Annotated in this window: 53 protein-coding genes, 1 tRNA gene and 1 pseudogene (2 of these 55 only partly in view); 27 read left to right on the top strand and 28 right to left on the bottom strand. The window is 61.1% G+C overall.

Going from position 1 to position 56,056, the window contains the following annotated elements; translation table 11 throughout:
* The 6 genes from NKJ73_RS19200 to NKJ73_RS19175 all read right to left on the bottom strand — a co-directional run.
* Positions 1 to 324: the 5' portion of an ABC transporter substrate-binding protein gene (locus NKJ73_RS19200; RefSeq protein ID WP_352570620.1), read on the bottom strand. It extends 705 nt beyond the left edge of the window; 324 of the gene's 1,029 nt are visible here — the first part of the coding sequence; it begins with the start codon at positions 322 to 324; the stop codon falls past the left edge of the window.
* Positions 325 to 505: 181 nt separating this feature from the next.
* Positions 506 to 3,037 (bottom strand): NAD-dependent epimerase/dehydratase family protein, encoded by a 2,532-nt coding sequence (locus NKJ73_RS19195; RefSeq protein WP_352570618.1) that lies wholly within the window; start codon positions 3,035 to 3,037, stop codon positions 506 to 508.
* Positions 3,038 to 3,227: 190 nt separating this feature from the next.
* Positions 3,228 to 4,115: an arginase family protein gene (locus NKJ73_RS19190; protein ID WP_352570617.1), complete on the bottom strand. Its 888-nt coding sequence runs from the start codon at positions 4,113 to 4,115 to the stop codon at positions 3,228 to 3,230.
* 376 nt (positions 4,116 to 4,491) lie between these two features.
* Positions 4,492 to 4,992 carry a DUF6496 domain-containing protein gene (locus NKJ73_RS19185; RefSeq protein ID WP_352480832.1) on the bottom strand — a complete coding sequence of 167 codons (501 nt, stop codon included), beginning with the start codon at positions 4,990 to 4,992 and terminating at the stop codon, positions 4,492 to 4,494.
* Positions 4,993 to 5,114: 122 nt separating this feature from the next.
* A complete protein-coding gene (locus NKJ73_RS19180) occupies positions 5,115 to 5,792 on the bottom strand; it encodes a dienelactone hydrolase family protein (protein ID WP_352570616.1) in 678 nt (225 codons plus the stop codon).
* Positions 5,793 to 5,803: 11 nt separating this feature from the next.
* Entirely contained in the window at positions 5,804 to 6,538 is a 735-nt protein-coding gene (locus NKJ73_RS19175; RefSeq protein ID WP_352570615.1) for a phosphoribosyltransferase, read from the bottom strand.
* Positions 6,539 to 6,834: 296 nt separating this feature from the next.
* Between NKJ73_RS19175 and NKJ73_RS19170 the strand changes: the two genes are divergently transcribed.
* Entirely contained in the window at positions 6,835 to 7,263 is a 429-nt protein-coding gene (locus NKJ73_RS19170; protein ID WP_023677862.1) for a CBS domain-containing protein, read from the top strand.
* A gap of 88 nt (positions 7,264 to 7,351) precedes the next feature.
* On the opposite strand, the gene NKJ73_RS19165 is transcribed toward NKJ73_RS19170, so the two are convergent.
* A complete protein-coding gene (locus tag NKJ73_RS19165) occupies positions 7,352 to 7,981 on the bottom strand; it encodes an Hsp20/alpha crystallin family protein (protein ID WP_352570614.1) in 630 nt (209 codons plus the stop codon).
* 113 nt (positions 7,982 to 8,094) lie between these two features.
* On the opposite strand from NKJ73_RS19165, the gene NKJ73_RS19160 reads away from it, so the two are divergent.
* Both NKJ73_RS19160 and NKJ73_RS19155 read left to right on the top strand, forming a co-directional pair.
* Positions 8,095 to 8,532, top strand: a complete 438-nt coding sequence (locus NKJ73_RS19160) for a DUF2267 domain-containing protein (protein ID WP_023677864.1) — start codon at positions 8,095 to 8,097, stop codon at positions 8,530 to 8,532.
* Between the two features lie 49 nt (positions 8,533 to 8,581).
* Positions 8,582 to 9,052 (top strand): YbhB/YbcL family Raf kinase inhibitor-like protein, encoded by a 471-nt coding sequence (locus NKJ73_RS19155; protein ID WP_352570612.1) that lies wholly within the window; start codon positions 8,582 to 8,584, stop codon positions 9,050 to 9,052.
* Between the two features lie 24 nt (positions 9,053 to 9,076).
* Here NKJ73_RS19155 and NKJ73_RS19150 read toward each other — a convergent pair whose 3' ends face one another.
* Positions 9,077 to 10,552: an FAD-dependent oxidoreductase gene (locus NKJ73_RS19150; protein WP_352570611.1), complete on the bottom strand. Its 1,476-nt coding sequence runs from the start codon at positions 10,550 to 10,552 to the stop codon at positions 9,077 to 9,079.
* Position 10,553: 1 nt separating this feature from the next.
* On the bottom strand, positions 10,554 to 11,543 hold the full coding sequence (locus NKJ73_RS19145; protein ID WP_352570639.1) for a hypothetical protein: 990 nt from the start codon (positions 11,541 to 11,543) through the stop codon (positions 10,554 to 10,556).
* A gap of 71 nt (positions 11,544 to 11,614) precedes the next feature.
* Here NKJ73_RS19145 and NKJ73_RS19140 point away from each other — a divergent pair, with 71 nt between their 5' ends.
* On the top strand, positions 11,615 to 11,737 hold the full coding sequence (locus NKJ73_RS19140; protein WP_352570610.1) for a hypothetical protein: 123 nt from the start codon (positions 11,615 to 11,617) through the stop codon (positions 11,735 to 11,737).
* Between the two features lie 168 nt (positions 11,738 to 11,905).
* Here NKJ73_RS19140 and NKJ73_RS19135 read toward each other — a convergent pair.
* From NKJ73_RS19135 to dctP, 3 genes and pseudogenes are all read right to left on the bottom strand, one after another.
* Positions 11,906 to 13,194 (bottom strand): annotated as a pseudogene (locus NKJ73_RS19135) (TRAP transporter large permease).
* Positions 13,195 to 13,278: 84 nt separating this feature from the next.
* Positions 13,279 to 14,328 carry a TRAP transporter small permease subunit gene (locus NKJ73_RS19130; RefSeq protein WP_352570609.1) on the bottom strand — a complete coding sequence of 350 codons (1,050 nt, stop codon included), beginning with the start codon at positions 14,326 to 14,328 and terminating at the stop codon, positions 13,279 to 13,281.
* Between the two features lie 109 nt (positions 14,329 to 14,437).
* On the bottom strand, positions 14,438 to 15,556 hold the full coding sequence (gene dctP / locus NKJ73_RS19125; protein ID WP_352570608.1) for a TRAP transporter substrate-binding protein DctP: 1,119 nt from the start codon (positions 15,554 to 15,556) through the stop codon (positions 14,438 to 14,440).
* A 389-nt stretch (positions 15,557 to 15,945) separates the two neighbouring features.
* Between dctP and NKJ73_RS19120 the strand changes: the two genes are divergently transcribed.
* Positions 15,946 to 17,135 (top strand): IS3 family transposase gene (locus NKJ73_RS19120; RefSeq protein WP_352570607.1). Its coding sequence is split into 2 segments (ribosomal slippage): positions 15,946 to 16,195 and positions 16,195 to 17,135, totalling 1,191 coding nucleotides; the frame shifts between segments, so codons are not numbered across the junction.
* Positions 17,136 to 17,150: 15 nt separating this feature from the next.
* Here NKJ73_RS19120 and NKJ73_RS19115 read toward each other — a convergent pair.
* Positions 17,151 to 18,248: a cupin-like domain-containing protein gene (locus NKJ73_RS19115; protein ID WP_352570606.1), complete on the bottom strand. Its 1,098-nt coding sequence runs from the start codon at positions 18,246 to 18,248 to the stop codon at positions 17,151 to 17,153.
* A 182-nt stretch (positions 18,249 to 18,430) separates the two neighbouring features.
* On the opposite strand from NKJ73_RS19115, the gene NKJ73_RS19110 reads away from it, so the two are divergent.
* Complete coding sequence (locus tag NKJ73_RS19110) at positions 18,431 to 18,571, top strand: hypothetical protein (protein WP_352570605.1); 141 nt, start codon at positions 18,431 to 18,433, stop codon at positions 18,569 to 18,571.
* Between the two features lie 68 nt (positions 18,572 to 18,639).
* On the opposite strand, the gene NKJ73_RS19105 is transcribed toward NKJ73_RS19110, so the two are convergent.
* From NKJ73_RS19105 to NKJ73_RS19095, 3 genes are all read right to left on the bottom strand, one after another.
* On the bottom strand, positions 18,640 to 19,965 hold the full coding sequence (locus tag NKJ73_RS19105; RefSeq protein ID WP_352570604.1) for an HlyD family type I secretion periplasmic adaptor subunit: 1,326 nt from the start codon (positions 19,963 to 19,965) through the stop codon (positions 18,640 to 18,642).
* Complete coding sequence (locus NKJ73_RS19100) at positions 19,962 to 21,569, bottom strand: ATP-binding cassette domain-containing protein (protein WP_352570603.1); 1,608 nt, start codon at positions 21,567 to 21,569, stop codon at positions 19,962 to 19,964. Before NKJ73_RS19100 ends, NKJ73_RS19105 begins: the two co-directional genes overlap by 4 nt.
* A gap of 96 nt (positions 21,570 to 21,665) precedes the next feature.
* Entirely contained in the window at positions 21,666 to 23,309 is a 1,644-nt protein-coding gene (locus tag NKJ73_RS19095) for a hypothetical protein (RefSeq protein ID WP_352570602.1), read from the bottom strand.
* Between the two features lie 586 nt (positions 23,310 to 23,895).
* Between NKJ73_RS19095 and NKJ73_RS19090 the strand changes: the two genes are divergently transcribed.
* The 5 genes from NKJ73_RS19090 (at position 23,896) to NKJ73_RS19070 (ending at position 31,702) form a co-directional block, all read left to right on the top strand.
* The gene (locus NKJ73_RS19090) at positions 23,896 to 26,046 is read left to right on the top strand and encodes an ATP-grasp domain-containing protein (RefSeq protein WP_352570601.1); all 2,151 of its coding nucleotides are present in this window, start codon (positions 23,896 to 23,898) and stop codon (positions 26,044 to 26,046) included.
* Between the two features lie 46 nt (positions 26,047 to 26,092).
* Positions 26,093 to 26,557: a hypothetical protein gene (locus NKJ73_RS19085; RefSeq protein WP_352570600.1), complete on the top strand. Its 465-nt coding sequence runs from the start codon at positions 26,093 to 26,095 to the stop codon at positions 26,555 to 26,557.
* A 311-nt stretch (positions 26,558 to 26,868) separates the two neighbouring features.
* On the top strand, positions 26,869 to 29,175 hold the full coding sequence (locus NKJ73_RS19080) for a CapA family protein (RefSeq protein ID WP_352570599.1): 2,307 nt from the start codon (positions 26,869 to 26,871) through the stop codon (positions 29,173 to 29,175).
* 720 nt (positions 29,176 to 29,895) lie between these two features.
* Positions 29,896 to 30,321, top strand: coding sequence for a hypothetical protein (locus NKJ73_RS19075; RefSeq protein ID WP_352451186.1), 426 nt, complete (start codon positions 29,896 to 29,898; stop codon positions 30,319 to 30,321).
* Between the two features lie 175 nt (positions 30,322 to 30,496).
* Positions 30,497 to 31,702: a TadE/TadG family type IV pilus assembly protein gene (locus tag NKJ73_RS19070; protein ID WP_352570598.1), complete on the top strand. Its 1,206-nt coding sequence runs from the start codon at positions 30,497 to 30,499 to the stop codon at positions 31,700 to 31,702.
* Between the two features lie 373 nt (positions 31,703 to 32,075).
* Here the strand turns inward: NKJ73_RS19070 and NKJ73_RS19065 are convergent, their stop codons facing one another.
* The 3 genes from NKJ73_RS19065 to NKJ73_RS19055 all read right to left on the bottom strand — a co-directional run bounded on the left by NKJ73_RS19065 (position 32,076) and on the right by NKJ73_RS19055 (position 35,367).
* Entirely contained in the window at positions 32,076 to 33,467 is a 1,392-nt protein-coding gene (locus tag NKJ73_RS19065) for a UDP-N-acetylmuramoyl-tripeptide--D-alanyl-D-alanine ligase (RefSeq protein ID WP_352570596.1), read from the bottom strand.
* Between the two features lie 1,083 nt (positions 33,468 to 34,550).
* A tRNA-Arg gene (locus NKJ73_RS19060) sits at positions 34,551 to 34,627 on the bottom strand.
* 47 nt (positions 34,628 to 34,674) lie between these two features.
* Positions 34,675 to 35,367 carry a winged helix-turn-helix transcriptional regulator gene (locus NKJ73_RS19055; protein WP_023677872.1) on the bottom strand — a complete coding sequence of 231 codons (693 nt, stop codon included), beginning with the start codon at positions 35,365 to 35,367 and terminating at the stop codon, positions 34,675 to 34,677.
* Between the two features lie 339 nt (positions 35,368 to 35,706).
* On the opposite strand from NKJ73_RS19055, the gene NKJ73_RS19050 reads away from it, so the two are divergent.
* The 4 genes from NKJ73_RS19050 to NKJ73_RS19035 all read left to right on the top strand — a co-directional run bounded on the left by NKJ73_RS19050 (position 35,707) and on the right by NKJ73_RS19035 (position 37,296).
* A complete protein-coding gene (locus NKJ73_RS19050) occupies positions 35,707 to 36,033 on the top strand; it encodes a DUF1330 domain-containing protein (protein ID WP_023677873.1) in 327 nt (108 codons plus the stop codon).
* Positions 36,034 to 36,154: 121 nt separating this feature from the next.
* Positions 36,155 to 36,685 (top strand): hypothetical protein, encoded by a 531-nt coding sequence (locus NKJ73_RS19045; RefSeq protein WP_352570595.1) that lies wholly within the window; start codon positions 36,155 to 36,157, stop codon positions 36,683 to 36,685.
* A 135-nt stretch (positions 36,686 to 36,820) separates the two neighbouring features.
* Positions 36,821 to 37,111, top strand: a complete 291-nt coding sequence (locus tag NKJ73_RS19040; RefSeq protein WP_352451191.1) for a hypothetical protein — start codon at positions 36,821 to 36,823, stop codon at positions 37,109 to 37,111.
* Positions 37,112 to 37,152: 41 nt separating this feature from the next.
* Complete coding sequence (locus tag NKJ73_RS19035) at positions 37,153 to 37,296, top strand: glycine zipper domain-containing protein (RefSeq protein WP_198023575.1); 144 nt, start codon at positions 37,153 to 37,155, stop codon at positions 37,294 to 37,296.
* 72 nt (positions 37,297 to 37,368) lie between these two features.
* Here NKJ73_RS19035 and NKJ73_RS19030 read toward each other — a convergent pair whose 3' ends face one another.
* Entirely contained in the window at positions 37,369 to 38,532 is a 1,164-nt protein-coding gene (locus NKJ73_RS19030; protein ID WP_352451192.1) for a M20 aminoacylase family protein, read from the bottom strand.
* 270 nt (positions 38,533 to 38,802) lie between these two features.
* On the opposite strand from NKJ73_RS19030, the gene NKJ73_RS19025 reads away from it, so the two are divergent.
* The gene (locus tag NKJ73_RS19025) at positions 38,803 to 39,981 is read left to right on the top strand and encodes a D-alanyl-D-alanine carboxypeptidase family protein (protein ID WP_352457638.1); all 1,179 of its coding nucleotides are present in this window, start codon (positions 38,803 to 38,805) and stop codon (positions 39,979 to 39,981) included.
* Between the two features lie 4 nt (positions 39,982 to 39,985).
* Positions 39,986 to 41,113, top strand: a complete 1,128-nt coding sequence (locus NKJ73_RS19020) for a CobW family GTP-binding protein (RefSeq protein ID WP_023677879.1) — start codon at positions 39,986 to 39,988, stop codon at positions 41,111 to 41,113.
* 193 nt (positions 41,114 to 41,306) lie between these two features.
* On the opposite strand, the gene NKJ73_RS19015 is transcribed toward NKJ73_RS19020, so the two are convergent.
* The 5 genes from NKJ73_RS19015 to NKJ73_RS18995 form a co-directional block, all read right to left on the bottom strand.
* Positions 41,307 to 41,582 carry a sulfurtransferase TusA family protein gene (locus NKJ73_RS19015; protein ID WP_352570593.1) on the bottom strand — a complete coding sequence of 92 codons (276 nt, stop codon included), beginning with the start codon at positions 41,580 to 41,582 and terminating at the stop codon, positions 41,307 to 41,309.
* A 5-nt stretch (positions 41,583 to 41,587) separates the two neighbouring features.
* Positions 41,588 to 42,913, bottom strand: a complete 1,326-nt coding sequence (locus tag NKJ73_RS19010; protein ID WP_352570638.1) for a L,D-transpeptidase family protein — start codon at positions 42,911 to 42,913, stop codon at positions 41,588 to 41,590.
* Between the two features lie 212 nt (positions 42,914 to 43,125).
* Positions 43,126 to 44,076: an acetyl-CoA carboxylase carboxyltransferase subunit alpha gene (locus tag NKJ73_RS19005; protein WP_352457620.1), complete on the bottom strand. Its 951-nt coding sequence runs from the start codon at positions 44,074 to 44,076 to the stop codon at positions 43,126 to 43,128.
* Between the two features lie 99 nt (positions 44,077 to 44,175).
* Positions 44,176 to 45,096, bottom strand: a complete 921-nt coding sequence (locus tag NKJ73_RS19000; RefSeq protein WP_352570592.1) for a site-specific tyrosine recombinase XerD — start codon at positions 45,094 to 45,096, stop codon at positions 44,176 to 44,178.
* The gene (locus NKJ73_RS18995; protein ID WP_023677884.1) at positions 45,093 to 45,242 is read right to left on the bottom strand and encodes a hypothetical protein; all 150 of its coding nucleotides are present in this window, start codon (positions 45,240 to 45,242) and stop codon (positions 45,093 to 45,095) included. The genes NKJ73_RS19000 and NKJ73_RS18995 overlap by 4 nt, the downstream gene beginning before the upstream one ends.
* 158 nt (positions 45,243 to 45,400) lie before the next feature.
* Here NKJ73_RS18995 and NKJ73_RS18990 point away from each other — a divergent pair, with 158 nt between their 5' ends.
* Genes NKJ73_RS18990 through NKJ73_RS18975 form a run of 4 tightly spaced genes read left to right on the top strand, consistent with a single transcriptional unit; the run spans position 45,401 to position 48,882 of the window.
* The gene (locus NKJ73_RS18990) at positions 45,401 to 46,003 is read left to right on the top strand and encodes a shikimate kinase (protein ID WP_352570591.1); all 603 of its coding nucleotides are present in this window, start codon (positions 45,401 to 45,403) and stop codon (positions 46,001 to 46,003) included.
* Positions 46,000 to 47,142, top strand: a complete 1,143-nt coding sequence (aroB, locus tag NKJ73_RS18985; protein ID WP_352570590.1) for a 3-dehydroquinate synthase — start codon at positions 46,000 to 46,002, stop codon at positions 47,140 to 47,142. The genes NKJ73_RS18990 and aroB overlap by 4 nt, the downstream gene beginning before the upstream one ends.
* Positions 47,139 to 48,035, top strand: coding sequence for an HlyC/CorC family transporter (locus tag NKJ73_RS18980; RefSeq protein WP_023677887.1), 897 nt, complete (start codon positions 47,139 to 47,141; stop codon positions 48,033 to 48,035). Before aroB ends, NKJ73_RS18980 begins: the two co-directional genes overlap by 4 nt.
* 40 nt (positions 48,036 to 48,075) lie before the next feature.
* Positions 48,076 to 48,882, top strand: a complete 807-nt coding sequence (locus NKJ73_RS18975) for an alpha/beta hydrolase (RefSeq protein ID WP_352570589.1) — start codon at positions 48,076 to 48,078, stop codon at positions 48,880 to 48,882.
* A 3-nt stretch (positions 48,883 to 48,885) separates the two neighbouring features.
* Here NKJ73_RS18975 and NKJ73_RS18970 read toward each other — a convergent pair whose 3' ends face one another.
* Entirely contained in the window at positions 48,886 to 49,188 is a 303-nt protein-coding gene (locus tag NKJ73_RS18970) for a BolA family protein (RefSeq protein ID WP_352570588.1), read from the bottom strand.
* 133 nt (positions 49,189 to 49,321) lie between these two features.
* Here NKJ73_RS18970 and NKJ73_RS18965 point away from each other — a divergent pair, with 133 nt between their 5' ends.
* The 6 genes from NKJ73_RS18965 (at position 49,322) to NKJ73_RS18940 (ending at position 55,030) form a co-directional block, all read left to right on the top strand.
* Positions 49,322 to 49,951: a J domain-containing protein gene (locus tag NKJ73_RS18965; RefSeq protein WP_036238769.1), complete on the top strand. Its 630-nt coding sequence runs from the start codon at positions 49,322 to 49,324 to the stop codon at positions 49,949 to 49,951.
* A 123-nt stretch (positions 49,952 to 50,074) separates the two neighbouring features.
* Positions 50,075 to 51,061, top strand: a complete 987-nt coding sequence (gene cobS / locus NKJ73_RS18960) for a cobaltochelatase subunit CobS (RefSeq protein WP_352451201.1) — start codon at positions 50,075 to 50,077, stop codon at positions 51,059 to 51,061.
* Positions 51,062 to 51,072: 11 nt separating this feature from the next.
* A complete protein-coding gene (cobT, locus tag NKJ73_RS18955) occupies positions 51,073 to 52,971 on the top strand; it encodes a cobaltochelatase subunit CobT (protein ID WP_023677891.1) in 1,899 nt (632 codons plus the stop codon).
* A complete protein-coding gene (locus NKJ73_RS18950) occupies positions 52,968 to 53,993 on the top strand; it encodes an esterase-like activity of phytase family protein (RefSeq protein ID WP_352570587.1) in 1,026 nt (341 codons plus the stop codon). Before cobT ends, NKJ73_RS18950 begins: the two co-directional genes overlap by 4 nt.
* Positions 53,994 to 54,179: 186 nt before the next feature.
* Positions 54,180 to 54,548: an ArsR/SmtB family transcription factor gene (locus NKJ73_RS18945; RefSeq protein WP_352570585.1), complete on the top strand. Its 369-nt coding sequence runs from the start codon at positions 54,180 to 54,182 to the stop codon at positions 54,546 to 54,548.
* Complete coding sequence (locus tag NKJ73_RS18940; RefSeq protein ID WP_352570584.1) at positions 54,545 to 55,030, top strand: SRPBCC family protein; 486 nt, start codon at positions 54,545 to 54,547, stop codon at positions 55,028 to 55,030. Before NKJ73_RS18945 ends, NKJ73_RS18940 begins: the two co-directional genes overlap by 4 nt.
* A 57-nt stretch (positions 55,031 to 55,087) precedes the next feature.
* On the opposite strand, the gene NKJ73_RS18935 is transcribed toward NKJ73_RS18940, so the two are convergent.
* Together NKJ73_RS18935 and NKJ73_RS18930 are read right to left on the bottom strand one after the other, a co-directional pair.
* On the bottom strand, positions 55,088 to 55,762 hold the full coding sequence (locus NKJ73_RS18935) for a polyamine aminopropyltransferase (protein WP_023677895.1): 675 nt from the start codon (positions 55,760 to 55,762) through the stop codon (positions 55,088 to 55,090).
* A 62-nt stretch (positions 55,763 to 55,824) separates the two neighbouring features.
* On the bottom strand, positions 55,825 to 56,056 hold the 3' portion of the coding sequence (locus NKJ73_RS18930; protein WP_352570583.1) for a queuosine precursor transporter. It continues 449 nt past the right edge of the window; the window shows 232 of its 681 coding nt (coding positions 450–681); the start codon falls outside the window, past its right edge; it ends in the stop codon at positions 55,825 to 55,827.

Genomic DNA, 56,056 nt, shown 5'->3' with positions numbered 1-56,056 from the left:
CAACTGGTTGAGCAGCGGCGATTTGTATTCCACTGTCAGGCCCTCCTCGGCTGCCTGCAGATGCGGATCGCCGGTGCCGCCCCACCAGATGTCTGCCTTTGGGTTGGCGGCCTCGGCGCGCAATTGCGCATAGATTTCGCCAGCGCTCTTGCGGGTCATATTGACGGTGATGCCGGTCTTCTCCTCGAACGCCCGCGCCGTCTGCTGGCACCAGACCTCGTCAACGCCGCAATACATGGTCAGGCTTTCGGCGGACGCCGATGACGACGCGGCCCACATACCGGCGGCGAGGATGCCGGCGCCGAGAATTGCCCTTTTTATCATGTTGAAATTCCTCCCTAAGTTATTTGCCGACTTATGAAACCCAGATACGCGGAAAATTCAAGTTGGAAGGGTACGGCCGCCTTTGCGCCTTTCGCCGACTTCCCGCTCGATATGTTCGACAGGTTGATGCGGATCAATCTTTGCAGTCACCTGGCCGATCGTCCAGCGCTGCTGAACATCCTCAGACGATGGCCCGGTCCCAGCCGCCATAATGCGCAGCGCTGCGCGTGCCGCGCGGCAGGCTGAGCCCGACCAGCAGCGCTCCGATCGCCAGATTGGCGAGGCTCGCGGCCGCGCCGCCGGCGAGGATGAACGGAGAGAGGGCAATCCAGGCTCCAAGCGCGATGTTCAGAAAGCGGACGGCGCGCGCCACTTCGGCCATCGCAGTAACGGCGATCATGATGATGAGGCAACCGGTGACATGATCGCTAAGGTAGAGCGGCGGACTTGTGCCGAAGACAAGCGGCGTGATCATCAGCAGGGCGCCGGCGAGCGTGCTGGCGACAAGGGTCCACGGGAAGTTCACACCGCCGGTGATGAAGTCCCGCGCCACTGCCGATAGCGACCGGTCGAGATCCGGCGTCGGCGTCTGGTCCTCCGAAAGCGCCGGGCCGCCGCACCAGAATGTGCGCCAGAACGGCTCTCCCGCCTGTTTCGCACGCCAAAGATACTGGCAGCTCGCCAGCACCTCGTCCACCGAATAGGGGATGAGCACGACCGTGACGGCGGCCTGGACGATGCAGAGCGTGCACAGCGCCCCGATGAGCGGTGGCTGGATGATGATGAAGCCGACGCTGACCACACCGAGCGGAACGACCAACAAACCGAACAAAAGCACTATCCACGGCATGGTGCGCCAGCGGCGGCGATCGCCGATCGCGCCCGCGAGGATATCCAGCGCATAGGCAAAGGCGCCCAGCCCGGCATCGGCGATCGGAAAACCCTTGGAGACCCAGGAGGTGACCACCGCCTCGCTGCCATTGCCGGCCGGCGTTTCGCCCGGGCCGAAGAACGGATCCCAAAGACTGTCGATGTGCCCTAGCTGATAGGCAGCGAGATAGCGCGAGACGAACAGGCCGACAAAGGCGAGGCCGATTATGGGAATGCGCTGGGTGAAGAGGGAGGGCGAATAGCTCCAGCCGAGCGGGCGGTCGTCATCGGCGGCAAGGGCACGCCGGCTGATACCCGGCGTCGGCGGGATCATCACCGCGAACGCGACGATCAGCATGCCGGCCAACGTGTCGGTCGCGTAGGCTCCGGCGCTGGTGGTCCAGAACAGCAGCGGCGCGAACATCACCCAAACCCCGATCGAGGCGGTGATCCATTGCAGCCCGTGCCAGCGCCGGCGCATGCCGACAAGCGCCAGCGACAGGATGGCGAGGCCGGATACAATCTCACTGATGCCGAGCCTGCCGTCGCGCGTCTCCGGCGAGGCGATCTCATGTCCGAGCGCCGGCGGAATCGGTGCTGAAGCGGGATCGAACAGGCCGAGCGTGAAGGGCGACGCCACGAGCCACAGCCCGATCGCAACGTTGGTCAGCGGCGCCCAGAGCGTTGCGGCCCGGTGGCGTTCGGTTTCCGCCTCGACCTCGTCGTCCGAGCGCTCGAGCGGGCGCTGCAGCCGTTCGGCGGCCTGGTCGAGCTCGGGCGCGGAAGCGGCGACCGCCGACGGTTCAAGCTTGTTCTTCTTGTACCAGTCGGTAGGATCCGCCTTCAGCCGCCGGATCATTTCCGGCAAGGTAGCGGTCAGGCTGTGTCGCGGGTTCCAGCCAAGCAGGCGCCTGGCGCGGGAGATGTCGATCTCGTAGTGATCGTCAGCGTTCTCGATCATCCATGGCTTGATGTCGGTCTCCTGGTCGAGAACCTTCTCCTGCATCCAGGCGCCGAGCTTCGTCACCTCTTTCGGCAGGGACAGGGTCCGCCAGGTCTCGCCGTGCAGGAGCTGCCCGATCTGCTTCTGCATCTCGTCGTAGGACGGCGTCTCTTCTTCGCCGATCAGCAGTACGGTCTCGTTGGGAAGCGCGCTGCGCCGGTCGACGGTGCGGACCACGGCGTCGACGAGATCGTCCAGATGCAGGTAGGGCTGGCCGGTGGTGATGTCGCCGGTGAAAAGATAGGCGGTCGGCATGCGCTCGAAAATGCGGGCGATCTGCTGGGCGATAAAGGCCGCGTGACAATTCTCGTCATAGACGCCCGCCAGTCGCAGGATCGCAACCTTGACGTGGCCGTGCTCTTTCAGGATCAGCGTCTCGGTCTCAGCCTTCGATCTCGGATAGGCCCAGGCCGGATCGATCGGCGATCGCTCGTCGATCCTGGCGCCCTTTGCCGGGCTCGGCGCATGCACCAGCAACGTGCTCGAAAACACGAACTGCTCCGTCTCGAGCCCTCTCAGCGCGTTCAGCAGCCGGCGCGTTCCCTCGACGGTCACCGCGCCGTATTTCGGATTATCCTCGCCGGTCGTGTCGTAATAAGCCGCGAGATGGATCACCGAGGCAACGCGGCCGCCGCTCCGCTCGCGCACCTCGGCCAGTGCCTTCGCCACGCTCGCGTCCGAGGTAAGGTCGATCTCGATCGTCTCGACGCCGGGCAAGGATCGTCTGGCAACATCAAGGCCGATGATGTCGTAGCGCTCCATCAAGCCGCGAGCGATGGCTTGGCCCAGAAACCCGCTGCTGCCTGTGATCAGGACGGTGGGACGGGTTTTGCCGGTCATGGCGAATCTCCTTGGCGATAGCCGGGTAGAAGAAGCCGAATGCTTCGGTCGCACACTCGGAACCATGTTCGTTGAGAACGGTTCCCGATGAGGTAGCACCACAGAATGGGTGCGCGCGGCGATCCGTCAGACCGACGGCCATTCGTGCCGGCGGATTGCGTTCGTGCACAAGTGCAGGACTCCCATTGGTCTACCGGCCGCGAAGGGAAGCGACCAGAATGTCGATCAGCAGCTTGCCGCAGCGACGATCCGGATCGCGGTCGGGATCATAGATCGTCACCTCCATCCCAATCACGCGTGGATCGTTGCACCATGTGCGAAGGGCTTCGACAGCTTCGTCGGGCAAGACACCGCCGGCCTCCGGCGAATCGACAGCCGACATGATCTCGCTGTCCAGCACGTCGACATCGAAGTGAACGAATACACCCTCGACGTCCTGCCCTGCGACCGCGTCAAGCGCTATGCGTGCCGCATCGGCGAAGCCGCGCCGCCGCACTTCAGCCAAATCCATCCGGTGAACATCGGTGTCGAAGACGGCCTTGGACGTGTAAGTCGCGGGGTCCTGCACATCGCGATAGCCAAACGCGACTACGTCGGCCTCACGGACCAAAGGAGTGTGCTCGCCGAAATCGGTCAGGAGCGTCGGGCCATGGCCGGTCACGAAGGCCAAATCCATGCCCGCGGCTCCCTTTGACGGCGAGGTATCCGGCAATTTGAAATCGGTGTGCCCATCGAAGAAGATAAGGCCGTAGCGGCCACGACGCCGTAGCGCGAGCGCAGGGCCAAGCAACACACTGCAATCGCCGCCGAGCATGAGCAGGAACCCTCCCGAGTTCAGCTCCTCGTCGACCGCTTCGGCAAGCGTCTTGGAATACTGGCGCAGGGCCTGGGCATTGCGCACGCCCGTCGCAGGATCCACCTCAGGCCGATAAAGCGGAGCCCGAACCGAGCGCAACGGACCGGCGCCCAAACGGTCGGCGAGACCAAGCGATTGAAGTGCCTCCGGCGCCTTCCACACGCCGGGCTCCGGCTCACCCTCCTGCGGCATCAGCCCAAGATTAGAGGGCGCGCCGAGCAAAGCGATATGTCTCGTCTGCGTGGTGGCTCGCGGCATTGTCGTGCTGGCAGTTGAGGTCATGATCAGAGTTCCCCGCGTTATGGGCGATACGCATCATGCTCAAGAAGCAGGCTGCGCTTTCCTGACCGGTCTCCCGCTGCCCTTGCCGCCGAGTATCTCCGGTCGGTGTCACGCGTCGGGCAGCATTGCGAGCGACGAGTATTGCTCGTTCAGCGCCACCGTGTCGTCAGCGGTGATTTCGAAGTCGATGTTGTCCCGCGGATGCAGGCTCTGGTTCGCCTTGGGCAGCGGCGTTGTCCCGCGCTGCCGGGGCAGAGCTCGATACCGGTCGTTTGGGCCATATCGGATTTCCAGGAGGCGAACTGCCGTCTTTGAACTATGCGTGGTGCGCGCGCGTTCTGGCGGCCTTCTGCGCCGCCGCCTTCCTTCCGCTGGCGCCTTTCGTCTCGGCGGCCTTCTTGGCGGCGGCCGAGCGCTCCTCAGCCGTCCGGCGCGAGGCCGCACGCTTCGCCTGCTGCGCCAGCGCCGCGTGCGACGCCGTGCTCTTCGGCTCGTGCTCGAGCACCTTGGAGACGGCTTTCGAGACCCGCGGGCGGCGTTTCGGCGTGCGTTCACCCTGGCCGGCCTCATAGGCGTATTCGGCGCTTTTGCGCGTGCTCTCCTTCACCTTGCCCTTTTTGGGCGGGGGCAGGTCTACGCCTGCGCGTCTTGCCTCGGAAAGCCCGATGGCGATGGCCTGCTGGGTCGAGCGCGCGCCGTGCTCGCCGCGGCGGATTTTATCGATCTCCTCGTGCACGAACTCGCCGGCCTGTGTGCTCGGCGATTTGCCCTCGCGCTTGTCCTTTCGGGCCTTCTCGATGGTTTTCTTGTCCGGCATTGTCTTTCTCCCACATGCGGGTTGCGACAGCCATTCGGGTTGCAGCTGCGCGCGGTCTTATGAGGATCATAACGCGTTGAGGACGCAAATGATCCCGGCACTGATGATCCAAGCCCCAGCTGTCAGGACGTCGACGCCGATCTGTCCGAAATCAGATGGCGCAAGAACCATCGGCTCGCCAGACCCGCGACTTCGTCCAGGGCGCCGGGCTCCTCGAACAGGTGCGTCGCGCCAGGGACGATGGCGAGCTCCTTCTCGCAGTGGAGCGCCGCCAGCGCCGAGCGGTTGAGCGCGATCACCTGCTTGTCCGCGCCTCCGACGACGAGCAAGGTCGCCGCCCGGACGCGCGGCAGGGCGAGCGCTGCAAGATCGGGCCGGCCACCACGCGAAACTACGGCCGCGGCCTGGTCGGGCCGCTCGGCCGCCGCCACCAGGGCGGCACCGGCGCCCGTGCTCGCGCCGAAATAGCCAAGACGCAACCCCGACGTGTCCGGCGAGGCGCCGAGCCAATCCGTGACGCCGACCAGCCGGTCGGCGAGCAGTCCGATATTGAAGCGCAACTCGGCCGTGACCTGGTCGATCCGCTCCTCTTCGGCCGTCAACAGGTCGATGAGGAAGGTGGCGAGGTTCGCCTCGTTCAGCCTTTCGGCCACGTGGCGGTTGCGCGGGCTGTGGCGGCTGCTTCCGCTGCCGTGGGCGAAGAGCACAAGGCCGCGAGCATCCGGGGGCAACGAAAGATTGCCCTCAAGCGTGACAAGCCCCGCGGGAACATGCACGACGTGCTCGCTATCCCGGTCCATATCCACCTCCGCTATGTCGATCTGGTGCCAGGCGCCGGACCCGCGCTCGCGCGCCCAGCCAATTCCTCTTCGCAAGCGGCAGGCTTGTGGGAAGCCGCAGGCTTGGGCACGGACCTGGCGAGGAGCGCGCGGACCTCTTCATCGCTCGTCTGCGAGAAATCCACGTACCAGCGCCCGACACCCAGCAATGGCTCTGGTGTCGTCGCGCAAACGACCTCGTCGGCGTCCGCCCGCATCGCGTCGCAAGTGTCGGGGCTACCGACGGGAACGGCCGCGACAATATGGGCGGCGTGGTTTTTTCGCAGCGCCTTGATCCCGGCCCGCATGGTCGATCCGGTCGCAAGCCCGTCATCCACGAGGATAATGGTTCGTCCATTCAACTGCGGTGGGGGTCGCCCGTCCCTATAGAGGTGCTCGCGGCGCAGAAGCTCTTTTTCCTCCTTTGCAGCGACCGCGTCGATGACATGTGGCGGGATCGCGAGACCGTTGACGATTTCGTCGTTCAGGACACGTACACCTGAGGGCGCGATCGCCCCCATGGCCAGTTCCTCGTGACCGGGGACGCCGAGCTTGCGCACGACGAAGACGTCGAGCGGTGCCTTGAGTGCCTGCGCGACCTCGTAGCCGACCGGCACGCCGCCTCGGGGCAGCGCCAATACGATCACATCGTCGCGGCCGGCAAAGCGAACGAGTTCCCCGGCGAGTTGCCGCCCGGCCTCGCGGCGATCTGAAAAGATGATAGCCATGACCTTCAATCCGCGTGCATCTGTTTCCCGGTGGATGTTTTTTCACCAGCCTGCGGCCACATTCCGTGGGATGGCTGCGGCACCGGTACCATTTTGGAACTCGCTCGCTGCCTGGACGTTCCAAGAATAGTTTCGATCGCGAGGTGCCGGCACCGGCACGCGGCTCAGCGCGGATCGGGAAGATCGAAGATAGTGATCCGTACATGCCTCGTCCGGCCAGCTGGCAATCTAGCGATGCGTGGCAGCAGGCGCGTTTGGCGGCTTGTTGCCTCAGCAATCAGGGAAAGGAATATCCCATGCAAGTTCAGGAGATCATGAGCCGTCGGACCGAACTGGTCGGCCCGAACACGACAATCAGGGATGCCGCCCGGAAAATGCGGGCCGACAATCTCGGCGCCCTTCCGGTCGGCGAGAATGACAGGCTGGTCGGCATGGTGACGGACCGCGACATCGTGATGCGCGGCGTCGCCGAGGAGCGCTCAGCCGGCAACACGACCGTTCGCGAGGTCATGTCCGAGCATGTCTATTGGTGCTTCGACGACGCCGATATCACCGATGCGGCGAAGATCATGGCCAAGCATCAGGTGCGTCGTCTTCCGGTGATCAATCACGACAAGCGCCTCGTCGGCGTCATTGCCCTGGCCGACCTCGGGCGGACCGATGAGGAAGCCGCCAAGATCGCTCTCGAAGGCGTTTCCGAGGCGACGGACGATCCCCGGCGCTAGACGCTCGCCTGGGCGGTTGCCGCCGTGCTCGCCGTTCTTCTCCATCTGGGCTGAACGCCGCCTGCTCAGGCAGCCTTCAGTTTGGCAACTATCGCGCTTTCACTTCTATGCGGCGTGTCTTGTCCTTTGCAGCGGGGTTCTTCGGAAGCTCGACAACCAAAACGCCGTTCCTGAAAGTGGCCTGCACCTTGTCGGCATCGATCTCCGCTTCCAGTGGGATGGTCCGCTGAAACCGGCCATAACTGCGTTCGCTGTAGGTGCGGCCGCCTTCGCCTTCCTTGTGCTCCGAACGCTTCTCGCCCGTAATAAAGAGGGTGTTTTCGCGCAGCTTGAGCTCAACGTCCTTCTGCTCGAGCCCCGGCAATTCGGCGGTGACCTTATAGGCTTGGTCTGTTTCATGTACGTCGACGCTCGGCCAAAGATCGCCGGCCGTAGTCGCTTCGGCCATCGGCGCGAAGAAGTCGTCGAACAGGCGGTCAATCTGCCGGTGGAATGACGTGAGCGGGTCGCGCGCGGATGGATAGAGGCTGCGCGATGGCGTCCGGGGCGCCAAATCGTGATGTGCCATGGTTCTTCTCCTGTTTTTTGTGTCTGCATCACTCGTCACCATGTGATCGGCGACGGCAAACAAAACTCGTCCACCCATGAGGATGTTCCGAGTGCCGGCCAAGAAAGGTGGTCGAAAAACAGCGGCAAAAGCCGGCCCGAATTCCCTCATGACGGGACCTCCGACAATAAATGCGCATCAGGACATGCGCGTCGGGGAACAACGGGCAGGTACGGCTGTTTGGTCACATCACCTAGTCGGATTTGAACGGAAGGAGGATTTCGATGAATGCCACCGGACTCGACGTATTCGACAAGACACTGCAGACCACGAACATCTGGCTCGACGAGATCATGGACGAGATTGGACCGGATCGGCAGGTCGCCTGGCACGTTCTCGGAGCGGTGCTGCACGCCCTGCGCGACCGTATGCAGCCGGATCTTGCAGCCCACCTCGGCTCGCAGCTGCCGATCCTGGTGCGCGGCGCCTTCTATGACCAATATCAGCCTTCCAAAGCTCCCGAGAAGATGCGGTCGCTCGACGAGTTTCTGGCCAAGATCAAGGCGGAGCTGGAATTTACCCGTCCGGTCGATTCCAAGGATGCATTCAGGGTCGTGTCCAAGGTGCTCGCCCATCACGTCGGAGAAGGACAGATGCACAAGGTCTGGGAATCCCTGCCAGGCGAGATAAGACGAGTCGCCGAAGCTCAGCAAGCGGCGTGAACGGCGCAGGCGCGGGCTTCTCGGTCGCAACCTCCTTGGGGAAATAGCAATGCCACTCACCCTTATCAGCCCGGCGTTCCGGGCAGGCGGAAGACTTCCCGAAAAATATGCGCGTGACGGCCAGAACGTCTCGCCGCCGCTGAAGTGGTCCGGTGTCCCGGATGGTACCAAGAGCCTTGTTCTTGTCGTGCGGGATCCCGATGCACCAAGCGGGATTTTCGGGCACTGGGCGGTGTTCAACATCCCGCCGGATGCCGGGGGACTAGCCGAGGCCGAAGACGGCAAGCCCGGCCCGTCGGCACTCAGGCAAGGCACCAACGATTTCGGCAATGCGTATTACGATGGTCCGCAGCCGCCTGCAGGGCACGGCGTCCACCATTACCACTTCCTGCTGGCCGCGCTCGATGTGCCGAGCCTCAGCGTACCAGGAAAGGCGGGCGTGCATCAGGTCTGGAAGCAAGCCCAGAAACACGCATTGGAGGAGACGGAGCTGGTCGGAACCTACGAACGGCCGGCGTGACGCGGGCCGTGTCGGTCGCCGCCTTCACAATGTAATCTGGGCAAGCGGTTTTCGGGCAGGGCCGTGGATGACCGAACCGTCGGCGGCGAAGATCGAGCCGTGGCAGGGACAATCCCAGGTGTGGTCCGCATTGTTCCAGGTTACGGTGCAGCCCTTGTGGGTGCAAATCGCCGAAACCGCCTGGAGTGCGCCTTCGGTGTCTCTCCACGCCGCAATCTTTTCGTCTCCCCTGACGATCACGCCACCCATGCCAGGCGCAATGTCGTGGGTGCTCGAGACGATCGATTGACTGCGGCCGTTCTTGTGGAAGTCCTCGGGATAGGGCCGGGCCGGATCGTAGAGTTTTTGCCATGGGCTTGGGCGGCCGCAGATCAGGTCGGCGATCATCGCGCCCACGGCCGTCCCGTTGGTGATGCCCCAGGCGTTGAAGCCCGTGGCAATGTGGAAGCCGGCGGCCTTGGCGGGATCGGGCTCGCCGGCATATGGAATCCTGTCGGCCGTATCATAATCCTCATTGCACCAGCGCCACGCGACGTCGCCGACCGGAAGGTTCTTTCTCGCCCATTTTTCCAGTTCGACAAACCGCCTCGCCACGTCGCCGTCCCAGCCGGTGTTGAACTTGGGGCCGAGCGTGACCAGCAGTGGACCTTCGGCATCACGGCCCGTCCGGATGGAATGCGTCGGGTCGTCGATGCCGATGAACATGCCGTCGACAGTAAGGGGATCATCGATCCGAAAGGCCATGGCGGTGTGGCAGCGCGGTTGCGTCCGGTTCGCCATGCCGACGGGGCTCTTCACCGTCATGTTGGTGGCGACGACGACGTGCCCGGCATCAACGGCGCCGCCATCGGTGACGACGCGCCAGCGGCTTGCCTCGTCGATCGAGGTGGCGCGGCTGTTTTCGAAGATCCGACCGCCACGGGCCGTCACCGCTTCCGCCAGGCCAACCAGATACATCGCCGGGTTGAACTGCGCCTGGTCGGGGAACCGTAATGCCGCGGCCGTTTCGAAAGGCAGCGGCGCGCGGTCGAGGAGATCGGCCTCCAGCCCGACATGGCGCGCGGCCTCCGCCTCGGCCGCGACCTCCGCGCGCCGGCTTTCATCGCAGGTGTAGCTATAGGCGTCCTTGCTCTCGAGATCGCAGGCGATGGCGTACTCGCGAACCCAATCGCGGATCTGTTTGGCGCCGGCGGAATTCGCATCGGCATAGGTCCGCGCCAGGTCCCGGCCGAAGGTGTCGATGAGATGACGATAGATCAGTGCATGCTGCGTGGTGATCTTGGCCGTCGAGCGGCCGGTTACCTGTCCGCCCGTGCGCAGGCCTTCGAGGACGACCACCGACCGGCCCGCCTCGCAAAGCCGAAGCGCCGTCGTTAGCCCGACAATTCCAGCACCCACGACTACGGCGTCCGCACGGATTGGACCTTCGAGCTGGGGATAGTTCGTGGAGGCGGCTGCCGCCACCCAACAGCTTCCCGGTTTTCCCAAGAGAATGGCCATTTCAACCGCGCCCCTTGCGTCTCCATGCACTTCCATCGACAACCGCGCCGGCGGAGGAACGTTCCCGAGCTTGGTCGCTTTCAATCATTGTCTCGCCACCCCGGGTTAGAAAAGCACCGGGAAGGTGCGAGGTGCAGGCCATCACCCAGGTGATCGCCTCGCGGTCGTATTCGTCGCCGGAGCGCCAGTCCTCGAAGAAGGCGTTCAGCCTATCGACACGCCCCGGCCAGATACCGGCGGCCTGCAGGCCGAGCGAAACGCCGTAATTGGTGAAGGCGAACTTGGTATCGCGCAGCCATGGCGCGCGGCTGAAATAACCGGGCGGGTCGACCCACATCGTTTCCAGAGTTCGCAGCGAACGCCTCGTCTGGGCCTCGGCCCACGGCTCGTCGGGAAAGAAATGGGCGAGCCACAGCATCATGCCGAGGCCGAGGTCCTGGTCGATGTCGAGGCTGCGCCAATCGCGCTCCATCAGGTCACGCATCTGCGCGATCTCGGGCGCCAGTTCCTCGTCGTCGAGCATTCGGTAAGAGACGTAGCCGTCATAGGCATCCATGCTGCCGAGGCCGTAGCCGGGGTAAGGACCGCTCAAATCCTCCTGCATCTTCCAGATCACGCCGCGGCCGGGGACCACAAACGCCGGGTGAATGTCCCGCGCCAGCGTAATGCCGCGCTTGCGGTATTCCGGCTTCAGATCGCCGAGACGCGCCAGGGCGAACAGCCACATCGCCAGATAGTGGAAATACTGGCCGTCGCGATCCGCCGCTTCGCCGATCCTCAGTCCGCGCCGGCGGCCGAGCATACGCTCGACATCGGCCACCAGCCGCTCGGCTTCGCCCAGCCAGCGCTCTTCGCCAGTTTCCGCATAAAGCGAGACGTAGAGCACGACCCCGAATGCATCGGTCCACAGATATCGCAAGCCGTTGGGCCAGATGCCTTCGCCGCGCATCCAGTCGAGTTTTTGCAGGACATAATCGACGTCACGCAGCATCGTCACGCAGCATCGCGCCAAGCCCCGAACTGGCAGAGCCGGCCCGTGTTCGGTGTCCCGCGATTGTGAGCATGCAGAATTTCGAGCATGTCTCTCCTCGTCCGGTTGATCTATCGCGAAACGATCTGATCGGCGGCGGGTTCCTTGGCCATCTCGGCAAGGACAGATGGCGCGGCATTCCCGGGGCGGCGTAGGCGAGATAACCAAGACTGGTCGAGTGCGATACACCCGCACTCGCAGCCAGGATTGTTTCAAGAAGCGATCTCATGACGACGCGCAAAGGAAGGCAAAAAGGTGACGCCGTTCAAGCGAAAAGCTATCAAATTCGACTGATCCTCGGTGTCGGCAAGCCGCAAATGTGGTCAATTGCCTCCGTACATGACCTTCGGGAGCCAGACGACGATTGAGGGGAACACGATGCACAGTCCCACTCCGATCGCCTGCAGGCACAAGAAGGGGACTGCGGATCGAAAGATCGTCGCCATCGAGATCTCCGGCGGCGCAACGCTCTTCAGATAGAACAGCGAATAGCCGAAAGGCGGGCTAAGGAACGCCATCTGCATGTTGACCATGAAAATGACACCATACCACAGTGGCACGTCTTCAGGAGCCACACCGGCCAGCCCAAACGTGCCGCCGAATTCGAGTGTCTTTAGGATGGGCAGAAATATCGGTACGGTGAGAAGGAGAATGCCCACCCAGTCCAGAAACATGCCCAGGACGAACAGAATGATCATCATCAGAACAAGAACGCCGTAAGGCGCCAAGCCTGTTCCGAGTATCGATTCGGCTACGAAGTTCTGCCCACCTTTCAGGATAAAGAAACCGACGAACATGGTGGCGCCGAAGAATATCCACATGACCATCGCCGTGGCCTTGAGCGTCGCGACACAGGCCTCCCGGATCGTGTCCCAGGTCAGGCGCCGATGTGCGGCGCAGACGATGAAAGCCCCGAACGTACCGATGCCGGCGGCTTCGACCGGCGTGGCAATGCCCATGAAGATGACCCCGAGCACAAGCAGGATCAGCAGTATCGGCATGAACGTCCGGCGCAAAAGCTTGAGTTTTTGGGCGAAGTCAATGCGCTCGTTCGGCGGCAACGCCGGGCCGAGTTTGGGGTCGATGTAACAGCGCGCCGTCACGTAGGCGACATACATCCCGGACAGCAGCAGCCCGGGAAATACCGACCCGATCAAAAGCTCGCCCAGCGACTGCTGCGCCACGACGGCATAGACGATCGCCATGACGGAAGGGGGTATGAGAATGCCAAGGTCCCGCCAGCAAGAAGCGAGCCGCAGGCGAGCTTGGCGTCGTAGTTGCGGCGCAGCATGGCCGGGAGCGCGATCATGCCCATCGTCACTTCCGTCGCCCCGACGACACCGACCATCGCGGCCAGCAGCGTGCAGGAGATCACCGTGGCCGATGCGAGCCCGCCTTTGAGTCCGCCCAGCCATTTGTAGACGACATCGAACAGCTCCTCGATGATGCCCGCCTTCTCGAGAATCGCGGCCATGAAGATGAAAAGCGGCACCGCCGAGAGCTGATAATCCGTCATGAACGGGAAGACCCGAGACGGCAGCATGTTCAGCATGGCCGAATTGCCGAACAGAAAGAGGAAAAGCACGGCAAGGCTGCCGGTGCAAAAGGCCATCGGTAATCCGAGCAGCAAAAGTACGCCCAGACCCCCGAACATCAATATGCTGAGCCACAGGATCGGAAGCTCGAGGCCCATCGCTCAGCCGACCCTTCCAAATGCAGTGGCGATGTCTCGCATCAGCCGGGATAGGCCCTGAAGCAACAGGAGCGCTGCCCCGATGGGGATCGCGAGCTTTACCGGCCAGTATTGGATGCCCCATTCGGTGAATGAGCGTTCGCCAACAGCCGTGGCATCGCTCGCAAATCGCCATCCTGTGACCAGCATGGTGCCGGTGAACAAGAAGAAGAAGGCCGAGGTGATGATGTCGCAGACAGCACGACCGCGTTCGGAGAGATGGCTGTAGACGATGTCTACCCTGACATGCGTTTCGTCACGGTAGGCATAGGCGCCTGCCAGCATGTACTGGATGCCGAACATAAGAAACATGCTTTCATGTACCCAGTTGGTCGGTGAGTTGAAAACAAAACGGGCCACCACTTCGTAGTAGTACGCCACCACTGCGAGAACCGACCAATACGCGACGAACTCGCCCGTCACGCGTACCAGCCAGTCGACCGGCTGGAACAACGCGAGCGGTTGCTTGACGGGCGTGGCTGGCACATCGACTACGAGCGGATGGTCGGCCGCGGCGCGCTCGATCTCACGGGTGCGGGCGCGCCGCACAAGACCGGGTATTAGAAGGGCGTCGCCTGCGAGAGCGAGACCAAGCAGAAGTCCGGCAATTCGGCCGATGCTGTTGGCGCGCTCGAGCCCATGGGCGGCGGCGCTCAGATTATCGCGCGCCACCGTGGCGTCTGCCTCAGCTTTCGCCAGGCGATCGGCAGCGCCTTCTTTGCTGGCTGCGACATCTGCCTTGGCACGCGGCAACAGCCTTTCGGCGTGTTCGCTCTGGGATCGCGCGAGCGACACTGCCTCACGTCCGTCGCGTACCTGGGCGCTCGTCCAAAGCACTGCAATGAACAGCGGGATAAAAATGAATCCCCACCTGCTCTTCAGATAAAACCGGTGCATGCCGAGGAAGCCTGCAGTGACCAGGAACAGGTAGGCAAGAAAGAGATTTGGACGGCCGGCATCGCGCTGTGCCCGCTCGCGATGGACAAGGAAGACCGCAACGAGCGGGAAAAGCACGAGGCTTGACCAGTATAGCCAGTGCGGCAGCACAAATGTGAGTGAGGGCATCGGCGACTGCCTCTTGCAGGAGAGTGCGCCCGCCCGGACAGGACGGGCGCGGAGAGCCTCAGAGGTTGATCGACAATCCCTGATACATGTCCGGCGTCACATAACCGACGGTCGGGTTCTCCATCACCTCAAGCTGCAGTTTGAAGATGCGCGCCGCGTCCTTATCCTTGTTGGCCCACTCGAACCAGATTGGCACCGCGATTTCCTGGAACTTCTGGAGGTCCTCCGGTCCAAGCCGATTGATTTCAATGCCGGCATCCAGGAATTTCTGCCAGGCCCCCATGTCGGCCTTCTGGATGGCCCCGAAATGGACATTGGAATAGACTTGGATTTCGTCTTCCACGAACTTCTTGAGGTTGTCCGGGAGTTGGTTCCAGACATTCATGTTGACGGCAAAGTCCATCAGGTCGACGGGCTGGTATACGGACATCAGACCGGCTGGGCCCATGGAAATGTACTTGGTCACCTGCTGGAACCCGAGCGCCCAGTTTACCGCCGGCCCAGTGTAGTCGGCTGCATCGATCGTGCCTTTCTCCAGCGCGGAGAACACCTCGCCGCCCGGCAGCAGCGTCGTCTTGGCGCCGGCTTTTGCGAATGTCTCGGCGATCATGCCGCCAGGTACGCGCAGCTTCAGGTCTCTGAAATCCTCGATCGAGCGGATCGGTGTCTTTGAGTGGATGATGTTCGGGCCGTGATGAATGCGGTTGACGTAGTAAAGACCTTGTTTCGCATAAAGGTCGCGCGCGGCCTGCAGACCACCTTTCGAATAGAAAAAGATGTCCCATTCGTGCGGATAGCGTAGCCCCATCGTGTAAGAGGAGAGGAACGCCGCAGCGGGAAGCTTACCGGCCCAGTAAAGTGAAAACGAGTTCATCGCTTCCAGAACGCCGTTCTTCACCCCGTCGAGGAGTTCGAAGTCACCAACGATGTCCTTTGCCTTGAACGGCTGAAATTCGAGTTGGCCTCCGGTCTTTTCCTTGATGGCCGCACACCAGCTCTGGAAAGTTTCAAGTCCGACGCCAGCCGGCCACGAGGTTTGAATTTTCCAGATGATTGTGTCAGCGGCTCCTGCCCTTCGAACCCAGGGAGCGGTAACCGCCGTCGCCGTCAGCCCGGCGACAAGTCCGCTCGACTTCAGGAAGCTTCGCCTTGATTTGGAATGCGATTCTCCGTCCATTGTCTTCCTCCCTGTTCGGCAAGCGGACAAACGATAGGCCCACCGCCGGTCTCAAAAACTGAAAACCAATGACACATCCTTTTTGAGGGATCAGAGCATGCCAGCGCCACGAACGACAGAGAAAGAAACGGCGCAGCATGCAAATAACATAGCGCGACGCAAGCATTTTCAACCACTGCGCGCCCGACCCGTAATATGCTCGTGCGGTTTCAATAAATCCACGGTTTTAGTGGGTTATCGGCTAGTCAACGCGGCGTTCCTTCGGCTTATACGAAGCTCGGTGCGGCTTCCGTCCCTGCTTCTTAAGCCGAAACATTGGCCAGGTTGACCTTGCCCCTCTGATCTAATGCGGTTTGAAGTTCGTTCTGGCCCATCGAGAGGACCAGGACATGAAATGTAGCCGCTTCTCTGAAGATCAGATCATCGGAATTTTGAAGGAACATGAGGCCGGGGTATCGGTTGCCGATCTGTGCCGCAAGCACGGGGTCAGCGACGCCTCGATTTACAACTGGAAGGCCCGCTTCGGCGGGATGGATGTCTCCGAGGCTCGGCGACTGAAGGCTCTGGAGGACGAGAACACGCGGCTGAAGCGGCTCCTGGCCGACGCCATGCTCGACAATGCCGCGTTGAAGGATCTTGTGGGAAAGAAATGGTGACGCCCGCGGCCAAGCGGAAAGCTGTCGCTCGCCTGAAGGAAGGCTTCGGGATGAGCGAACGGCGGGCGGGTAAAGCCATCGGCTGTTGCCGCAAGACGGTTCGCTACGAGACCAACAGGCCGGACGACCGCGAGCTTCGCGAGCGGATGAAGGCGATCGCGCAGGAGCGTTGCCGGTTCGGCTACCGGCGTCTTCTCGTGATGCTGAGGCGGGAGGGCCTGGTCGTGAACCACAAGAAGCTGTTCCGGCTCTATCGGGAGGAGAAGCTCGCCGTTCGCCGCCGTGGCGGCCGCAAACGGGCGATCGGGACCAGGGCGCCGATGGTGGTGCCGCTGAGGCCCGACGAGCGCTGGTCGCTCGACGTCGTATCGGACCAGCTCACAGACGAGCGCCGCTTCCGCATCCTGGCCGTCGTCGACGACTGCACGAGAGAGTGCCTGGCACTCATCGTTGATACGTCTCTCTCGGGCATGCGGGTTGCCCGAGAATTGGACCGGCTCATCACCGAGCGCGGCCGGCCGAGAATGAGCGTCAGCGACAACGGCAGCGAGTTCACCTCGAACGCCATCCTCTCCTGGGCGGATCAGAACCGCATCGAATGGCATTACATTGCGCCCGGCAAGCCGATGCAGAATGGCTTCATCGAGAGCTTCAACGGCCGACTGCGCGATGAACTGCTCAACGAGACGCTGTTTACTTCGCTGGCTCAGGCACGCGTCGCCATCGCCCTGTGGCGCGCCGACTACAACACCGCGCGGCCGCATTCCCAAATCGCCTGGCAGACACCGGCCGAGTTCGCCACCACCTTCAATCTGCGACGGTCGCTCGCGCTGCGCTGTGCCAAAGGCTCCGCGCCAGCGCCCGTCGCTTCACCCGCCCAGCAGGGCACAACCCACGCCGGAAACGAACTCAAAACTGGATAGAAACTGGGGGCAAGGTCACTGCCGAACAGGTAGTCCAACCGCGGGATGCGAGAGCGCCTCAAACTCTGCCTTCGTTAGGTCTTGCTCGGTCTGAAACCACCGCGCCATGAGGACTCCGAGATCTTCGGGGATCCGCAACGCCTTTGCTTGGTCCCGCCCCAACTGCGCCAGGAATGCGCACCATTGATCGTATTCCGTTTTGCCGGTGTCGCTCTTCCACTCAACATAGGCATGCTGGGCCAGAGTCTTAATTTCGTCGGTGGGGATCGGTTCGATGCCGTAACGGTATGCGCCTTGCAGGACCTGATAGCCGAATACAAGCAGTGCGCCGGCCCAGTCCAGCGCACTCCGTCTCAAACGCCGGTTGATGCTGACAGAGAATCCCTCGGTTTCAACCTCATGCCACCAATCGACCGGCATATACAAAACGTCACCTGCATTCAGTACGGCAATCTCTCCATGCAGTTGATTCAACAACGGGAACTGGTCAAAATCGGGATTATTCAAATCCACAAGCGCCCGCCTGGGCTTGTCGGCCGTCTTTTCATGCTGCGGATAGATGAAACTATAATCCCAAGGGGGGAACATTTTTACGGCTTTTGTCCCGTGTAGCTGCACCAGGAATGCGTACCAATGATCATAATGCGCCTTGGCGGTAACCCCTTCGGAAGCAACATAGGGAGACGAGCCAACGAACTCCAGGTCGCTTGGCCAAGGCAATGCCTCCAGAAGACTGCTCGGGACTTTCCCGCCAAACATGTAGTAGCGCTCGTTTGCATCGATCAGTGGTTGCCATTCCCCCTGGCCTAGGATCCGCTCGAACAACTCACGAAAGGTCATTTCGTGTGTCATCCCGCTCTTGCGTAAGACATAGGATGCAGTGGAAACCGTGGTCTCGTCCCCTGGAACCACCGTAACCTGCCCGGTATGCCGCGCCCATTTGGGGTCATCCAATCCCCAACCGTCGGAGGCTGCAACCCAGCCTCGAACAACAAACGGCCGATTTTGTCGGATTGCCGTGGAGATTTGCTTGCTGTCAATCTCCTCGATCGGTTTCATGTTAAGCTTTGGCGTTTCGCGAGCTGATTCAGCGAGTTTGGCGTTGCTGGCCATGGTTCCACCCTTATTGAGATGACCTTAATCAAAGAAATGAAATACAAATTGCGTTTCAGTTGGATGATATGTGGCTGTCGGGAGCGACGTCGTCGTGCATTCGAATGGCAGCGATCCAGACACTTGGTGTTCAATGGCCGTGCTGATCGACGAAAGCCGTCACCTGGCAGCGGGACACGCCGATGGCCTGGCAGAGCTTGGCGCTGTTTCCATTCCTCACCGTGCGCGAGAATGTCGAGTTCGGCCTGCGCATGCGCGCCGTCGACAGGGCCGAGCGGCGGCGATGCGTCGACTGGTGGCCGCGAATCTGGAAGAGGACATAATACTCGATACTCGCCCCAATTATACTTGAACGGGAGCGTAAAAGTCTTTGTCTATTGCTCGTTTCTCTTTATTCACGAAGAGCACGTCCCATAGCGGCATAGACCGGCGCGCTGAGATACTCCCATGCTGACCTCGCTCCAGTTTCGATCATGACCTGTGTGCCCATTCCAGCTTGCAATGCTCCAGGCTTCAAAGACTCCGGCCTCAGAACAATTCGGACTGAATAAAAAGCCTGACCGGTCCGAGGGTCAATTAGCCGGTCAGCTGAAAGAGTGCGAACGTCACCGCTCATCGGTTGCTGGTAACGTCTGTTCACAGCGCTAAGCCACACCGTCGCGTGCAGCCCCACTTTCACCTGATCGACGTCGAGGGGGTCAACGTTTGCCACAACAACGAAGCTATCCTCCTGAGGGACGATGTCCATCAGCGGCTCTCCCGCCGTTACGACCCCTCCGTTCGTGTGGACCTTAAGTCCCACTATGGTGCCTCCGATAGGAGCACGTATCTCGGTACGCGTCGCCACGTCATCAGCAGCGGCCATTCGCTGCTCGTATTCGTATATTTTGGCGCGGGTTTCTCCTAGTGTCTCGACGATATCGGCCGTCGTCGAGGCGCTAAGTTCGGCAATCTTGAATTTCGTCTCCTCCATCTTTTGCTGGGTCGCGCCGATCGACGCTACATACCCGCTTAGGGCACCTCCCACGTCCGCCTTTTCTCTTTCCAAATCTACAAGGCGCGTCCTGACTACCAACTTCCTTTCGTACAGGCTGCGCACATCACCTAATTGCTCCTCGATCAGCTCGAGCTTCCGGGTAGCCGCTACCACTTGCCCTTCAAAACCCTCTATCTCCTTCGCCATGCTTCCGGTTGCTTGCTGCAGCAGGGAGAGCTGCTCTCTGAAGAGGTTTTGACGTGTCCGAAAGACACTCTCCTGCCCGGAAACAGCATCCGCTGCCAATTTGCCGGACGCTTTCAATTCAGGCGGAATTTCGATCGAGTCCTTTCCATCTCTTTCCGCGACCAAGCGCGCTTCCGTAGCCTTCGCCTCGTACCACTGCGCCTTGATTTCATTTGCAGCAGCCGCCGAAGCGGTGTTTTGCAATCGTATCAACACCTGGCCTGGCGACACGCGATCTCCTTCTTGAGCCAATATCTCTGATATGATGCCGCCTTCGAGGTGCTGAACTGTCTTTACGTTTGACGCGACATTCACCACCCCGGTGGCCAAGACCGCACCCTGGATAGGTGCCGCGACAAGCCACATGCCGGTCAGAGTCGAGAAGGCAGCGACAATCGCGAAACCAGAGATCACTAAACGCCTACCAAACGGCGGCGGATCCTCGGCTTGCTGGGTACCAGAGTGTTCGGTGTCACGGGCGAGCGTAGCTATCATTTAACGCTCCGCAATTCAGTTTTCCCGAAGCGAACGGGAGGAACCGAACCTTCGGTGAGCTCAGGCGATCGACTTCCTAGGATCAGCGACCTATCAACTAATCCGGCAAGACGGTTGGTCTGTCCGGATATGGTGACAATTACCGAGCTTCCCGCATCCTTCATAAGCCTAACCGCCGACTCGAGGGTCTTCTTCGAGGCAGCGTCCAAATTGGCGAATGGCTCGTCCAAGACAATAAGTCTCGGCGCGCGAAAGAGCGCGCGGGCAAGGGCTACTCGCTTCCGTTCACTCCCGGACAGGCCGACCGAGTCGTTAAGCAAAGTGTCATAACCCTGGCCCAGACGAATGATAACTTCGTGTATTCCGGCTATTTTTGCTGCGGAAACCACGTCATCGATAGAACTTTGTTGAAAACGTGCAATATTTTCCGCGACGGTTCCCTCAAAAAGTTCAACGTGCTGAGGTAAATAGCCGATGCCTCCAACTCTAACATTATCCGGAAGCCTGGTTATGTCCATGTCTCCCAAGCGGATCTGACCGGTGCGGGGCTTGAGCAAACCAATGAGAAGACGCGAAAGCGTCGTCTTGCCGGTGGCTGCACGTCCTATGACCAGCAGCAATTCCCCAGGAGCCAGAGAAAGCGACAGTTTCCTAAATACGTCTGCTCGCGATCCAGCATGCCTGAATGTAACTTGATCGAGAACTAACGAGCCTTGCGGCGTTCCAGGAAGCAGAGACGGCTCTACGTCCAACGGTTTGGCAAGCTCCGCCTTGATCTTGGAGTATCCCTCCCGCGCTTCCCTGAGGCTTCTGAGCTCCCGAACTGCCTTTTCCACCATTCTGTAAGCAAATCTGGCAATGAGCCGGGCTGCAAATACGCCTCCGAGGGACGCCGAATCGTTCAGGAACAGCCAGATGCCCGATGCCAATAGAACTATGTAAACGCAACGGTTCAGCGCCCGGATCGCTGCATCAAGGCTCGATCCTCTGGCATTAAGCCGCTCCCGCTGCAAAAAGCCATCTACTCTGTTCCTACCCCAGCGACCGGCGATCGCGTCGGCCATTGCGAAGGCGCCGACTACGTCTTTGTGCCTTTCCGCTGAGATCAATACCTCTTTCGCCTGCTTGGCAGCTTCACGTTCAGCTTGGCGGGGCTCTTGTGTGATCTTTTCTTTGAGCAGGCTCATACCTGTCAGCAAAGCCATGCCTGCCAACGCGATCAGGCCGAGAACAGGATGGATCAAGTATACACATAACAGGAAAACGGGAGCCCAGACCACGTCCAGCCAAGCAGCTAGCCCTCGCTCAACAAAGCTGGAGACTTTCTCGATGCTGGTCAGAAGCGGCGGATTGGGGACGCCTGCCGTCAATCCGGCTTTCACGGACTGGCTGGTCAAGTGGTGCTCGATCCAAACGCTCCAGCGGGAAAGCATACGACGACGAATGGCTTCCAGCACGACGCCGGTTACCAGAGCGAGCAAGGCGGCCAAGGTCAGAATAACGAGGGTTTCCACGCTGCGGCTGGAAATGACCCGGTCGAATATTTGTATAAAATAAAGCGGCCCAGCAAATCGGAGCGCATTGATACAGACACCAAAACCCACAACCGCAGCAAGGCCAGGTATCGACCTTCGCCACATTTCGCTGAGGGGGGCGCTGTACCGCCGCCTACCTCGTGTTCTCAGCAAGGACACCGTCTTTCATGCCCGTCCAAGCGGGGCATGCTGGTCGGGGTCCTCGTTGAAAATTCCCGAGAAATTCATGATCATCCCATCCAAATCGTCATGAGGGCTCAAAGCAGGTCCCGCAAGAACATTTGGCTGAAGCCGATTTGCTGCCCAAAGGTGTTCATCGTGATCAACTGCCTCGAACATCGACCAAGCTCCGCTCACGAGGTTGTACATTTGGGTGGCGGACAGGGGAGGGCACCCGAGGGCTTGGACCAGGCTGCCCAGAGATGACTTGAGGGCTCCACGGGTTTTTGCCAGCACTGCCGCTTCAATCAACTCAGCGGGCGCCTGGATCGACATAAATGCGGGGTTCGAGCTTTGCGATAGCAACTCGGGCAAGGTGACCGAGACGCTCCCAAAGGGACTGGGCCATGTCGCCCTGCTGTCACTGGCAGGCCTTCCGGGGCCAGGTGTTTCTCCCAACTCTGCCAGAATCAGTTCGTGCGCGAGCTTCCCCAAAAAATCAATTCGCAGTTGGGAAGAATAGGCTCGACCCTGGTCGAGTGCCGTCATTGGATTTGGGGAATCAGCAATACGCCGTAGATATGGATTATTGCCCTGTCCGTTAGCCAGTTTTTCAGAAGCGCGAGCCTTTAGAACGGGGCTGAGTGCCCCATCCTGGAGCTCCCATGGGGAATAGACATGCAGGCCAGTGGCTTCTTCAGCCTCCCTCACACCGAGCGGCGATCGGCCGATCCTGCCACTAATTGCAAGTACCTTGTGGCCAGCAGCGCGGAGGGTATCAACTCCATACTTTGCTCCCATCGCGTCATAGGAAGCGAAAATCGCGCCAAGAGCCATGCTCCGAAAAGATTCAGCCAGAATTAGCTCGGAAGTTTCCTTCTGCTGCAGCCCATCGGCAATCTCAATAACAGCGACGTCACATCCATTTTCGGCGGCATGGTTCAGTAGGCGGAAAGCACCCTTCTCAATCAACTCTACCGGGGCTAAATACGTCGTTGCAAATCCGGCATCTGTGAAATCAAGAACGATGTCGGCTCCGGCATCCCGCACAATCCAGGTGTCGCCACCCGAGCCAGTTCCTGTAATTTTCAGTGCCGCGACCTTCAGTCCCGCCTTTTTGAACCCTCGGACCAATGACGTTGCCGTCAATGTCTTGCCGGCGTTCATTGACGTCCCAAGCGACAGAACAATCGGCAGGGAAGGGGGTAAATCGTCTGAGCTGACCTTGTAATCCCACACGTTTAGCCGGCGGCCGAACTTGTCGCCAATCAGGCCGAGCGGGGTGATCTTGGTTGGCGCCAGCATGCGAGCATGCCTGGAAAGCTCACATGCCGCGATGCCGCCCCCCGCTACCAAGTCGCACGGCCCCAGATCGGGGCCTATTACCGCCTCGAACTGGTCAGGAGCGTACCTGTTTCCATAACAGAGGATTATCTCATCTCCGCGAAACATGATCGCCTTTCGCCCGCAGATGAGCTCCAGTCTGCTGTGATTGCCGAGTTCATCAACGCGCGCCAAAACAAGATCGCCAGCGACGGGCTGTATAGGTCCGGTAACGAGTGTGCGCATGTGAGATGCGGCGACCCGGCGGGTGGCGAATGCTCGTTTAGCTCTCTTCAGGCGCCCGCGCTTAATTCTTGAAACGGACATGAACCCCCCAACTTACATTTGGATGGCATTTAGAAGTCTTTTCTGTTCTATGTATAAGATTAAGCCCTTTTCTATACTCCTCTCCATTTGCAACCGATTATCCAATAACCAATATGATTGGATAAATATGATTAGATAAATAGCATTAGATGGCCCAAAATACATACCCAAGCTGACGACTTTTAACGGCTATTAACACTATAATGTCTGGATCTCTGCCATTCGAATGCATGACGACATCTCCCCGCGAGGCCACATACCATCCAGCTGCATTGTCCGGATCAGGCCGGCGGGAAATCCACTGGTCTTTCAAGAGAATAAGAACGCGACTTCCGGATGCTGCGGCCGTAGCGTTTAGGCTGAACGCGGGGGATCAGAGATAAAGCGTGCTTAAATGTGGTGGAATGCGCCACATCTTCGCCCCTTCACATCGGGTCTTGCCGAAGCCGCTCATGCCCATCGATGCGATGCCCGTTTCGAGATGCATTTGAAGTGGCTGCAGCGGAAGCGTGGTCAGGAAGTCTGTATTGTGGGCGACGGTCGAAAAGCAGGCGGAGCGTGAACATCCGGGGTCAAAAGTGGGGTTATGGTCAGCCTATCTGAAGAGTTGGGACAAATTGAGATTGTCAGTTTTAAGGTGCTATCGGGACTTAATGTGCATAGCACGAACACGGTGGTCAAATTAACCCTGAATATCGGGCGGCTAGCGGTTTCTTGCATCTCCGATTTTACTGCGCTGGCTCACTCAGCGCTGTCCGAAATGTTTCCCGGTTGTGCACAAAACGCTTTGGTCCCTCGCTACATTGCCGACGCAATCCTGTCCGCTGATCTTGAGCTTCGCCGCGCGATGAATTTCTATTCGTTTTCGCCGACGGCGTCGCTAATAGGCGATCCGTCCGAAAGCCATCTTGCAATCATTTGGGAGTCGGATGACCCGCAGATGTCGCGCGCGGCTGCTTCGGCTGTCGTTGAAGCGATAGGTGAGGCGGCGCGAGGCGAGGACGGGGCAGCGAAATACGCTCAGACTCGGGAGCTAAACCTGGAACGGGCGAAGAGACGACGTCTTTCAAATTCGACCGCTGTGCTTGTAGCTGCAGCTAAGAGAAATCACATCCCGTTCGAATTCATTGCCCGTAACCACCTTCGCCTTGGCCAAGGCAAGCACCAGAAGCAGCTGTTCTCAACGATATCGGGCTCTACATCGTTTGCGTCGGCGAAGGTGGCCTTGGACAAAAGGCTGGGCAACAGACTTTTGGCGCAAGCGGGGATCACAGTACCCCGTCAGATTACCGTTCGCACCAAACCTGAGGCCGTCGCTGCCGCCAAACAGCTGGGTAAGACCGTCGTGGTCAAACCGGTTCAGGGAAATCAGGGTCGGGGAGTCTCGGTTAAACTGCGGGGACGCCGTGCAGTTGAGGCTGCATTCGATATAGCGCACGACGTTACTCAGTCAGAGCGGTTTGGCGTCTTGGTTGAGCAGTTCATCGCCGGCCCGGAATTTCGAGCGACAGTCGTTGACTATCATCTCGTGGCGGCGGTCATGTGTTGCCCGCCCCAAGTCGTTGGCGACGGTGAAAAAACGATAGTTGACCTGATTCATGATTTGAACCGAGAACCCGACAGAGATGGGAGACGTCTTTCTCCTGTAGAGATTGACGATGAGCTGCTACGGCACCTAGCCTTGCGTCGTCTTACGCTGGAGTCCGTCCCAATTTCCGGGCAGCCTTTGGTTCTCCGACCTACCGGCCACCTCGCCCGTGGAGGCGTCCCGGTCGATGTTACAAACTCCGTTCATCCAGATAACATGCAACTGTGCGAGCGCATCGTGAGAGTCATCGGCCTTAACATTGCCGGGATAGATCTCATCATGCCCGATATTGCAAGATCATACAAAGAGGTCGGGTGTACTGTCATCGAGGTAAATGCACGGCCGGGGATCGAGTTTCATCTTTGGCCGCGAGCGGGGACCTCGAGAGATGTGAGTGAGATAATCCTGGCCAATATGTACAATGAGCCGGGCTCTTCGGAAATTGCCACCGTACTCGTCATCGGCGATCGACACACTGGTGCGGTGGCGACAGCAATCGATCATCGGTTCCAGGCGGAAGGGCGAAGAGTTGGTCTCTTGTCGAAAAGAGGCGCTTACATCAACACTGTACCCCAGGAATTTGGGCGGCGGACAACCCCGCAAATGCTGGCCAGAGACCCGTTCCTGGAAGCCCTGGTTTATGCAGCCTCTCCGGACAGACTTTGGGCGAGCGGTCTTTGTCTGGGTGCTTGCCGTGCGGTCTCGATGACTCGAACGGATGCAGACAATGGTACAGTTCTCGAAGATCTCGCTCAGCGAGTGTTGCAGTGCGGCAACCAGGGCTATTTCATTGTCAACAGCGAAGATGAATGGCCCCGCCGTGCGCTGTCGACCTTGCCGACCACACGACTAATATTGGTCAGTTCCGAGCCTGATACTGATACCGACCTACGTCGGCACCTACAGAGTGGTGGTTTGGTTCTAACTTTGAGATGGAGCACTGACGGATCGGGTGCCAAAATGGCGCTTTTGTCGAGATCTGGTGAGCTAGCCGCGGAACCCCTCGCATCTATGTCTCAGTCGCGGCCACAGCAAATAAGGTCTGCCATGCACGCAATGGCAATGTCGTATTTGGCAAAAAAGGATGGCTGGTTCGATGAAGTGGCCCCGTTTCCTTCAGTTCGGCCCGAGACGAACGACGTTCGATAGCAGTGATGAGTTTATCGATTCTGCTCAAGCTAAGGAGAGTAAGGTTATGAACACTGTTTCGCCGACTGCAACACCGAGTGTTTCGCTAAGTGATGCGGCGACACTCGTTGCTTTGACTTTGAAACGCACCACAAACAAAGCGGGACAGCCGCGAACCCGTGCAAGAATGTCGTACAAGACATTCAGGCGCCTGACTGGACGGCGTGTCGGCGGGGCGGCGTTCGTGAGAGGCTTCACGGAGGAATTGTTGAAACTAGGCTGGCTGATGATCCGTATGCCATCGGCTTACGGCTTCGTGCGCGCCGCCTCCCTCGACAAGTGGCGTCTCATAAAATCAAATATGGTCGCGGAAGAACTTAAGGTGATTAAGGAGGGATCTGCGGCGAAGGCATTGGAGAGTGCTCGGCAAGAGCTCGCTGGATCGGGTGAGAATAACGGTTCAGCAGGCGGCCTCAGTAAGGCAGCTCGAATAAGCGGAGAGAAGAAAAAGCCGGTCGCAAGCATCGGATAGATGTGCCTCGTCAGGAGATTGATTTGTGTAGCCCCCATCAGGGGCAGGCGAATTGAGGCCAAAACGCTGCCGGAAGCTGGGCTGCAGACTCGGATCCAGCTTCCCACCATGGAGCGAAAATGCGGCCTCAGAGCATGTTGAAGGACAATCTCCACGCCCTGTAGAGAGTTGGCCTCAGGGCAACCGACGGCATGTCCTTTCGATCAATTTCAGTACCCGCCGGCGAAAGGTTCGCAGGATTGCGGAGCGCAAGACTTGTGAATTCTTGCGTCTCAGCGTTCGCAGAAGAAGCAGTAGCTTTGGGGAAAAAGATGGCGACTGGATCTGTTTACGTCTGGGAGCGTTGCGATTCAGATTTTACTGGTGGCCGGGTGCATTCAACCGAGGTCGAACTGCCTTATCTTTGCCAAAACACGGGGAGGCAAGGGCTGCGTGGGCGATACGTGGACGTAATCGGTCATCCAGCCACGGATGTTCACTGGCCCACGGGTGAGATGGGCGAAGCACTGCCCGACAAGCAAGGTAACTATGTTTTCAAGCCTTTCGGCGGCGGAATTCTTGGTGAACAGGAAGGTTGTGAGGCCGCGGCACGCTTCGGCCAAGTCAACGTCTACTACCACGTCTCCTTGATAGCTCATCGAGTGAACGAAGTGCTGCGTTCACTCGGCGAGGGCCCGTTGCCGAAGGTCAGAGCGATCGTTAATGCGCACCAGCCGAAACAAGGGGGAGTTAACGGGGATCTGCTTAGGTTGGTGCCGCTCAAAGGGACCAAATACCGATATCCAGCAAGAATCGAAAATCTCGATGATTTTTCGATCCCCCTCTGTGGGGAATTGCTGTTCGGCCCGGGGCGTGCGGTCACAGCGGAAGGGTGGCTTCCACGAATTTCAGGCGGTGCTTATCTGTGCGACCCCTCGCACAATGCCAGTTTCATATATCAGGCATTCGGGTTTCACGTGGTGCGCCATACCGCTGACATCCAAGCTGACAGGCTGCATGCACCGCGCGCCAGTTTCAGTAGGCCTGGTCCCCTTGAGTACGCCTTGAGCGCATACTTTGCGGCCGCGATGCTGTCGACTCCCTACGTATGGTGTTGGCACCTCCGTCATGATGCCGAGTTCGTACCATCGGATACTCTTGCCAATGATTCGCGTATGGACGACGCCGAGATGCCACCGCCGGACGCGCTGGTCGCGCAAGTCATAGCGGCGACAATGTGGGACCTACACAAGGCTTTTCCGGGAGACGAACTTACTTGCATTTCGTTAGTTGTAGCTGCCCTTTTGGCGCTGGGACGACTTTCTGATAGCCCGTATGCTCCTTCCGGAATTCGAACGCGCGCCCTCAGGTCACTTCCGAAGAGCTTTGCCTCGTGTTTGCTTCATGCAGACCGAATGAGATTCAGTAGCCGTTACGAAACACTGATCCGAAGCGTTTTTGAGAAGCGTGGGATCGGCTTTAGTTCTTCAGCGGTTGAGACATTGTTGGCACCCTCCGTTCAGCCACCCCTTTACCGCCTCAGTGAATCGGAAGAAGTCCGGCGCCATGTTGTAAAAATTCGCGAGAAGTTTTCAGAGGTCATAATTCCGGATGACATCGATCTCATCGACCCGGACCAACTTGAACAGTTCCTCTCTTCGTCCGCCAGCGCTCCGTACCATTTGGCGGCGGTCGGAGATGTGATGACCGGGATGCGGATGCGTCATCGTATCCGCAGGTTTGGCCCAGACTATGCCTTCGCCTGGGTCAGGCCGATCTTTAGACGCTGCGCTTTGATAACGGGAAACCTTGAGGGGCCGTTCTCCACCATCTCTGAGAAAGCAGATACCACTCGGAACTACTCATACAAAGTGGACCCCAAGTCAGCCTCTGTCTTACGTCGTGCAGGCTTCGCTGCCATGACTGTCGCGAATAACCACATTCAAGACTGCGGTCGGGGTGGCGTGGTTGAGACGCTAGCCACGTTAGAGCGACAGTATATCCAACCGTACGGTGGTGGTAGGAACCAGAGCTCTGCTTACCACCCGGCGATTTTTGATGGCGCAGATATCCGCATCGGACTTCTCGGATATTACTGGAACCGTCGAACAGCGGCTCGTGGCGAACTTCCAGGCTCCGCACAAGATGTGCCCGAATTCGTCGAGCGTGATCTGGCCCAACTTCGTCCACTGGTCGATCGGATCGCCGTGATGGTACATTGGGGTTTGCCATACCAGCGCCAACCTACCGAGCAAGACCGCATGAAAGCACGGCTATTTATCGACCTGGGTGCGGACGCAGTCATCGGCCATCATCCCCACATCCTTCAGCCGATCGAGATTTATAATGGTCGGCCGATATTATACAGTGTCGGCAATTTTGCATTTGGGTCCGGAAACAGCAAAGGGGAGTCCATTCTGCCTTGCTTCCACTTTGGTGCGAAGCAGATCCGTTTAGATATTTATCCAGTTTACGTTCAAAACAGAGATCCGCGCCTCGACTACCAACCAAAGATAATGGGAGGAGCAGCCGGTCGCGCGACAATCGATCGGTTGCTGGCGTTGTCGCCTGGACTCGCCGATGTTGTCGTAGCCGTTCAAGACAGATGCCTTAGATTGGCCATCCCTGCACTGGCGTGAGGCTCCGAAGCTCATGCGTATGCCGTACGCGGATTTGCACTGGGTTCCTCGATCGCAATGGCGGCGCGAGCGATACGTGCCGACAAAACAAGGAGCCGATACCCTGTCACGCAGGAAGCTGAGGTGCCGCGGAGGCGTCGCTTGCGAACATTGCGAGGACCAGACGTGGAGGAACGAACTCTTTACTGCTCAGCCGGTTTTGATTTGTTTAGCTGCCGCTAATGGGGTATGTCATCCCTGCGGGATCGTCCATGGGAGCGACAGGTGCGATTTCTAATCCGTCTGTTAGGGGCAGTCGTCTTAGGCTGTAGTCTGACGTATTCAGGCCAAGTACTTGCCTGGAAGGTCGGCAAAGGTACGACCTCAGCAACTATTAACGGCATAAAGTTGACAGTATACACCTATCATCCGAAGAACTGTGCCAATCCATCGATCCTGTTCGTATTCCATGGACTAAGCCGAACGGCCGAATCCTACCGAGACTACGCGCAGCCTCTTGCGGATCGAAATTGCCTGATCGTTATGGCGCCGCTTTTCGACCTGGAAAGGTTCCCAGGCTGGAGCTATCAGCGGGGAGGCATTGTCAACTCGGGCACAATTCAACCTCGGGACAGGTGGACTGTCTGGTACGTGAAGGGCTTGGTAAACTGGGCGAGGGCCCGAGAGGGGCTGCCGACTGCCCAGTACTACCTTTTTGGGCACTCGGCGGGAGGTCAATTCATGTCGCGTGTTGCAGCATTTGCCTTGTCGGATGCCAAGAGAGTGGTCGTAGCCAATCCGTCGACCTACGTATTGCCTTCCCTAGCAGAGGCGGCAGCCTACGGGCTGGGATGTCTCTCCTCGGGCTGCGTCTATACGCCGGATCAAGCCTCTCAGGAGTTGAAGGCCTATCTGGCTTTGCCTCTAACGATCTATCTTGGAGAAGACGACACTGGCGATGTCGATCTAAACGAAAGCGCAGCTGCTATGCGCCAAGGAGAGACGCGTTTGGATCGGGGGCAGTTCACTTTTGAGCTGGCGCAAGCTGTCGCGACCGCTAACGGGTGGCCTTTCAATTGGCGTCTCGTGATTTTGCCGGGTGTCGGACATTCGGCACGCGACTTGTTGCAGTCTGACCAGGCTCAGCAAGTCTTCGGCCTTAAGTAAAGAATTAGCACATCGCTGACTTCAAGGTCTGCCGCGTTTCACTCAGCTCAATGAGCAGCGAGACAGCTTGCATCGCCTTTTTGCCGAGCGTGAATTGCCGCTGCGTTTTGTTGTTCTAATTTAGTAAATTCTAAACCATCTTCGGTCTAAGTTGCTCTTAAGAGAGGGCTTCTGGATGCGGAGACTGAAAGATCTGCCGCCCGAAAAACGGGGGAACTTTGCCGTCGCGATGGCCTTAATGGTGGTGCCACTGGGCTTGGCCCTCGGCCTTAGCATTGACTTTACCAACGCCGCTTCCTGGAGATCCAAGCTGCAGGAGATAGCCGATTCGGCGGCTCTTGTTGCTGTCGAGAGCGACGGAGGAAACGAAGCAGCCGTCCAGGCCGCGAAGAATTGGGCGCTGGCCAATGGCTCCTTCGTGACCGGCGCTGTCGTTGGGGTGAGCATCACCACTCCTTCTGCTGGGACGCGAGAGGCGGCGGTTGAAATCTCAGCTGGAATGCCAACCGCTTTCATGAGTCTTGCTGGAATTCGGAGCATTAACCTTCACGCGGCGGCAACGGCCCGAAAAGCCGCGCCGGATTATTGCTTCTATGTCCTCGATCCTGCCTCAAATGGAGCGCTGACGGTAATGGGTTCCGGGGGGCTTTCGGTGGCAAACTGCGGTATCCAAGTGAATTCCTCCAGTCCAAGGGCACTGAGGCACGTTGGAACCGGAAAGATTGTCGCCAGAAAAATCTCTATAGTGGGCAATTACCAAGGCGGCGGTTACACCATCATCCCGAAAACCAACCAACCCGAACTTGCAGACCCCCTTGTCGATCTACCGCAGCCCGTTCCACCGAACGGCTGCGACTACAGTGATCAGATGCTGACCGATGTTACCATTCCGGCCGGCCGGGTGTTCTGTGGAAACATTGACCTCGATGGAAATGTCGTTCTTTCTCCCGGAGTTCACTATTTTCAGAACGCAACAGTGAGCATCGGCAGCCATGTGAATCTCTCGGGCGACGAAGTCACGATATTCGTTGACTCCGAGTCAAGCATTATTCAGTCAGCAGGCAAAGGTGGCGTAAGGATTTCGGCTCCCACGAGTGGCATTTACGCTGGCATCGCTATCTTCGGGTCACGCACAGTTACGCCCTCTGTGCCCACGGTCTCATTGTCCGGAAACAAAAACTACTTAATTGAAGGGGCTATCTACCTGCCCCATCATCGTTTTCGGATGAGAGGGACAACAGACCTGAAGTCGACTGCCAACTCAGGTTGGATTGTTGCGTGGCAATTTTTCTATAGTGGCAACTCGAGTGTGGCCCTGGACTGGTATGGTGCGACTCCGCCGAAAGGCCTTGGAGACTTAGGAATAGTGCTCCTTCGCTGAAGCAATACTGATGTCAGTGCTCGGCACAGGGCTAATCTTTGTTGTTGCTGCATTGGGCTCGGACCAACCAACCATTCCCGGCGGCTGCCGTTATATGCATGGCCGAAATGACCGAGCGGGCATGACTGTGCGCAGCTCTTCGGTTGGCGGCGTCCAGCCGGCGCTACCCTGGTCACCCGGAGGCAGCACAGATCGAATCAGGCGGCGAAGCACAATTTTCCGCCAAGTGCCTGAGACTGTTTGGTAGTGGAACCAGTCATGGGCGGAGCTGATCTCCGGTCAATTTTTCTGCTTTGGTCCAAAAAAACAGCGAAATTCGACGAATCTCAACGTTTCGGGCACTCCTCAAACACCGATGCTATATCGCGGCGGACTAGCGTCCAAATTGCCGGCGCAAGCGAGTTACAACTTCATGCAGACCCATGGCATTCGAAGCTTTCACAAGAAGGCGGTCCTTCGCGCGCAGGATAGTGGCGAGCTCGGGCAACACATCGTCTGCTGTCGCGAAGTGTGGGCCGAGGAGGTACTCCGGCAGGGCACGACGGAGATATGTCATCTGCGTCCCAACCGTGATCACCATATCCAGATCGGCCGCGAGAACGGGTTCCGCCAGACCGGCGTGAAATTCGGCCGATCGTGGCCCGAGTTCCCGCATGTCGCCAAGAAGGGCAAGCTTTCGGCCCCCACTTGCGCGCTTCCCCTCAGCGAGTGCCGCCAGCACGGCGGCCACCGATGTCGGATTCGCGTTGTAGGCCTCATCGACGACATGGATCTCGCCGGACGCGAGGGCGATGCGTATGACTTCGCCACGTCCGTGGATGGCCTGCACCTCCCCGAGCGCATTGGTCGCAGCTCCCAGATCAAGGCCGAGCGAATCGACAGCCGCCAGCGCGCTGAGGCTGTTGACTGCCATGTGCCGCCCTGGATTACCTAGCTTGTAGGCGAAATCCCGGCCCTTCAGGACCGCACGCACCAGTTGATCTTCGTGCGAATAGTCCACGAGCCGGTAGTCGGCCTTAGCATGTCCACCGAAGGACACGACCTTCGCCCCGAACGACAGCGCGCGGGCTCGGAGATATTCGAAATGCTCGGAATCCCGAGGCATGATCGCAGTGCCGCCCTCAGCGACATCGTACAGGCGGGCTTTCAACTTGGCGATGGCCTCACGCGAGCCGTACTCTTCGAGATGGGCGTCGCCGATCGTCGTGATAAGAGCGACATGCGGCTTGAGCGCAGATACCTCAAGGAGCCGCCGAAAAAAGCCAATCGACACCTCGACAGCGTGGATGCCATCAGGGGGAAGGTTGGCGATCAGGCCGAGCACGCCGGAGACGGTATTGAAGTTTTCGCCCGGAAAAGGTGGATAACCAGCTGCGGTGAGAATGACGTTGATCATCGCCGTGGTGCTCGTCTTGCCGACGCTGCCGCCAACCGCGATCAGGCGTCCGCCGTAAGCAGACCGCGCTCGCTCGGCGAGATACTTCATGGCGACGCGGACCGAAGCCACCCGGAGCAACGGCAAGCCTTCGAAGTTGGGCCGGTACTCTCGGTCCGCGAGGAGCGCGAGCCCCTGTCGCCTGAAGCGCCTGATCTTCCTGGGGTGTACTCCGTAACGGTAGGTGCCAACGCGCGGGATGACGAGCGCGCCGGGGCCGATCAGTGCGTCGCAGAAGGCTATGCAGTCGGTCGTCCAGGCTTCCGGCAACTCGCCTTCCCATATGCCTCCGGTGATCTCCGCAAGCTCAGCCTTCGTCCAAGGGTGCATTTCTCCCCCTGTCCTGCCGATCGACCCGAATCACGTTAACCCGCGCCCCGGCCACCTTGAATAGGTGGCCGTCCGACATCCCTGTCCTGTGGTTCGATCACTTTCAGCCAATTCCGCTCAATGTGCAATGGTTCCGGGTACCACCTGAGACCTTTGCCGGGTTCAAAGCGGCCTTCGCCAAGCCCACTACTTTAACGACCACATCCGCAATCACTTTTGAGATCGTCTGGTTGGGACCGATCACGATCTTGGATGAGCGAAACCATCTGTTCGAACGCTAGTCACCTATTCATCGAGTTCAACGGCTCATGGTCGGGGAGACAGTGATGCAGCACCTCGCCAAGGTTTCGCTTGTCGAACGTCTGGCCACAAACGGGGCAGAACTCGAAATATCCTGCTTCGTCGTTGGCCGGCGGCCCGTGGCGCTTGCCCTTGATGCCGGTTGCGGGGTTGTTGGTTCGATCTCGTCTCACGTTGGTCGCCACCGCACGTAACTTTCATGGGGACGGGCCGACAGCCGATCGGGGGTTCCAGCGGGCCGCCGGGCCTACCGGCTGCCAGTGGCGCTGCCGGGTAGAGTCAATTGTAGGCCATTTCATGCGTCATTACTAATACAATAAAATGATAGCGTTCCGTTCCTCTAGCCGCCAGACCGGGCGCGTCCATTCCCCCTATGATGCGGACTTTGGTGGACAATCCGCCCTAAGGGGACGGATGGACACACGAGTCGAGTTCGACCTCGTGATCGATGATGCCGATGTTCGCATTCTTACTCGCCGCGGTCTCGATTGAACGACGAAGTAGCGAGACCTTTCGGCGCCGCCAAGGAGACGTCGACGCTGACGGTCGGTAGCGGCTGTCGTCCGTCGTCTCGGTGCGTCGAAAAACGGGCAAGTTGATTGGGAACAACGATTACCTACCTCGATTTAGGCATCGTAGCGCCGCGCTTCGCAGCGGTTTTGGGCCGCTTCGCCCTGGAATATGTGTGCCCAAAGTCTGAAGGTCTGCGAAATTCGCCGTACTTATTTCGCAAAAATCCTGCAAAAAAAGTGCGGCGATTTCGCGCTAAGTGCTTGAAAAACGTGGTGATCCCGACAGGAATCGAACCTGTGACCTACAGATTAGGAATCTGCCGCTCTATCCTACTGAGCTACGGGACCATCGCGCCCGACACATAACCGCTTCGGGACGTTTCGCCAAGAGGCAGCTAGGCCGCTCGCTTGGGTTCGACCGCGAACGGGCTCAGGCCCAGCCAGGTCTGCATTTTACGGGCGATATCCTGGTCTCCCGTCAAGATGACTTTCGTCCCTGCCTTCTCGACGGTGATCAGCCCCATCCAGATTTCGGTCATGGTGTGCAGGTCGGTCGAGACGTAGAGATCGACATCGAAGCCCGGGTCGTACCAGCAGAGGTCGACCTCGCCGTGCTTCTCGACGATCAGCCACCATGACCGTTTCGAGGCGGGGAGCTCCTGATATAGAAATTGTATCACCGTGCGGCCGTCGGGCAGCGGCGACGCGTTGAGATTGCGCCGCATGTCCCACATCAGCAGCGACGGATCGAGGTTCTTCAGCGACAGCCGCGACTCGACCCATTTCTGCCCCCAAAAGCCCATCGCCTCGACAACGGAACGCAGATCCCTGCCTGCCTCGGTCATCCGGTATTCGAAGATGCCTTTCTCGCCGCGCACCTCCTTGCGCTCGACGATCCCGGCCAGCTCGAGCTCCTTGAGGCGTTGCGACAGAAGGGTCGGCGACATTTTGGGGACGCCGCGGCGCAGATCGTTGAAACGGGTCGAGCCTGCCACCAATTCGCGAAGCAGAACCATGGTCCAGCGGGTGCACAGCACCTCCGCGGCCATCGATAACGGGCAGAACTGTTTGTATCCGGACTGGGTCACGACGTTGCCTTCCCCTCAAACTCAGCCGGGACCATAGGCCTTTCCCGGCGGCGCGGCGAGTACAGAAACTGTACCGGCCCAGTGTGGTGGATTTGAAGTTCCTGCTTTCTGGGTGGCATCAGCGTTAGGAACTTCAAATCCAAAACCACACTGGAAATCCAAGCATTTGCTGGTGTGGCTTTTGAATCCGAAATTCGCTCGCTGCGTTGCTCCAAAGCGAATGCGAATTTCGGATTCGCCACACCAGTACAGATCGCGGACTGGCTGGCGCCGGCCTTGCCGTGCGAGCCCTTGGCCGCTGCACGGGATACCCCTGTGCACGACCAGGAGACATGACCCATGACCGCTTACGTTATCGCAGACATCAAGGTGAGGGACCCGAAGTGGATGCCGGCCTATGCCGCGTCAGTCCACGACCTCGTTCACAAGCACGGCGGCAGATATCTGTCGCGCAGCGGCAATGTGAAGACGCTCGAAGGCAAGCCGCTCGACACGACGCTGATTGCCTTGATGGCGTTCCCGACCGAGGCCGCGGCGCGCGCCTTCACCGACGATCCTGCCTACGCGCCGTTCGTTTCGGCCCGTCAGGGCGGCAGCGACAGCCGTTTCCAGCTGATCGACAACTCCGATCTGGCCGGAACCATCCCGTATCTGCCGAAGGGATGATCTTCCCCTGCATTCGTCGCATCGGGATAGGGATCTCCCAGCAACAACAGCCACAGCGCCCACCTGCCGGACCTCCTTACTTCCGGCGGCCGGCCGGGCTGTGCTTTTCAAGAAGAATGGAATGACTATGACAATCAACTTTCGCAATAGAGTTCTCGCTGCCGCGGCGCTGCTGTCGGCCTGCACTGCGCTGGCGCAGGCGCATCAGGCAGCGCCCGCGTCCGGTCCCAATCCGCTGGCCGACAAGGTACGCGCGGCCAACAGCCGCTTCGAGAATGTGGCGGCGGCGACCGCTGAGGGCTATGCGCCCATTCCTTGCGCCAGCGGCATCACCGGCGGCGCAATGGGCATCCATTACGTCAATCCGGGCTACCTCAAGGACGACGCGGTCGATGTCGCCAAGCCTGAAGCCGTCATGTACGAGCCGATGGCCGACGGCACGCTAAAACTGATCGCGGTCGAATACATCACCTCGAAAGGCCCGGCCTCGCTCGACGGACATCTGTTCAACTTCAACAGTGCGCCCAATCGCTATGGCCTCGGTCCGTTCTACGAGCTGCATGTCTGGGCCTGGAAGGGCAACCCGACCGGCGCGTTCGCCGATATGAACCCGAACGTGTCGTGTGAACCGACGACTGCTGCCAGCCAGTAAGCAGCCGAGCCAGGCGGCGCCAACGCCGCCTGGCCGCGCTGAATTGCGGGGCAGCCGGCAACGGGCGCAAAGACGGCTCAGATAGCGGAACTTTCGGGATGCCGGCGCGCTTTAGTGTCCCGAAGGAGAGACCGCATGAGCGCGACCAAAGAGTTCTTTGAAACCTGGCTGCAGGAGAATGTCGGCAATCTGCCGGCCGAGAGCGAGGTGAGCGTCGCCGTCCTGGCGCAGCAATTCGAACAGGATGCCGACGCTGCCGGCTATGGCCACGAGGTTCGCGAAGACGAGCTCGGCAATATCCAGGAGGCGATCGAGGCAGCCCTGACGAAGGCGAGGACAGGCGAAGAGCCGCAGGCTGCCGACGACAATGAGCTGGCGCCGGTCATGGAGGCGCTGGAGGTCGAGGATCCGAAGAGCGGACCGTAGCGGTTGCGGCTCTTCCCTTCCACGCTACATGACCGGGCATAATGGATGCCAAACACCTCACACTCGGCGTCGTGATCGGCGTGGCTATCGGCGTCGTGTTGGACAACATTGTTGCGGGCATCGGTATAGGTATTGCTCTGGGCATTGCCTTCGGCCTTGCCCGGAAGTCGTCCGGCCGGAAGTGACCAGCAGAGCATGTCCTGCCCGGTTTTGCCGCCCAGAGGTGCGGCGGTTGCCGCACCGCCGATGCCGAACGGCTACGCCGCCAGCGCCGTTTCCGCCAGCTTCACCCAATAGCTCATGCCGTGCGGGATGACCTCGTCGTTGAAGTCGTAGGCTGGGTTGTGCAGGCCGGCGGTATCGCCATTGCCGATGAAGATGAAGGCGCCCGGCCGCGCTTCAAGCATGTAGGAGAAATCCTCGCCGCCCATCACCGGCTGGATCGCGCGGTGCACATGGCTGTCGCCGGCGACGTCGGCCGCGATGTCGCTGGCAAAGACCGTCTCTTCCGGATGGTTGAAGGTGACGGGGTAATTGGCATTGTAATCAACCTCGATTGTCGCGCCGAAGGCAGCGCCCAGGCCTTGGCAAAGCGCGCGGATGCGCTCTTCGGCCTTCTTGGCGACCTCCTTCTTCAGCGTGCGTACGGTGCCGGCGATCTCGGCCGTCTCGGGAATGACGTTATAGGCGTCGCCGGCGTGGAATTTCGTCACCGAGACGACCACCGCCTCGACCGGATCGGTGCTGCGCGAGGCGATCGTCTGCAATGCGCCGACAAGCTGGCTGGTGATGACGATCGGGTCGATGGTGCCGTGCGGCATCGCCGCGTGGCCGCCCCGGCCCTTGACGGTGATGGTGAATTCGGCGGTCGCCGCCATGATTGGACCCGGCCTGATGGCGAACTGACCGACCGGCAGGCCCGGCATGTTGTGCATGCCGAACACCTTGGAGATACCGAAGCGCTCCATCATACCGTCCTTGACCATCTCGTTGCCGCCGCCGCCGCCCTCTTCGGCCGGCTGGAAGATGACCGCGACGGAGCCGGCGAAATTGCGCGTTTCGGCGAGGTATTTGGCGGCACCCAACAGCATCGCGGTGTGGCCGTCATGACCGCAGGCGTGCATCTTGCCGGGGACGGTCGAAGCATAGGATTTGCCGGTGATCTCGTTGAGCGGCAGGGCATCCATGTCGGCGCGCAGGCCGATGGTCGAGCCTTCGCCGTGGCGGCCGCGGATGATGCCGACGACGCCGGTCTTGCCCAAACCCGTCACGATATCGTCGCAGCCGAAAGCCTTCAGCTTCTCGGTGACGAAAGCGGCGGTCTTGAAGACGTCGAAATTCAGCTCCGGCGTCTGGTGCAAATGGCGGCGCCAGCCGGCCACCTCGTCCTGCATTTCGGCGGCTCGGTTCAGGATCGGCATGATGGTTCCATTTCGCTGTTGGAGCAGGCGGTCTTGGCCTGCTGCTTTGCAATTGTGCCTGCTGCCTTGCAACCATGCACGCTGCTTTGCATTGTGCTGCTGCTTCCACATTGTGATCGGCAGCACTTTGCCATGTTGACGTCACATAGAGTAAATAGCACCGCGACTGTGGTCCGGGAACAGAGGGCCGGACCATTATCCTGGCGATCGTGTAACGAAATCTTACGGAGCCAGGTGGGACTGCGGCAAGAGGCTATTTCGGTTTTCATGATGCGCTACAGGCATTTCCTCAAACTGTTGGTGGCGGGCACGGTGGTGCTTGCGGCGCTGGCCGGGCCTGCCTTGGCCAATCCGACAATCCTGTTCGACCTGAACAGCGGCAAGATCCTGCAGCACCAGGAGGCGTTCAGGCGCTGGTACCCGGCTTCGCTGACCAAGCTGATGACCGCCTATGTGGCGTTTCGGGCGATTGCCGCGGGCGAGGTCCAGCTCGATTCGCCGATCAAGGTAACGAAACATTCTGCCGGCGAGCCGCCGAGCAAAATGGGCTTCAACCCGGGCTCGGTGATGCGGTTGGACAATGCGCTGAAGATGATGCTGGTCAAATCGGCCAACGATATCGCCATGGCGGTCGGCGAGAATATCGGCGGTTCGCAAGCGGCTTTCGCCGAACGCATGAACGCCGAAGCGCAGAGGCTCGGCATGAGCGGGTCCCATTTCGTCAATCCGAACGGGCTCTATTCGCCGGACCAGTATACGACAGCGCGCGATCTCGCTTTGCTGGTGATGGCGATTCGCAAGGAATTTCCGCAATATGCCCCCTGGTTCTCGATCGAAGGCCTTGCCGTCGGCAAGAAGGCGATCTCCAACTACAACCTGCTGATCGGCCGCTATCCGGGTGCCGACGGCATGAAGACGGGTTTCGTCTGCTCGTCCGGCTTCAACATGATCGGCTCGGCGACCCGCAACGGCCGCACCCTGGTCGCCGTAGTGCTCGGCGAGCAATCGGCCATTACCCGCGCCGAGGCGGCGGCAAAATTGCTCGACCAGGGCTTTGCAACGCCGGCGCCGAGCTGGCTGACGGTAGCGGCGCTGCCCGCCTATGGCGACACCATGTCGGCCAACGACATGAATGACGAAATCTGCAAGAAGAAGCCGGTCGAGGAGCAGTCGGAAACCGCACCCGCCGTCGGCGACAAGGGCAAGGACGTGCCGAAATCGCCCTATCAGGAAAAGCTCGACCATGTACCGACGCTGATCGCCGTCGGCCTCGGCGGCGCCACGGGACCGAAGCCGAAGGCGATGCTCGACGCCTCCGGGCAGGAATATGCCGACGTGCCGCTGCCGACATGGCGGCCGGACCGGGCGCCGCCGGCCGGCGCCGAGCCAGTTGTGGCCGGATCCGCCACCGCCGCGCAGGTCCAGCAGCCGGCCAAGGCGCTGAACTAGCCGCATGGCCGGTTTCCCGATCCCCGTTTCGGTGCTCACCGGCTTTCTCGGTGCCGGCAAGACGACGCTGCTCAATCGGCTGCTCCGGGATCCGGCGCTCGCCGACACCGCCGTCATCATCAACGAGTTCGGCGAGGTGGCGATCGACCATCTCCTGGTCGAGCAGGCCTCCGACGGCATCATCCAGCTCTCCGACGGCTGTCTCTGCTGCACGGTGCGCGGCGAGCTGGTCGACACGCTGGCTGACCTCGTCGACCGCCTGCAGACCGGCCGCATCGACCGGCTTGCCCGCGTCATCGTCGAAACCACCGGGCTCGCCGATCCCGCCCCCGTACTGCAGTCGATCATGGCACACCCGGCCCTGGTCCAGGCCTTCCGGCTCGACGGCGTCATCACCCTGGTCGATGCCGTCAACGGCAATGCGACGCTCGATGCGCATGTCGAGGCGGTGAAGCAGGTGGCCGTCGCCGATCGCATCGTGCTCAGCAAGGCCGACCTGACCACGGATGCAGGCGATGTCGAGGCGTTGCGGGCGCGGCTCAGGCAGCTCAACCCGGGCGCCGTGGTGCTCGACGCCGGCGAGGCAAGCACCGCGACCCTGTTCGATAGCGGCCTCTACAATCCGGCCACCAAATCCGTCGATGTGCAGCGTTGGCTCGGCGAAGAAGCCGGCCACGACCATGACCACGGCGGGCATGACCACGGCGGGCATGATCACGACGGGCATGACCATGCCGACCATGATCACCATGACCACAGGCACGATTCCCGCGTGCGTTCGTATTCGCTGGTTCATGACGGGCCGGTGCCGTTTTCGGCAATCGAGATGTTCCTCGATCTGTTGCGCTCGGCGCATGGCGAGCGCCTTTTGCGGATGAAAGGCGTCATCGAGCTTGCAGAAGACCCGTCGCGGCCGCTGGTTATCCATGGCGTGCAGAAGATCCTGCATCCGCCGGTGCAACTGCCGGCCTGGCCGGACAGCCAGCGCGGCACCAGACTGGTGCTGATCACGCTCGACATGCCCGGAGACTATGTCCGGCGGCTGTTCGCCGCCTTCACCAACCGGCCGTCGATCGACACGCCGGATCGCGCAGCACTGGAAAGCAACCCGCTGGCTATTGCCGGATCGTGATCTCCCCCCTTGAGGGGGAGATGTCGCCGAAGGCGACAGAGGGGGTCGCCTCGGCTGGCGCGACGCCCTGTGGGACGAGAGAAAAGGTTGGCGCTTCACGCGCGGCAACCCCCTCTGGCCTGCCGGCCATCTCCCCCTCAAGGGGGAGATTATCCCGCTCAGCCGCTTTCGCCAGAACGAGCTAAGTCGAGACTCAGCCGATCCCGCACTCGACCAGGAAGCGGTGGCCGCCCGATATCGCCGTCGTCTCGATCAGCCGATGGCCGGTCTCGGTGCAGAAGGCGGGAATGTCGATGACGGCGAGCGGATCGGTGGTTTCGAGCCACAGCCGGCTGCCCGGCTGCATTGCGGCCAGGCGCTTTTTTGCCTTGAGCACGGGCAACGGGCAGTTCAGGCCTTTGAGGTCGTAGACGGCGGCGGGGCTGGTTGAGGGCCTGTGTTCTTGGCCCCCATCTTCTTGCTCAAGCATGAAGTTCAGCCGCCAAACATGCCGAGCAGCTTTTTCTTCAACCTTGTCGCCGTGCTTTCGGCGTCCGCAGCCTGCGTTTCGACTGCCGGGGCGGCGTCCGATGGCGCTACGGTGGCGGTGGCGACAGGCATCTCTGCGGCGGTCTTGGCAGCTTCCTTTTCGGCGAGCGCCTGGGCTTTGGCAGCTTCCTTCTCGGCCAAGGCCCGTGCCTTGGCTGCCTCTTTCGCGGCCTTGGCCGCTTCTATGGCGGCAAGCCTTTGTTCCTCGGCCTTCTGCTTGGCGGCCTTTTCGGCATCGAGCGCCGCCATCTTGCGGCCCGCCGGCGAATCGATGCGGCCCATGCGCGCCGTTTCGGCCACGGTGCCGTCCGGGTTGAGCGAGGGCGGCTCGATCGGAACGCGTTCGCCGCGGGCACGCCGCTTCGACCAGTCGGAAACGATGCTGGCTTCCTTGATCCCGGCGATGGTTGGCTTGGGTGCCGGCACGCTGGCCTTGACGGCGCCGTTGAAGGCCGCCTCATAGGTGCTTTGATAGGCGTTGATGGCGCTCTTCAGCGAATCGGGCTGGGTGGTCACAGGGCAAGCGCCGGTCGGATTAAAGGTCGAGCCGTCGGCCGCTACCTGGTTGAAGACGTAGCGCTTCTCGCAGACGTCGACTTTCGGCGGCACCTTGGTGACCTCGAAATTGTCGTAGCCGACCTTCAGCATCTTCCAGAATTCGTAGTTCGGGTCGTTGCGATAGCGCGCCATGTTGGCTGCGGTCATGCGGAACGGAAAAGCCTGGATCTGGAACTCGGTCTGGCCGCCCTGGAAGGCGTCGCGGCCGAAGGCGTAGATCTGCTCGATCTGCGCGTCGGTCATCGAATAGCAGCCGGACGACGAGCAGGCGCCATGGACCATCAGGTTGGAACCGGTGCGGCCATTGGCGCGGTCATAGGCGTTCGGGTAGCCGATGTTGAAGGACAGGTGGTAATTCGACCGCGGATTCATCTGTGCCGGGCGGACCGTGTAAATGCCTTCCGGCGCCTGGCGGTCGCCTTCGGTGAATTTCGGCCCGAGCTTGCCCGACCATTTGCAGATGTCGTAGCTGGCGACCAAGTCGTAGCGGCCGTTGGTCTTGGCCTTCCAAATTTCGAGCTTGCCTTCTTCCTTGAAGATGCGGGCCATCACCGAGGAGGTGCGGACCATGCCCTTGGCTTTCATCTCGGCCAGGATCTTGTCCGGCAGCGGCTTGTTGGCTTGCGGCGCAAAATCCTTCATCGAAGCGTCATTGCAGCCGGCGACGCCGATCGCAGCGATCAGAACTCCGGTGCGGGCAAGCTTGGCAAACATGGATATGGCTATCGTCTTCATCTCTGCGCCGCGGATGCCGCGGCTGCTAAACTGACCACTGACGGACCCTAAGCCCGTTAACCTTGAAAATTCCTTACTGCAATCATGCTGGCGCGTCCCCTTACGGCAAGCCCACTGAGCCGAATGCGGCGGCATTTTTGTGGCGAAACTGCTTCACGCCGCCACATTTCGGGCCGCGTGCCTGCCGGATGTTATAGATTGCGGCCCATCGCCAGGTATTTCTCGCGGCGATGCTCGCGGAAGTCGGTGTTGGCGCCGGAGAATTCCTTCATCGTCCTGGCGATGAGGTCGCCGGTGGCGGCAATCACCGTTTCGGGGGCGCGATGGGCACCGCCGAGCGGCTCGGCGACGATGGCGTCGATGATCTTCAGCTCCAACAGATCCTGCGCCGTGATCTTCATGTTGGTCGCAGCGTCCTTGGACCGCGTGGTGTCGCGCCACAGGATCGAGGCGGCGCCTTCCGGCGAGATCACCGAATAGATGGCGTGTTCGAGCATGTAGACGCGGTTGGCGGTGGCGATCGCTATGGCGCCGCCCGAGCCGCCTTCGCCGATCACCACCGAGATCGACGGCACCTTCAGGCCAAGGCAGGCCGAGGTCGAGCGGGCGATGGCTTCCGCCTGGCCGCGCTCTTCGGCGTTGACGCCCGGATAGGCGCCGGCCGTGTCGACCAGCGTCAGCAGCGGGACTTGGAAGCGGTCGGCGAGTTCCATCAACCGCACCGCCTTGCGGTAGCCCTCCGGCCGCACCGAGCCGAAATTATGCTTCAGCCGGCTTGTCGTATCGGAACCCTTCTCCTGGCCGATGATTGCCACCGGCTCGCCACGGAAGCGGGCGAAGCCGCCGACGATCGCCTGGTCCTCGCCGAAATTGCGGTCGCCGGCGAGCGGCGTGAAATCGGTAAGCAGGCCCTTGATGTAGTCGATGCAATGCGGCCTGTCCGGATGGCGCGCCACCTGCACCTTCTGCCATGGCGTCAGCGCCTTGTAGGCGTCGCGCAGCGCATCGCGCGAGCGCTTCTCGAGACGGGCGATCTCATCGCCGACATCGACCGCCTCGCCGTTCTCGGCAAGCTTCTTCAGCTCAAGGATCTTGCCTTCGAGATCCTGCACAGGCTTTTCGAAATCGAGGTAATTGTACATTCTTGGGCGGACCGGCAAGTCGGAAGGCAATGACTGACGCAAGCCTGAAAATGCAGGCTGGGCGCGGTGGAACGTCGTTCTCACATAGCGGCATGACGCCTAGTCGGCAAGCGGATGATGATCGTTGACCAGAAGCACCAGCCGCTCCTCCAGCACATGCGTGTAGATCTGCGTCGTTGAAATATCGGCATGGCCAAGCAACTGCTGCACGGCCCTGAGATCAGCGCCGTTCTGCAGCAGATGGCTGGCGAAAGCATGGCGCAGCACATGCGGCGATATCTTCGCCGTGGCAATGCCGGCCCGAGCGGCAAGCCCTTTCAGCTCGCGGGCAAAGACCTGTCTCGAGAGATAGCCGCTGTCGGAGGCAGCCGGAAACAGGAACGGGCTGTCGGCAAGAGCCGGCACCGCCGCCCCCCGTGCGGCAAGCCATGTCCGCATCGCGGTGCGCGCCTTGGCCGACAGCGGCACCATGCGTTCCTTGTTGCCCTTGCCGCGGACCATGAAGAAGCGGTCGTCGCGCTGCGCCACCGTCACGGGGAGGCCGACCAGCTCCGAAACGCGCAAGCCGGTGGCGTAGAGCACCTCGACCAGCGCGTGCAGGCGCAGCGCCGCCAGGCTGTCGCCGTCATGCAGGGAGGGGTCCATTGCCTCCTGCGCGGCACGGTCGAGCAGCCGGCCGGTGTCGGCCTCGCTCATCGTCTTAGGCAGCGGCCGGCCCTTCTTCGGACTGTCCAGCGTGCCGGTCGGATCGTCACCGCGCAGGCCTTCGGCGTAGAGGAACTTGAAGAACTGCCGGATCGCCGACAATTTGCGCGCCTGCGAGGTGGCGGCAAAGCCGCGCGCGGCGATGTCGTCGAGATAGGCGCGGATGTCGGCGCTGGTGGCAGCGGCAAGCCCACCGCCGATCCCGGCGGAAGCGTCTTCGAGGTCGCGGCGATAGGAGGAAAGCGTGTTTTCGGCGGCGCCGCGCTCGGCGCTCATCATCTCCAGGAAAGCTTCGATGCGGGCGGCGCTGTTCATTTTTTGGGATTGAGCTTTTCCGGAGGGATACGCACGCTCATTTCCGCCTTCCTCGGCTCGACGAACATGACCAGGGCGAACATCGCGCCATAGACAATGCCGGCCAGAATCGCGAGCGTCACGACAAAGCGAAACAGTGTTGGCATTAATTTTCGCCCGTCGTCTTATTCTGCATTTCCAACCCTGTGCCCTTATGAGACGCCAATCCGGCCAATTCAAGGGTGAAGCCCATAGTCCCGGTTGCGCCGCGCTTGACGCAAACAGGCTTTTGATGTCGATACGCCGGCAAAGAGGCCCTAGAAGCATGAACGCGCTACCAGCAAATTCTCCGGGCGAGAGCCATGCCGCGCTGCTCGGCCGGCTGGGCGGCCGTTCCATCGTCTTTGTCGGGCTGATGGGCGCCGGCAAGACGGCGATCGGCCGCAAGGTGGCGGCGATGCTGGCACTGCCCTTCATCGACAGTGACCAGGAGATCGAAACTGTTTCGCGCATGAGCGTCCCGGACCTGTTCGAGCGCTATGGCGAGGCGGAGTTCCGAGCACTGGAGCAGCGCGTCATCCTGCGTGTGCTGGAGCACGGGCCGCAGGTGCTGTCGACCGGCGGCGGCGCCTTCATGAACGCGCAGACGCGCGAGGCGATCGCCAGCCATGGCGTGTCGGTTTGGCTGAAAGCCGAGATCGACCTGTTGATGGAGCGCGTTTCCAAGAAACAGAACCGGCCGCTGCTGAAAAGCGCCGATCCACGCGCCGTGCTGGAACGGCTGATGGCGGAACGCTACCCGGTTTATGCCGCGGCCGATGTCATCGTGCCGACCCGCGACGACCGCAAGGAGATCATTGCCGCCGAAGTGGTGGACGCGCTGCGCGGCCATCTCGGCGTTGCCGACATTGACGAGGTGCGGTCGTGAGCGCTGATGCAACGGTCTCTGTCGAAGTCGGGCTTGGCGAGCGTGCCTACGATATTTTGATCGGTCCCGGCCTGCTGTCACGCGCCGGCGCCGAGATTTCGCGCCGTCTGCCGGGCACGCGGGCGGCGGTCGTCACCGACGAAAACGTCGCGGCCGCGCATCTCGCGACGCTTGCGGCCGGCCTGGCAAGCGGTGGCATCCAACATGCCGTCATCACGTTGCCGCCAGGCGAAAAGACCAAGAGCTTTGCGCATCTCGAAGAGGTGGTCGACGGCGTGCTGGCCGCCAAGCTGGAGCGCGGCGACGTCGTCATCGCGCTCGGCGGCGGCGTCGTCGGCGACCTCGCCGGCTTTGCCGCCGGCATCGCGCGGCGCGGCATGAACTTCGTGCAGGTTCCGACCTCGCTGCTGGCGCAGGTCGATTCCTCCGTCGGCGGCAAGACCGGCATCAACAGCAAGCGCGGCAAGAACCTGGTCGGGGTATTCCACCAGCCTAGGCTGGTGCTGGCCGACACCGAAGTGCTCGACACGCTGCCGATCCGCGAGTTTCGCGCCGGCTATGCCGAACTGGCCAAATACGGGCTGATCGACCGGCCCGAGTTTTTCGCCTGGCTGGAAGAAAACTGGCGTCAAGTGTTCGCCGGCGGGCCGGAGCGGGCTGCGGCCATCGCCGAGGCCTGTCGTGCCAAGGCCGACGTCGTTGCCCGCGACGAGTTCGAGACCGGCGACCGCGCGTTGCTCAATCTCGGCCACACCTTCGGTCATGCGCTGGAGGCGGCGACCGGCTATGACGGCGCAAGGCTCGTGCATGGCGAGGGCGTCGCCATCGGCATGGCGCTGGCGCACCGCTTTTCGTCAAGGCTCAATCTGGCGAGCCCCGACGACGCGGCGCGTGTCGAGGCGCATCTTCGCGCCGTCGGTCTGCCCTGGCGCATGGCCGACATTCCAGGCGAACTGCCCGACGCCGAGACGCTGTTCTCCTTCATCACCCAGGACAAGAAGGTGTCGCGCGGCGCGCTGACCTTCATCCTGACGCGCGGCATCGGCCAGGCCTTTATCGCCCGGGATGTGCCGGCCTCGGAAGTGCTGGCGTTCCTCCGGGAGAACCATCCGGGTCGGCAGGAAAGCCGCCCGGGATGAGCCAGGCCGGCTGGATCGCGGCTGCCGTGCTCGCCGGCCTCGGCCTGCTGGGCTTCGTCTTGCGCCGGCGCCTGCTCGCCGCCTTCGGCTACGAGCTGCAACGCATCGAGCCGCAGCGCTCGGCGCGCGAGGAACTGCGCGGCGCCGTCGACGATTTCCGCCGCGACGGCCAGGTGGTGCGCGAGGACCGCGCCCGCATCGGCGGCCTGTTCGACCTCGAGGAGCTCGAAGTGTCGGACGTCATGGTCCACCGCACGAATATGCGCTCCGTCAACGCTGACGACCCGCCCGAAGCGGTGGTTCGCGAGATCCTGCAGAGCCCGCACACCCGCATGCCGTTATGGAAGGGTTCGCTCGACAACATTGTCGGCGTGCTGCACGCGAAGGATCTGCTGCGCGCGCTGAACGAGGTCGGCAACGATTTTTCCAGGATCGACGTGATGAAGATCGCGTCGAAACCGTGGTTCGTGCCCGACACCACGACGCTTCAGGAGCAGCTCAATGCCTTCCTGCGCCGCAAGGCGCATTTCGCCATCGTCGTCGACGAATATGGCGAGGTCGAAGGGCTGGTGACGCTGGAAGACATCATCGAGGAGATCGTCGGCGAGATCGCCGACGAGCACGACATCGACATCCAGGGCGTCAAGCAGGAGGCCGACGGCTCCGTCGTCGTCGACGGCACGGTGCCGATCCGCGACCTTAACCGGGCGCTCGACTGGAACCTGCCGGACGAGGAAGCCACCACCATCGCCGGCCTTGTCATCCACGAGGCGCAGTCGATCCCGGACGAAAAGCAGGCCTTTACGTTTCACGGCAAGCGCTTCGTCGTCATGAAGCGCGACAAGAACCGTATCGCGCGGCTGAGGATCAAGCCGGCGATGCTTGGAGAATGACAGTGCGCACCTTGTGGCAGCCGTGGGCAGTCAGGAGTTGATGACGATCGATCGGCGAAGCCTGCTTCTGGCGTCGATGGCGGCGCTGCTGCCGGGACAGGCGGCGGCATTGCGGCCGCGTTCGCCGTCGCCCGAAACCTTCGACTATGGGCCGGCCAAGCTCGATATCTATTCCCGCGATGGCGCAAGCGGCCTGCCGGTCGTCTTCTTCGTCCATGGCGGCGCCTGGCGGGTCGGCAACCGCAACAATGTCAATTCCAAGCCTGGTTTCCTGCTCGACAATGGCTTCGGCTTCGTCTCGATCGACTACCGGATGCTGCCTGAAGCCGACGTCGCCACCCAGGCGGCAGATGTCGAACTGGCCTATCGTTACGTCCGCGCCAACATCGCCAGGCATGGCGGCGATCCGGACCGGATCGTCGCCATGGGCCATTCGGCCGGCTGCCATCTCGTCGCATTGACCGGGCTGCGCGGCGGCCTGCCCGGCGTCGCGGCGCTGGTTCTCGACGACACCAGGGCCTACGACCTGGAGGCACTGGCCAGGAGCGGCGGCATGGCAGGGGTCTATGCCCGCGCCTTTCCCGATCGGGCGCAGTGGCGCGCGCTGTCGCCTGTCACCTATGTGGAAGGCCGCAAGCACCCGCCGACCTTCATCGCCCATTCGCGCGCGAAAGCCCGCGCGGCGGACGCGCAGGCCTTCGCCGGGCGTCTGCGCGCCACCGGAACCAGGGTCACACTGTTCGACGGCAGCGCCTATTCGCACATGTCGATCAATCGCGACTTCGGCACCGAAGGCGATGCATTGACCGCAGCGGTGATGGCCTTCCTGAGGGCGAGCCTCGGCTGAAATTTACCAGCGGGTCTTTTCACCGGGCGCCACCGGCTCGATCGCCAGGGCGTGGACGCCGGATTTCAACTCCTCGGCCAGCAGATCGTTGACTGCGCGGTGACGCTCGACGCGGCTCATGCCGGCAAAGGCTGGCGCGACGATGCGGACGCGGAAATGCGTCTCGCCAGTGCCGTCGAAGGTGGCGTGATGGCCGGAATCCACATGATGATGCCCGGCATGGAGATGGCTTTCGTTGATGACGTCCAGCCGTTCCGGCGAAAACGCCTTTTTCAGCTTATCTTCCATCGTTGCCTGTATGGACATCGCCGCTTCCCTTCACCACATCTATGTCATCGCACAAAATTCGCAATTCGCCGGTTTTATGCCGCGATTCAGCGGCTAGGGCGATCATCGCGAAAATGTCAATTCTTGTTTCGCATCAGCGAACAGCCCATAAATGGGTGAGATGAAGCCGTACCCAAAATATTTCGAGAAGATTCGCATCCGCCCGGAGAAGGACGCGGAGCTGAAGTCGCGTTCGCCGATCTGCCAGTGGGATGGCTGCAAGGAGGCCGGTACCCACCGTGCCCCGGTCGGACGGATGAAGGAAGGCGAGTATTTCCAGTTCTGCTTCGATCACGTGCGCGAGTACAACAAAGGCTTCAATTATTTCTCGGGCGTTCCCGATACCGAGATCGCCCGCTTCCAGAAGGAAGCCATGACCGGCCACCGGCCGACCTGGAAAATGGGCGTCAACGGTGCCTCGACACGCTCCTCGCCCGACTTCGCCCAGGCGCGTTCCGGTCGCGCCGGCTACTACAATCGCATGCGCGATCCGTTCGACCTGTTCAAAGGCCCGAAAGACCCGCGCGAAGCACGCGAGCGCAAGGCCAAGCCGCTTGAGGCCAAGGCACTGGAAACGCTTGGCCTTGATACAAAGGCAACTGGCAAGGATATCAAGGCGCGCTATAAGGAACTTGTGAAACGCCACCACCCGGATGCGAATGGCGGCGACAGAGGTTCGGAAGACCGGTTCCGCGATGTGCTCCAGGCGTATCGCGTGCTCAAGCAGGCAGGTTTGTGCTGAGCGACCATACGGTTCGTGTCGCTTTCCAACTTTCATAAGGTTGGAAAAGGCTCTAAGACCGCCCCCGAACAAAATCGATTGCCGGCGAAACGCGGCGTTTCGCTTGTGGAGACGTTGATAGAGATGAACAAGGTCGATCGCGACATCGCCAACCTGCCCGACACCACGGTGTCGGTGAAGGAGACATTCGGCTTCGACTCCAAGATGGTGGTGCCGGCCTATGCGGTGACGAGCGAGCACGTTCCCGACATCGATCCGGACTACCTGTTCGACAAGAACACGACCATGGCGATCCTCGCCGGCTTTGCCTACAACCGTCGGGTCATGGTGTCGGGCTATCACGGCACCGGCAAGTCGACGCATATCGAGCAGGTCGCCGCCCGCCTCAACTGGCCCTGCGTGCGTGTCAATCTCGACAGCCATGTCAGCCGCATCGACCTCGTCGGCAAGGACGCCATCGTGGTCAAGGACGGGCTGCAGATCACCGAATTCCGCGACGGCATCCTGCCCTGGGCCTATCAGCACAATGTCGCGCTGTGCTTCGACGAGTACGATGCCGGCCGCCCGGACGTGATGTTCGTCATCCAGCGCGTGCTGGAATCGTCGGGCCGGCTGACGCTGCTCGACCAGAGCCGGGTGATCCGCCCGCACCCGGCCTTCCGGCTGTTTTCGACCGCCAACACGGTTGGGCTGGGCGACACCACCGGCCTCTACCACGGCACCCAGCAGATCAACCAGGCGCAGATGGACCGCTGGTCGATCGTTACCACGCTGAACTATTTGCCGCACGACAATGAAGTGAACATCGTGCTGGCCAAGGCCAAGCATTATCGCGACGGCAAGGGCAAGGAGATCGTCAACAAGATGGTCCGTGTCGCCGACATGACGCGCTCGGCCTTCATCAACGGCGATTTGTCGACCGTTATGAGCCCGCGCACGGTCATCACCTGGGCCGAGAATGCCGAAATCTTCGGCAATATCGGCATGGCGTTCCGGCTGACCTTCCTCAACAAATGCGACGAGCTGGAACGCTCGCTGGTGGCCGAGTTCTATCAGCGCGCCTTCGGCGAAGATCTGCCGGAGAGCGCGGCGAACGTTGTGCTGGGCTAAGCAGAGTCTCGATGGCGGGTCCGGGCGACAACACGCGAAACAAATCCAAGACCGGCGCTGAGAACGACAGCTTCAAGCGCGCCGTCACCGTTTGCATGCGCGCGATTGCCGGTGACAAGGATCTCGAGGTCGGCTTCGCCAAGGACCGGCCGGCGCTGGCCGGCAGCCGCGCCCGACTGCCCGAACTGCCGAAGAAGGCATCGAAGGCGGACATCGCCATCACCCGCGGGCTCGGCGATTCCATGGCGCTGAAGCGCGCCTGCCACGATGCGCGCATCCACACCAGGCTGGCGCCGGAAGGCAAGCAGGCCCGCGCCATCTACGACGCGGTCGAGCAGGCCCGGGTGGAGGCGATCGGCAGCCGCGCCATGCAGGGCGTCGCCGACAATATCGGCTCGATGCTGGAGGACAAATACGCCAGGGCCAACCTCATCGACGTCAAGGACAAGGCCGACGCGCCGATCGAGGAGGCGCTGGCGCTGATGGTGCGCGAAAAGCTGACCGGCCGCACTGTGCCGAAGAGCGGCGAACGGCTGGTCGATCTCTGGCGCCCTTGGGTCGAGGAAAAGGCCAGTGCCGATCTCGACGGGCTGTCGGCAAAGCTCGACGACCAGCAGGCGTTCGCCCGCGTGGTGCGCGAGATGCTCGCCTCCATGGAAATGGCCGAGGAGCTCGGCGATGACCAGGAGACGGAAGACTCGGAGGACAACGACGAAAACCAGCCGCAAGGCGAGGAGCAGAGCGAGGAGGGCGGCGAAGACGATTCGGGCTCCGAGCAGTCGCAGTCCGAGGATACAGAGGCATCGTCGGACGACGAGCAATCGGCCGAGACAGAGGCCTCCGACGCCACCGCCGAGGATCTCTCCGACGATGACGACGCCGATGCGGAGACGCCCGGCGAGGCGCGCCGCAACGACAATCCCTTCACCAATCTGCCGAAAGAGATCGACTACAGGGTCTTCACCACGGCCTTCGACGAGACCGTAGGTGCGGAGGAACTGTGCGAGGAGGAGGAGCTCGACCGGCTGCGCGCCTTCCTCGACAAGCAGCTCGCCAACCTTTCCGGCGTCGTCGGGCGGCTGGCCAACCGGCTGCAGCGCCGCCTGATGGCGCAGCAGAACCGCTCCTGGGATTTCGACCTCGAAGAAGGCTATCTCGATCCGGCACGGCTGGTGCGCGTCGTCATCGACCCGATGCAGCCTTTGTCCTTCAAGCAGGAGCGCGATACCAAATTCCGCGACACGGTGGTGTCGCTGGTGCTCGACAATTCGGGTTCGATGCGCGGCCGGCCGATCACAGTCGCCGCCACCTGCGCCGACATCCTGGCGCGCACGCTGGAACGCTGCGGCGTCTCGGTCGAAATCCTCGGCTTCACCACCCGCGCCTGGAAGGGCGGGCAGGCGCGCGAGAAATGGCTGAAGGAAGGCAAGCCGCCGAACCCCGGCCGGCTCAACGATCTGCGCCACATCATCTACAAATCCGCCGACCATCCGTGGCGGCGGGCGCGCCGCAACCTCGGCCTGATGATGCGCGAGGGCCTGCTCAAGGAAAACATCGATGGCGAGGCGCTGCTGTGGGCGCACAACCGGCTGATCGCGCGGCCGGAGCAGCGCAAGATCCTAATGATGATCTCGGACGGCGCGCCGGTCGACGATTCGACGCTGTCGGTCAATCCGGGCAATTATCTCGAGCGGCATCTGCGCGCCATCATCGAGCTCATCGAGACGCGCTCGCCGGTCGAGCTTTTGGCCATCGGCATCGGCCACGACGTCACCCGCTACTATCGCCGCGCCGTCACCATCGTCGATGCCGAAGAACTGGCCGGCGCCATGACCGAGCAGCTGGCCTCGCTGTTCGCCGAGGAAACCGTGCGCGACACGCGGCGCGGCGGCATGCGGCGCGCCGGATGATTTTTTCCCGCGGCGGCTTTTGGCAGAAGCTTTTGGCCGCCATCGCGTTGTTCGGCATCACTTTGGCCCCGGCTGTCGCTGCCGGGCCGGCCTCGGTCGAGCCGGCCGAAATCTCGGCCCGGCCCATAACCCAGTTTCGCATCGGCAATGACGAAAAACAGTTCGGGCCGCTCGAATTCGTCGGCGGGCTCGAAATGACCTCGTCGACGCGCGATTTCGGCGCGCTGTCGGCGCTTCGGTTCCTCAAGCCAGGCAGCGATTTCATCGGCGTCGCCGACACCGGCTTCTGGTTCTTCGGCACCCTCGTCCACGATGCCGACAAGCGGCCTTCCGGCATCCAGAATTTTCGCATGCAGCAGATGGTCGATGCGGCCGGCCAGCCGATCGACGAGAAATGGGCGGTCGATGCCGAAGGCCTCGCGGTCAAGGACGGCATTGCCACGGTCGGTTTCGAGCGCGATCACCGTATCGCCGAGTTCAAGATCGATCCGGACGACATGAAGGCGCCGTTCAGGCAATTGGACTTCCTGATCCCGGCCTGGGAACTCCGCCGCAATCGCGGCTTCGAGACCGTCACCCGCGCCCATCCTTACGGGCAGCACGCGGGCGGGCTGGTCGTGGTGTCGGAAAAGAGCCTCGACAAGACCGGCAACATCTTTGCCGCGATCATCGAAGGGCCGCGCAAGGGCGTCTTCACCATCAAGCGCAATGGCGATTTCGACATCACCGACGGCGCCTTCCTGCCGGACGGCGACCTGTTGCTTCTGGAGCGCAGTTTTTCGATGGCCGGCGGCGTCAAGATGCGGCTGCGGCGCATATATGGCGAAAGCGTCGAGAAGGGCGCCGTCGCCGACGGGCCGGTGCTGCTCGAAGCCGACATGGGCTACCAGATCGACAACATGGAAGCGCTCGACGTCTGGACCCGCGACGATGGCGCGCTGATCGTGTCGCTGATGTCCGACGACAACCACTCGATCCTGCAGCGCAATCTTTACCTGGAATTTGTGCTGCACGAGGATTGACGCGCGACCGGCCTGCTGGCTGACAGCATCGCTGGCGTTTCCGCGCCGTTTTGCAACGCAGGCAATTTCCCTTAATTTCCCCTGGCAATGACCCGCGTCGCGGGTTTTCCAGCCGGCTCTCACCATCAGCAAAAATACTTTAGCCGTGACTTGACAATTTGTGTCATCGGCGAAATACTCAAGTCCATGCTTAAGTATTCCGAGATCGACAGCATCCTGCGGGCTCTTGCCGAGCCGACGCGCCGGGCAATCCTGGAAAGGCTGAGCCGCGGGCCGGCCACCGTCAGCCAGTTGGCGGAGCCGTTCGGCATGACCTTCGCCGCCGTGCTCCAGCACCTCCAGGTGCTTGAAGCGTGCGGGCTGATCCGCAGCGAAAAGATCGGGCGCGTGCGCACCTGCCGGATCGAGCCCGGCGGGCTAGCCCCGCTTGCCGACTGGATCGCCGCGCGCCGTACGCCGGCCGAACGCCAGCTCGACCGTCTCGGCCAGATCCTGGCGGAGACTGACCAATCGAAAGCAACAATCCACGAGCAGGAAAAGGACGAAAAGAAATGAACCAGATTGCCCCTGTTAACGACGAGCACTCCGTCATCCATTCGACCTTCACGATCGAGCGGACCTATCCGCAATCGCCCGAGCGCGTCTTCTTCGCCTTTGCCGACAAGGCGACGGTGCGGCGCTGGCGCGTCGAAGGCGACGGCTTCACCATCGCCGAATTCACCTTCGATTTCCGTGTCGGCGGCGGCGAGGTTTCGCGGTTCAGCTACCAGGGCGGCCCGGAGATCAGGCTCGATGCGCAGTTCCAGGACATCGTCCCTGACCGGCGCATCGTATTTTCATACCGGATGGCGGTCGGGGCGCAGCCGCTGTCGGCGTCGCTCACCACGGTCGAGCTTGCACCTTCCGGCGAGGGCACCCGCCTGACCTATACCGAACAGGGTGCGTTCTTCGATGGCGTCGATTCAGCGCAAGGGCGCGAGGAGGGCACACGCGGGCTGCTGCAGGCGCTTGCCGCCGAGCTTCAGAAGGCGAAGTAGAGGTTCGCCGGCGTACCGGGCGGCGTCCAACAAGGCCCGCCCGGATTGCGAGGTGGCCTATTGCCCCTTGCTCGCGAGCCAGACGATGTGACGGGCGCCGCGCTTGCCGTGAGCCCGCACCTTGACCTCCTCGACCGTGAAGCCGGCCTGCTTGAGCCTTCGGGTGAAACCTGCGTCAGGGCCCTGCGACCAGACCGCCAGCACACCGCCGGGCTTGAGAGCTGCTCTCGCGCTGATCAGGCCGGCTGCGCTGTAGAGCGCATCGTTGGCCTTGTAGACGATGCCCTCGGGGCCGTTGTCGACATCGAGCAGGATCGCGTCCCAGGCCGAAGCTTGCGATCGGATGAGCTGACCGACATCGGCCTCACGAATGCTGACGCGCCGGTCATCAAGGCAGCCGCCGAACAGCTCGGCCATCGGGCCGCGCGCCCAAATCACGATGGCCGGCACCAGTTCGGCAACGGCGACCTGCGCATCGTCGCCGAGCTCGGCCAGCGCCGCGCGCAGCGTAAAGCCCATGCCGAGGCCGCCGATCAGGATGTTTGGGGTCCGGCGGCCGGCAATCCTTTGACAGGACAGTTTCGCCAGCGCTTCTTCGGAACCGCTGAGCCGGCTGTTCATCAGCTCGTTCGCGCCAAGCATGATCGAGAATTCGCCGCCGCGCCGTTTCAGGCGGAGTTCCTGTCCGCCGTCAGGCGTTTTTGCCGAGTCCAGTTGAAGCCAGGGGATCATGCTCGATAGTCTTTGAGCATGATCTTGTCCGAAAACCGGTTCCCACTTTTCGGGATCATGCTCTATGCCGCCAGTGCCGGCTGGCTCCAGCGGGCGGCAAGCAGCCGGTAGGGGATCAGCGCCACCACCGCTATGATCAGCTTGACGCTGAGATCGCCGAGCGCCCAGGAGACCCAGCGCATCGTCTCGACCGGCAGCACGCCCATCAGCGGTGCGGTTTCCAGCGCAAAGCCGTCGTTGGGCCCGGCGAAGGCGAACGCCGCCGCGAAGGCGACGGTGAAAAACACCACCGTA

This window comes from Mesorhizobium sp. M0074 (assembly GCF_040322975.1).
Classification (GTDB): Bacteria; Pseudomonadota; Alphaproteobacteria; order Rhizobiales; family Rhizobiaceae; genus Mesorhizobium.
Note: the sequence above shows the minus strand (reverse complement) of the source record. Positions and strands in the feature narration are given on the sequence as shown.

Coding starts and splice junctions, on each gene's coding strand:
- NKJ73_RS19075 (WP_352451186.1), top strand. CDS start 29,896: ATGTCGCGTGTTGCAGCATTTGCCTTGTCGGATGCCAAGAGAGTGGTC.
- NKJ73_RS19045 (WP_352570595.1), top strand. CDS start 36,155: ATGACTATGACAATCAACTTTCGCAATAGAGTTCTCGCTGCCGCGGCG.
- NKJ73_RS19020 (WP_023677879.1), top strand. CDS start 39,986: ATGGCCGGTTTCCCGATCCCCGTTTCGGTGCTCACCGGCTTTCTCGGT.
- NKJ73_RS19195 (WP_352570618.1), bottom strand. CDS start 3,037: ATGACCGGCAAAACCCGTCCCACCGTCCTGATCACAGGCAGCAGCGGG.
- NKJ73_RS19165 (WP_352570614.1), bottom strand. CDS start 7,981: ATGAGGGAATTCGGGCCGGCTTTTGCCGCTGTTTTTCGACCACCTTTC.
- NKJ73_RS19005 (WP_352457620.1), bottom strand. CDS start 44,076: ATGTACAATTACCTCGATTTCGAAAAGCCTGTGCAGGATCTCGAAGGC.
- NKJ73_RS19150 (WP_352570611.1), bottom strand. CDS start 10,552: ATGGCCATTCTCTTGGGAAAACCGGGAAGCTGTTGGGTGGCGGCAGCC.
- NKJ73_RS19095 (WP_352570602.1), bottom strand. CDS start 23,309: ATGTCCGTTTCAAGAATTAAGCGCGGGCGCCTGAAGAGAGCTAAACGA.
- cobT (WP_023677891.1), top strand. CDS start 51,073: ATGGCGGGTCCGGGCGACAACACGCGAAACAAATCCAAGACCGGCGCT.
- NKJ73_RS19185 (WP_352480832.1), bottom strand. CDS start 4,992: ATGCCGGACAAGAAAACCATCGAGAAGGCCCGAAAGGACAAGCGCGAG.
- NKJ73_RS19070 (WP_352570598.1), top strand. CDS start 30,497: ATGCGGAGACTGAAAGATCTGCCGCCCGAAAAACGGGGGAACTTTGCC.
- NKJ73_RS19010 (WP_352570638.1), bottom strand. CDS start 42,913: ATGTTTGCCAAGCTTGCCCGCACCGGAGTTCTGATCGCTGCGATCGGC.
- NKJ73_RS19160 (WP_023677864.1), top strand. CDS start 8,095: ATGAATGCCACCGGACTCGACGTATTCGACAAGACACTGCAGACCACG.
- NKJ73_RS19090 (WP_352570601.1), top strand. CDS start 23,896: ATGGTCAGCCTATCTGAAGAGTTGGGACAAATTGAGATTGTCAGTTTT.
- NKJ73_RS19170 (WP_023677862.1), top strand. CDS start 6,835: ATGCAAGTTCAGGAGATCATGAGCCGTCGGACCGAACTGGTCGGCCCG.
- NKJ73_RS19065 (WP_352570596.1), bottom strand. CDS start 33,467: ATGCACCCTTGGACGAAGGCTGAGCTTGCGGAGATCACCGGAGGCATA.
- NKJ73_RS19105 (WP_352570604.1), bottom strand. CDS start 19,965: ATGATAGCTACGCTCGCCCGTGACACCGAACACTCTGGTACCCAGCAA.
- NKJ73_RS19115 (WP_352570606.1), bottom strand. CDS start 18,248: ATGGCCAGCAACGCCAAACTCGCTGAATCAGCTCGCGAAACGCCAAAG.
- NKJ73_RS19155 (WP_352570612.1), top strand. CDS start 8,582: ATGCCACTCACCCTTATCAGCCCGGCGTTCCGGGCAGGCGGAAGACTT.
- NKJ73_RS18945 (WP_352570585.1), top strand. CDS start 54,180: ATGCTTAAGTATTCCGAGATCGACAGCATCCTGCGGGCTCTTGCCGAG.
- NKJ73_RS19040 (WP_352451191.1), top strand. CDS start 36,821: ATGAGCGCGACCAAAGAGTTCTTTGAAACCTGGCTGCAGGAGAATGTC.
- NKJ73_RS19030 (WP_352451192.1), bottom strand. CDS start 38,532: ATGCCGATCCTGAACCGAGCCGCCGAAATGCAGGACGAGGTGGCCGGC.
- dctP (WP_352570608.1), bottom strand. CDS start 15,556: ATGGACGGAGAATCGCATTCCAAATCAAGGCGAAGCTTCCTGAAGTCG.
- cobS (WP_352451201.1), top strand. CDS start 50,075: ATGAACAAGGTCGATCGCGACATCGCCAACCTGCCCGACACCACGGTG.
- NKJ73_RS18950 (WP_352570587.1), top strand. CDS start 52,968: ATGATTTTTTCCCGCGGCGGCTTTTGGCAGAAGCTTTTGGCCGCCATC.
- NKJ73_RS18940 (WP_352570584.1), top strand. CDS start 54,545: ATGAACCAGATTGCCCCTGTTAACGACGAGCACTCCGTCATCCATTCG.
- NKJ73_RS18990 (WP_352570591.1), top strand. CDS start 45,401: ATGAACGCGCTACCAGCAAATTCTCCGGGCGAGAGCCATGCCGCGCTG.
- NKJ73_RS18995 (WP_023677884.1), bottom strand. CDS start 45,242: ATGCCAACACTGTTTCGCTTTGTCGTGACGCTCGCGATTCTGGCCGGC.
- NKJ73_RS19180 (WP_352570616.1), bottom strand. CDS start 5,792: ATGGACCGGGATAGCGAGCACGTCGTGCATGTTCCCGCGGGGCTTGTC.
- NKJ73_RS19145 (WP_352570639.1), bottom strand. CDS start 11,543: ATGCTGCGTGACGTCGATTATGTCCTGCAAAAACTCGACTGGATGCGC.
- NKJ73_RS18935 (WP_023677895.1), bottom strand. CDS start 55,762: ATGATCCCCTGGCTTCAACTGGACTCGGCAAAAACGCCTGACGGCGGA.
- NKJ73_RS19140 (WP_352570610.1), top strand. CDS start 11,615: ATGCAGAATTTCGAGCATGTCTCTCCTCGTCCGGTTGATCTATCGCGA.
- NKJ73_RS19080 (WP_352570599.1), top strand. CDS start 26,869: ATGGCGACTGGATCTGTTTACGTCTGGGAGCGTTGCGATTCAGATTTT.
- NKJ73_RS18970 (WP_352570588.1), bottom strand. CDS start 49,188: ATGTCCATACAGGCAACGATGGAAGATAAGCTGAAAAAGGCGTTTTCG.
- NKJ73_RS18965 (WP_036238769.1), top strand. CDS start 49,322: ATGGGTGAGATGAAGCCGTACCCAAAATATTTCGAGAAGATTCGCATC.
- NKJ73_RS19035 (WP_198023575.1), top strand. CDS start 37,153: ATGGATGCCAAACACCTCACACTCGGCGTCGTGATCGGCGTGGCTATC.
- NKJ73_RS19015 (WP_352570593.1), bottom strand. CDS start 41,582: ATGCTTGAGCAAGAAGATGGGGGCCAAGAACACAGGCCCTCAACCAGC.
- NKJ73_RS18975 (WP_352570589.1), top strand. CDS start 48,076: ATGACGATCGATCGGCGAAGCCTGCTTCTGGCGTCGATGGCGGCGCTG.
- NKJ73_RS19175 (WP_352570615.1), bottom strand. CDS start 6,538: ATGGCTATCATCTTTTCAGATCGCCGCGAGGCCGGGCGGCAACTCGCC.
- NKJ73_RS19110 (WP_352570605.1), top strand. CDS start 18,431: ATGGCCTGGCAGAGCTTGGCGCTGTTTCCATTCCTCACCGTGCGCGAG.
- NKJ73_RS19025 (WP_352457638.1), top strand. CDS start 38,803: ATGCGCTACAGGCATTTCCTCAAACTGTTGGTGGCGGGCACGGTGGTG.
- NKJ73_RS19000 (WP_352570592.1), bottom strand. CDS start 45,096: ATGAACAGCGCCGCCCGCATCGAAGCTTTCCTGGAGATGATGAGCGCC.
- NKJ73_RS18980 (WP_023677887.1), top strand. CDS start 47,139: ATGAGCCAGGCCGGCTGGATCGCGGCTGCCGTGCTCGCCGGCCTCGGC.
- NKJ73_RS19085 (WP_352570600.1), top strand. CDS start 26,093: ATGAACACTGTTTCGCCGACTGCAACACCGAGTGTTTCGCTAAGTGAT.
- NKJ73_RS19050 (WP_023677873.1), top strand. CDS start 35,707: ATGACCGCTTACGTTATCGCAGACATCAAGGTGAGGGACCCGAAGTGG.